General features: G+C 57.3%; 63 protein-coding genes and 3 tRNA genes (2 of these 66 only partly in view). 26 read left to right on the top strand and 40 right to left on the bottom strand.

Features of this window, described 5'->3' with window-relative positions:
- Window positions 1–586, bottom strand: partial view of a hypothetical protein gene (locus GQR96_RS13595; protein WP_069734144.1) — the 5' portion only. Its footprint begins 131 nt before the window's first position; 586 of the gene's 717 nt are visible here — the first part of the coding sequence; it begins with the start codon at window positions 584–586; its stop codon lies beyond the left edge, outside the window.
- A 45-nt stretch (window positions 587–631) separates the two neighbouring features.
- Entirely contained in the window at window positions 632–1,066 is a 435-nt protein-coding gene (locus tag GQR96_RS13590; RefSeq protein WP_017899535.1) for a winged helix-turn-helix domain-containing protein, read from the bottom strand.
- A gap of 400 nt (window positions 1,067–1,466) precedes the next feature.
- Between GQR96_RS13590 and GQR96_RS13585 the strand changes: the two genes are divergently transcribed.
- Window positions 1,467–1,616: a hypothetical protein gene (locus tag GQR96_RS13585; RefSeq protein ID WP_002907802.1), complete on the top strand. Its 150-nt coding sequence runs from the start codon at window positions 1,467–1,469 to the stop codon at window positions 1,614–1,616.
- A gap of 87 nt (window positions 1,617–1,703) precedes the next feature.
- On the opposite strand, the gene GQR96_RS13580 is transcribed toward GQR96_RS13585, so the two are convergent.
- A complete protein-coding gene (locus GQR96_RS13580; RefSeq protein ID WP_032456179.1) occupies window positions 1,704–2,540 on the bottom strand; it encodes an MBL fold metallo-hydrolase in 837 nt (278 codons plus the stop codon).
- A gap of 7 nt (window positions 2,541–2,547) precedes the next feature.
- A complete protein-coding gene (locus GQR96_RS13575) occupies window positions 2,548–3,063 on the bottom strand; it encodes a hypothetical protein (protein ID WP_069734145.1) in 516 nt (171 codons plus the stop codon).
- Between the two features lie 156 nt (window positions 3,064–3,219).
- Between GQR96_RS13575 and GQR96_RS13570 the strand changes: the two genes are divergently transcribed.
- Window positions 3,220–4,104 (top strand): LysR substrate-binding domain-containing protein, encoded by an 885-nt coding sequence (locus GQR96_RS13570; protein ID WP_069734146.1) that lies wholly within the window; start codon window positions 3,220–3,222, stop codon window positions 4,102–4,104.
- A gap of 1 nt (window position 4,105) precedes the next feature.
- Here GQR96_RS13570 and GQR96_RS13565 read toward each other — a convergent pair whose 3' ends face one another.
- Window positions 4,106–5,026, bottom strand: a complete 921-nt coding sequence (locus GQR96_RS13565; RefSeq protein ID WP_023318442.1) for an AraC family transcriptional regulator — start codon at window positions 5,024–5,026, stop codon at window positions 4,106–4,108.
- Between the two features lie 98 nt (window positions 5,027–5,124).
- Between GQR96_RS13565 and GQR96_RS13560 the strand changes: the two genes are divergently transcribed.
- Complete coding sequence (locus GQR96_RS13560) at window positions 5,125–5,877, top strand: SDR family oxidoreductase (RefSeq protein ID WP_069135741.1); 753 nt, start codon at window positions 5,125–5,127, stop codon at window positions 5,875–5,877.
- A gap of 121 nt (window positions 5,878–5,998) precedes the next feature.
- Here the strand turns inward: GQR96_RS13560 and GQR96_RS13555 are convergent.
- The 3 genes from GQR96_RS13555 to GQR96_RS13545 all read right to left on the bottom strand — a co-directional run bounded on the left by GQR96_RS13555 (window position 5,999) and on the right by GQR96_RS13545 (window position 6,237).
- A tRNA-Val gene (locus tag GQR96_RS13555) sits at window positions 5,999–6,075 on the bottom strand.
- A 4-nt stretch (window positions 6,076–6,079) separates the two neighbouring features.
- Window positions 6,080–6,156 (bottom strand) — tRNA-Val (locus GQR96_RS13550).
- A 4-nt stretch (window positions 6,157–6,160) separates the two neighbouring features.
- Window positions 6,161–6,237, bottom strand: a tRNA-Val gene (locus GQR96_RS13545).
- Between the two features lie 253 nt (window positions 6,238–6,490).
- On the opposite strand from GQR96_RS13545, the gene GQR96_RS13540 reads away from it, so the two are divergent.
- Window positions 6,491–7,069 carry an LOG family protein gene (locus tag GQR96_RS13540; protein ID WP_017899529.1) on the top strand — a complete coding sequence of 193 codons (579 nt, stop codon included), beginning with the start codon at window positions 6,491–6,493 and terminating at the stop codon, window positions 7,067–7,069.
- A gap of 139 nt (window positions 7,070–7,208) precedes the next feature.
- Here the strand turns inward: GQR96_RS13540 and asr are convergent, their stop codons facing one another.
- Window positions 7,209–7,673, bottom strand: coding sequence for an acid resistance repetitive basic protein Asr (gene asr / locus GQR96_RS13535; protein ID WP_049003344.1), 465 nt, complete (start codon window positions 7,671–7,673; stop codon window positions 7,209–7,211).
- A 177-nt stretch (window positions 7,674–7,850) separates the two neighbouring features.
- On the bottom strand, window positions 7,851–9,224 hold the full coding sequence (mdtK, locus tag GQR96_RS13530; RefSeq protein ID WP_004202895.1) for an MdtK family multidrug efflux MATE transporter: 1,374 nt from the start codon (window positions 9,222–9,224) through the stop codon (window positions 7,851–7,853).
- A 229-nt stretch (window positions 9,225–9,453) separates the two neighbouring features.
- On the opposite strand from mdtK, the gene GQR96_RS13525 reads away from it, so the two are divergent.
- Complete coding sequence (locus GQR96_RS13525; RefSeq protein WP_004202894.1) at window positions 9,454–10,089, top strand: riboflavin synthase; 636 nt, start codon at window positions 9,454–9,456, stop codon at window positions 10,087–10,089.
- Between the two features lie 36 nt (window positions 10,090–10,125).
- Here the strand turns inward: GQR96_RS13525 and cfa are convergent, their stop codons facing one another.
- Complete coding sequence (gene cfa, locus GQR96_RS13520; RefSeq protein WP_023318439.1) at window positions 10,126–11,274, bottom strand: cyclopropane fatty acyl phospholipid synthase; 1,149 nt, start codon at window positions 11,272–11,274, stop codon at window positions 10,126–10,128.
- Window positions 11,275–11,568: 294 nt separating this feature from the next.
- Complete coding sequence (gene punC / locus GQR96_RS13515) at window positions 11,569–12,750, bottom strand: purine nucleoside transporter PunC (RefSeq protein ID WP_065904405.1); 1,182 nt, start codon at window positions 12,748–12,750, stop codon at window positions 11,569–11,571.
- Between the two features lie 112 nt (window positions 12,751–12,862).
- Between punC and punR the strand changes: the two genes are divergently transcribed.
- The gene (gene punR / locus GQR96_RS13510) at window positions 12,863–13,774 is read left to right on the top strand and encodes a DNA-binding transcriptional activator PunR (RefSeq protein ID WP_065904403.1); all 912 of its coding nucleotides are present in this window, start codon (window positions 12,863–12,865) and stop codon (window positions 13,772–13,774) included.
- Between the two features lie 18 nt (window positions 13,775–13,792).
- Here punR and purR read toward each other — a convergent pair whose 3' ends face one another.
- Window positions 13,793–14,818, bottom strand: a complete 1,026-nt coding sequence (gene purR, locus GQR96_RS13505) for an HTH-type transcriptional repressor PurR (RefSeq protein ID WP_004202888.1) — start codon at window positions 14,816–14,818, stop codon at window positions 13,793–13,795.
- Window positions 14,819–15,110: 292 nt separating this feature from the next.
- Between purR and GQR96_RS13500 the strand changes: the two genes are divergently transcribed.
- Together GQR96_RS13500 and GQR96_RS13495 are read left to right on the top strand one after the other, a co-directional pair.
- Entirely contained in the window at window positions 15,111–15,203 is a 93-nt protein-coding gene (locus tag GQR96_RS13500; RefSeq protein WP_002907776.1) for a cytochrome bd-I oxidase subunit CydH, read from the top strand.
- A 167-nt stretch (window positions 15,204–15,370) separates the two neighbouring features.
- Window positions 15,371–16,540, top strand: coding sequence for an MFS transporter (locus tag GQR96_RS13495; RefSeq protein ID WP_004202887.1), 1,170 nt, complete (start codon window positions 15,371–15,373; stop codon window positions 16,538–16,540).
- A 59-nt stretch (window positions 16,541–16,599) separates the two neighbouring features.
- Here the strand turns inward: GQR96_RS13495 and sodB are convergent, their stop codons facing one another.
- Window positions 16,600–17,181 (bottom strand): superoxide dismutase [Fe], encoded by a 582-nt coding sequence (sodB, locus tag GQR96_RS13490; protein ID WP_004202885.1) that lies wholly within the window; start codon window positions 17,179–17,181, stop codon window positions 16,600–16,602.
- 481 nt (window positions 17,182–17,662) lie between these two features.
- Here sodB and GQR96_RS13485 point away from each other — a divergent pair, with 481 nt between their 5' ends.
- Window positions 17,663–18,148 carry a helix-turn-helix domain-containing protein gene (locus tag GQR96_RS13485; RefSeq protein ID WP_004202883.1) on the top strand — a complete coding sequence of 162 codons (486 nt, stop codon included), beginning with the start codon at window positions 17,663–17,665 and terminating at the stop codon, window positions 18,146–18,148.
- Here GQR96_RS13485 and GQR96_RS13480 read toward each other — a convergent pair.
- The gene (locus GQR96_RS13480; protein ID WP_004189707.1) at window positions 18,103–18,975 is read right to left on the bottom strand and encodes a C40 family peptidase; all 873 of its coding nucleotides are present in this window, start codon (window positions 18,973–18,975) and stop codon (window positions 18,103–18,105) included. The two genes, GQR96_RS13485 and GQR96_RS13480, sit on opposite strands and share 46 nt — an antisense overlap.
- Window positions 18,976–19,315: 340 nt before the next feature.
- Here GQR96_RS13480 and GQR96_RS13475 point away from each other — a divergent pair, with 340 nt between their 5' ends.
- Window positions 19,316–19,663 (top strand): Grx4 family monothiol glutaredoxin, encoded by a 348-nt coding sequence (locus GQR96_RS13475; RefSeq protein ID WP_002907768.1) that lies wholly within the window; start codon window positions 19,316–19,318, stop codon window positions 19,661–19,663.
- Window positions 19,664–19,710: 47 nt separating this feature from the next.
- Here GQR96_RS13475 and rnt read toward each other — a convergent pair whose 3' ends face one another.
- The 4 genes from rnt to GQR96_RS13455 form a co-directional block, all read right to left on the bottom strand.
- Window positions 19,711–20,358: a ribonuclease T gene (rnt, locus tag GQR96_RS13470; protein WP_048294973.1), complete on the bottom strand. Its 648-nt coding sequence runs from the start codon at window positions 20,356–20,358 to the stop codon at window positions 19,711–19,713.
- Window positions 20,359–20,495: 137 nt separating this feature from the next.
- Window positions 20,496–20,903 (bottom strand): lactoylglutathione lyase, encoded by a 408-nt coding sequence (gene gloA, locus GQR96_RS13465; protein ID WP_004202879.1) that lies wholly within the window; start codon window positions 20,901–20,903, stop codon window positions 20,496–20,498.
- A 78-nt stretch (window positions 20,904–20,981) separates the two neighbouring features.
- Window positions 20,982–22,079, bottom strand: a complete 1,098-nt coding sequence (locus tag GQR96_RS13460) for an alkene reductase (protein WP_048294972.1) — start codon at window positions 22,077–22,079, stop codon at window positions 20,982–20,984.
- Between the two features lie 53 nt (window positions 22,080–22,132).
- Window positions 22,133–22,732 (bottom strand): TetR/AcrR family transcriptional regulator, encoded by a 600-nt coding sequence (locus GQR96_RS13455; protein WP_004202876.1) that lies wholly within the window; start codon window positions 22,730–22,732, stop codon window positions 22,133–22,135.
- A 139-nt stretch (window positions 22,733–22,871) separates the two neighbouring features.
- Here GQR96_RS13455 and GQR96_RS13450 point away from each other — a divergent pair, with 139 nt between their 5' ends.
- From GQR96_RS13450 to sodC, 3 genes are all read left to right on the top strand, one after another.
- Complete coding sequence (locus tag GQR96_RS13450; protein WP_017901094.1) at window positions 22,872–23,114, top strand: DUF1289 domain-containing protein; 243 nt, start codon at window positions 22,872–22,874, stop codon at window positions 23,112–23,114.
- 48 nt (window positions 23,115–23,162) lie between these two features.
- On the top strand, window positions 23,163–24,059 hold the full coding sequence (locus GQR96_RS13445; protein WP_017901093.1) for an aldo/keto reductase: 897 nt from the start codon (window positions 23,163–23,165) through the stop codon (window positions 24,057–24,059).
- 69 nt (window positions 24,060–24,128) lie between these two features.
- Window positions 24,129–24,650, top strand: a complete 522-nt coding sequence (gene sodC / locus GQR96_RS13440; protein WP_017901092.1) for a superoxide dismutase [Cu-Zn] SodC — start codon at window positions 24,129–24,131, stop codon at window positions 24,648–24,650.
- On the opposite strand, the gene GQR96_RS13435 is transcribed toward sodC, so the two are convergent.
- The 3 genes from GQR96_RS13435 to GQR96_RS13425 are packed head-to-tail and all read right to left on the bottom strand — an operon-like array spanning window position 24,643 to window position 27,810.
- On the bottom strand, window positions 24,643–26,667 hold the full coding sequence (locus GQR96_RS13435) for an FUSC family protein (RefSeq protein ID WP_004202870.1): 2,025 nt from the start codon (window positions 26,665–26,667) through the stop codon (window positions 24,643–24,645). The genes sodC and GQR96_RS13435 overlap by 8 nt on opposite strands.
- A complete protein-coding gene (locus GQR96_RS13430; RefSeq protein WP_023318434.1) occupies window positions 26,667–27,563 on the bottom strand; it encodes an efflux RND transporter periplasmic adaptor subunit in 897 nt (298 codons plus the stop codon). Before GQR96_RS13430 ends, GQR96_RS13435 begins: the two co-directional genes overlap by 1 nt.
- A gap of 10 nt (window positions 27,564–27,573) precedes the next feature.
- Window positions 27,574–27,810 carry a DUF1656 domain-containing protein gene (locus GQR96_RS13425; RefSeq protein WP_004202868.1) on the bottom strand — a complete coding sequence of 79 codons (237 nt, stop codon included), beginning with the start codon at window positions 27,808–27,810 and terminating at the stop codon, window positions 27,574–27,576.
- A gap of 172 nt (window positions 27,811–27,982) precedes the next feature.
- On the opposite strand from GQR96_RS13425, the gene slyA reads away from it, so the two are divergent.
- Entirely contained in the window at window positions 27,983–28,423 is a 441-nt protein-coding gene (slyA, locus tag GQR96_RS13420; RefSeq protein WP_017901090.1) for a transcriptional regulator SlyA, read from the top strand.
- Between the two features lie 34 nt (window positions 28,424–28,457).
- Here slyA and GQR96_RS13415 read toward each other — a convergent pair whose 3' ends face one another.
- Both GQR96_RS13415 and slyB read right to left on the bottom strand, forming a co-directional pair.
- Window positions 28,458–29,819: a sensor domain-containing diguanylate cyclase gene (locus tag GQR96_RS13415; RefSeq protein ID WP_023318433.1), complete on the bottom strand. Its 1,362-nt coding sequence runs from the start codon at window positions 29,817–29,819 to the stop codon at window positions 28,458–28,460.
- Between the two features lie 224 nt (window positions 29,820–30,043).
- Window positions 30,044–30,511, bottom strand: coding sequence for an outer membrane lipoprotein SlyB (gene slyB, locus GQR96_RS13410; RefSeq protein WP_002907749.1), 468 nt, complete (start codon window positions 30,509–30,511; stop codon window positions 30,044–30,046).
- Between the two features lie 268 nt (window positions 30,512–30,779).
- On the opposite strand from slyB, the gene anmK reads away from it, so the two are divergent.
- The 6 genes from anmK (at window position 30,780) to pdxY (ending at window position 35,355) form a co-directional block, all read left to right on the top strand.
- Window positions 30,780–31,904: an anhydro-N-acetylmuramic acid kinase gene (gene anmK / locus GQR96_RS13405; RefSeq protein ID WP_065904397.1), complete on the top strand. Its 1,125-nt coding sequence runs from the start codon at window positions 30,780–30,782 to the stop codon at window positions 31,902–31,904.
- Window positions 31,905–31,996: 92 nt separating this feature from the next.
- Window positions 31,997–32,320, top strand: a complete 324-nt coding sequence (gene mliC / locus GQR96_RS13400; protein ID WP_004202862.1) for a C-type lysozyme inhibitor — start codon at window positions 31,997–31,999, stop codon at window positions 32,318–32,320.
- Window positions 32,321–32,377: 57 nt separating this feature from the next.
- On the top strand, window positions 32,378–33,034 hold the full coding sequence (gene pdxH, locus GQR96_RS13395; RefSeq protein ID WP_004202860.1) for a pyridoxamine 5'-phosphate oxidase: 657 nt from the start codon (window positions 32,378–32,380) through the stop codon (window positions 33,032–33,034).
- Entirely contained in the window at window positions 33,035–33,172 is a 138-nt protein-coding gene (locus GQR96_RS13390) for a hypothetical protein (RefSeq protein WP_017901085.1), read from the top strand.
- Window positions 33,159–34,433 (top strand): tyrosine--tRNA ligase, encoded by a 1,275-nt coding sequence (tyrS, locus tag GQR96_RS13385; RefSeq protein WP_004175868.1) that lies wholly within the window; start codon window positions 33,159–33,161, stop codon window positions 34,431–34,433. The genes GQR96_RS13390 and tyrS overlap by 14 nt, the downstream gene beginning before the upstream one ends.
- Window positions 34,434–34,494: 61 nt before the next feature.
- Window positions 34,495–35,355 (top strand): pyridoxal kinase PdxY, encoded by an 861-nt coding sequence (gene pdxY, locus GQR96_RS13380; protein WP_065904396.1) that lies wholly within the window; start codon window positions 34,495–34,497, stop codon window positions 35,353–35,355.
- Window positions 35,356–35,397: 42 nt separating this feature from the next.
- Here the strand turns inward: pdxY and gstA are convergent, their stop codons facing one another.
- The 13 genes from gstA to blr all read right to left on the bottom strand — a co-directional run bounded on the left by gstA (window position 35,398) and on the right by blr (window position 47,306).
- Window positions 35,398–36,003, bottom strand: coding sequence for a glutathione transferase GstA (gene gstA / locus GQR96_RS13375; RefSeq protein WP_069734147.1), 606 nt, complete (start codon window positions 36,001–36,003; stop codon window positions 35,398–35,400).
- Window positions 36,004–36,113: 110 nt separating this feature from the next.
- Window positions 36,114–37,619, bottom strand: a complete 1,506-nt coding sequence (gene dtpA, locus GQR96_RS13370; RefSeq protein ID WP_004202855.1) for a dipeptide/tripeptide permease DtpA — start codon at window positions 37,617–37,619, stop codon at window positions 36,114–36,116.
- A 602-nt stretch (window positions 37,620–38,221) separates the two neighbouring features.
- Complete coding sequence (gene nth / locus GQR96_RS13365) at window positions 38,222–38,857, bottom strand: endonuclease III (RefSeq protein ID WP_023289926.1); 636 nt, start codon at window positions 38,855–38,857, stop codon at window positions 38,222–38,224.
- Window position 38,858: 1 nt separating this feature from the next.
- The gene (locus GQR96_RS13360; protein ID WP_017900824.1) at window positions 38,859–39,557 is read right to left on the bottom strand and encodes an electron transport complex subunit E; all 699 of its coding nucleotides are present in this window, start codon (window positions 39,555–39,557) and stop codon (window positions 38,859–38,861) included.
- A gap of 2 nt (window positions 39,558–39,559) precedes the next feature.
- The gene (rsxG, locus tag GQR96_RS13355) at window positions 39,560–40,180 is read right to left on the bottom strand and encodes an electron transport complex subunit RsxG (RefSeq protein ID WP_004202852.1); all 621 of its coding nucleotides are present in this window, start codon (window positions 40,178–40,180) and stop codon (window positions 39,560–39,562) included.
- 10 nt (window positions 40,181–40,190) lie between these two features.
- Complete coding sequence (rsxD, locus tag GQR96_RS13350; protein ID WP_017900822.1) at window positions 40,191–41,243, bottom strand: electron transport complex subunit RsxD; 1,053 nt, start codon at window positions 41,241–41,243, stop codon at window positions 40,191–40,193.
- A complete protein-coding gene (rsxC, locus tag GQR96_RS13345) occupies window positions 41,244–43,505 on the bottom strand; it encodes an electron transport complex subunit RsxC (RefSeq protein WP_065904394.1) in 2,262 nt (753 codons plus the stop codon).
- Window positions 43,498–44,076 (bottom strand): electron transport complex subunit RsxB, encoded by a 579-nt coding sequence (rsxB, locus tag GQR96_RS13340; RefSeq protein ID WP_004202846.1) that lies wholly within the window; start codon window positions 44,074–44,076, stop codon window positions 43,498–43,500. The genes rsxC and rsxB overlap by 8 nt, the downstream gene beginning before the upstream one ends.
- Window positions 44,076–44,657: an electron transport complex subunit RsxA gene (rsxA, locus tag GQR96_RS13335; protein ID WP_002907658.1), complete on the bottom strand. Its 582-nt coding sequence runs from the start codon at window positions 44,655–44,657 to the stop codon at window positions 44,076–44,078. The genes rsxB and rsxA overlap by 1 nt, the downstream gene beginning before the upstream one ends.
- Before the next feature lie 78 nt (window positions 44,658–44,735).
- Window positions 44,736–45,176: a DUF2569 domain-containing protein gene (locus tag GQR96_RS13330; RefSeq protein WP_004202845.1), complete on the bottom strand. Its 441-nt coding sequence runs from the start codon at window positions 45,174–45,176 to the stop codon at window positions 44,736–44,738.
- A 75-nt stretch (window positions 45,177–45,251) separates the two neighbouring features.
- The gene (ydgT, locus tag GQR96_RS13325) at window positions 45,252–45,467 is read right to left on the bottom strand and encodes a transcription modulator YdgT (protein ID WP_004202843.1); all 216 of its coding nucleotides are present in this window, start codon (window positions 45,465–45,467) and stop codon (window positions 45,252–45,254) included.
- Between the two features lie 215 nt (window positions 45,468–45,682).
- Window positions 45,683–47,053, bottom strand: a complete 1,371-nt coding sequence (locus GQR96_RS13320) for a GH1 family beta-glucosidase (RefSeq protein ID WP_060655927.1) — start codon at window positions 47,051–47,053, stop codon at window positions 45,683–45,685.
- Between the two features lie 115 nt (window positions 47,054–47,168).
- A complete protein-coding gene (gene blr, locus GQR96_RS13315) occupies window positions 47,169–47,306 on the bottom strand; it encodes a division septum protein Blr (RefSeq protein WP_012541534.1) in 138 nt (45 codons plus the stop codon).
- 190 nt (window positions 47,307–47,496) lie between these two features.
- Between blr and GQR96_RS13310 the strand changes: the two genes are divergently transcribed.
- Entirely contained in the window at window positions 47,497–48,537 is a 1,041-nt protein-coding gene (locus tag GQR96_RS13310; protein ID WP_065904391.1) for an oxidoreductase, read from the top strand.
- 35 nt (window positions 48,538–48,572) lie between these two features.
- Here the strand turns inward: GQR96_RS13310 and add are convergent, their stop codons facing one another.
- Together add and GQR96_RS13300 are read right to left on the bottom strand one after the other, a co-directional pair.
- Window positions 48,573–49,574 (bottom strand): adenosine deaminase, encoded by a 1,002-nt coding sequence (add, locus tag GQR96_RS13305; protein WP_004202835.1) that lies wholly within the window; start codon window positions 49,572–49,574, stop codon window positions 48,573–48,575.
- Between the two features lie 157 nt (window positions 49,575–49,731).
- A complete protein-coding gene (locus GQR96_RS13300; RefSeq protein ID WP_060655925.1) occupies window positions 49,732–50,886 on the bottom strand; it encodes an MFS transporter in 1,155 nt (384 codons plus the stop codon).
- 194 nt (window positions 50,887–51,080) lie between these two features.
- Here GQR96_RS13300 and GQR96_RS13295 point away from each other — a divergent pair, with 194 nt between their 5' ends.
- Together GQR96_RS13295 and GQR96_RS13290 are read left to right on the top strand one after the other, a co-directional pair.
- Window positions 51,081–51,545, top strand: coding sequence for a winged helix-turn-helix transcriptional regulator (locus GQR96_RS13295; protein WP_065904379.1), 465 nt, complete (start codon window positions 51,081–51,083; stop codon window positions 51,543–51,545).
- 230 nt (window positions 51,546–51,775) lie between these two features.
- Window positions 51,776–51,961, top strand: a complete 186-nt coding sequence (locus GQR96_RS13290; RefSeq protein WP_004202827.1) for a hypothetical protein — start codon at window positions 51,776–51,778, stop codon at window positions 51,959–51,961.
- Between the two features lie 9 nt (window positions 51,962–51,970).
- On the opposite strand, the gene GQR96_RS13285 is transcribed toward GQR96_RS13290, so the two are convergent.
- Entirely contained in the window at window positions 51,971–52,339 is a 369-nt protein-coding gene (locus tag GQR96_RS13285; RefSeq protein WP_048294964.1) for a hypothetical protein, read from the bottom strand.
- Between the two features lie 243 nt (window positions 52,340–52,582).
- Here GQR96_RS13285 and cybB point away from each other — a divergent pair, with 243 nt between their 5' ends.
- The 3 genes from cybB to GQR96_RS13270 form a co-directional block, all read left to right on the top strand.
- Window positions 52,583–53,110 (top strand): cytochrome b561, encoded by a 528-nt coding sequence (gene cybB, locus GQR96_RS13280; protein WP_049092052.1) that lies wholly within the window; start codon window positions 52,583–52,585, stop codon window positions 53,108–53,110.
- Between the two features lie 103 nt (window positions 53,111–53,213).
- The gene (locus GQR96_RS13275) at window positions 53,214–53,489 is read left to right on the top strand and encodes a metal/formaldehyde-sensitive transcriptional repressor (RefSeq protein WP_004202822.1); all 276 of its coding nucleotides are present in this window, start codon (window positions 53,214–53,216) and stop codon (window positions 53,487–53,489) included.
- Window positions 53,490–53,513: 24 nt separating this feature from the next.
- A protein-coding gene (locus GQR96_RS13270) for an S-(hydroxymethyl)glutathione dehydrogenase/class III alcohol dehydrogenase (RefSeq protein WP_004202819.1) crosses the window boundary here: on the top strand, window positions 53,514–53,559 show its beginning. 1,073 nt of this gene lie beyond the right edge of the window; only the first 46 of its 1,119 coding nucleotides appear in the window; it begins with the start codon at window positions 53,514–53,516; its stop codon lies off the right edge, out of view.

Genomic DNA, 53,559 nt, shown 5'->3' with positions numbered 1-53,559 from the left:
TGGCCTCCGCGGTCATAAAATGATGAAAATGGGTATGGCTGACGAGGCGAAAATTCATTTTGATCCGCTCCAGTCCGTTATAAACCCGCTTGCGATTAACCCCCAGCGCGTCCGCCATCTGATTAATTGACTGTCCGTCGACCACGCCACGAATCATCTGCATCTCCAGGTCATTAAGTGGGGCTCGCAGCCGGGAGGAGTGACTCTGACGCTGATGGCGCGGCGCGAAAGGGCGGCTACGGTCTGCCAGCTGGCGCAGAAGGCGGCCGATCTCGTGAACGCTTTCCCGTTGGCTGACCCACAGGAGGGTATCCGCGTAAAAGGCGCGTCCGCGTCTCACATTGTTGGCGGAGGTAAATCCGACCACCAGACCGGGATAGCGCTGGGCTAATTCAGCAGCGGCCTGATAATCGTGATAGTTTTCCAGCGCTAAAATAATTACATCCATCCCGGCCAGATCGGGCAGATGGCTGAGCGGCAGTGAATGAATAATATTCAGACCGGGCAGGGTTTCCTGAATATCTCTGAAACACTGGGCGATGCCGATATTAAAATAAATATTATTGCTGTGAATTAAAATATTCAAAGAATAAACCCTGTTGCAAGCGATCTAAACGGCGTGGAGAGGAGATTAGTTGCGAACCAGGAGCTTATTCATATCAGCAGGCGAGTTGTTTATATAATTCATCATGCCCGGCGGTTTGAAGGAATAAATTTCGGCTACGCAAGCAGGATTAATATAATACCCTGCGCATTTAACGCGGACAATTAACGTGCTTTCGACCCCCGCCTGGTTTAAGCGAGATTTTAGGGTCTGGATAACCTGCCATAATCGCTGCGCGGACGGACGGAGATTATTTTTTTCCCAGACGTTAATCATTAACTCTTCATCGCTGACCAGACGTTCTCTGCCATGTGCCAGCAAATACTCCAGTAAACAAGCCATGGTGCTGCGCAGCTGAACCTGCGTTCGCGTCCCACGTAACGCGATAATTTCCCGATGATGCAGGCAGTAGAAAATATTATCCGCTAACTTATAGCCAAGTAGTTTATAGCCTGTAGTCATCCACCACTCCCTGACAAATCCCCGTATTGCCGGTGCAGAGTACCCGCCTGCGGCGGTCTGACCAAGTGAATTTTATTAGCTAGAATAATCAAAACAATTAACCACATTAACATACATAACTAGAATAAAAATCTGATAATCTTGCTATCTTCTGTTGGATTATGTGGTATAGGAAAAGTCTTAATCAAGCGGTGGCCGAAGTTAAACGGTTGAAAATATAGGTGGCGAAATCAAAAAATCGCACTTACATTGATCTAGATCAATTTAATACCTTTCAGGTGGCAATCACCATTTACATAGCAAAACAAAGATTGAAATAACTACGTTTAAGCGGTGATAAGCTGATTCTGAACTTATGGAATTACCCAGGGAACTGTTCATTACTTTCAGGAGCGTTTTTATGGTCATTGCAACTCGTAAGCCTCTGTGCAACAAACGCTGGTCCGCCAGCCCGGCCTCTCAGGATCTTCAGTTGACCCAGCTGCGTCACCCATGGGTCGCCACCAAAGCCAGCTGCAAAAGTAAAAAAGGCTGGAAGAGCCGCGGTTAACGGCTAGTCCACTTCCCCAGACACCACGCCCCGGTCGCGTTAATGTCACGACCGGGGTTTCGCTGTGATCGGTGTTCGCCGCGAAGGTCACACCGGGCGCAGGCAGTAGCCTGAGGCGGTATTCTCCACGCTGGCGAAACCTGGCAGGCCAAGATGCATACCGGCGATGAGCCACCGTTCGCTGGCGGCCTGGCGCAGCAGACTTTCCCGTGTATGCCGGGCCTGGTCAGGATCGACGTCAAATGCCACCGACACCTCTGGCCGGGCGCTCTGGATCGAGGGAAAGTGGACGATATCCCCCCATATTAGCAGCGACGTTCCGCCCGCCTCAAGGCGATATCCGGTATGCCCTGGCGTATGCCCGGGCAGGGGACATGGCCGGATCCCGGCTACCGGCTCGTCTTCATCAATATCACGAATTTGCGTCGCGCAGATCGCCATTATGCGGCGGACGAGCAGCACGTTACGTTGTCCACGATCGCTGGCGTTGTCCAGTGTCGATGGCGCCAGCCAGTAAGCGCTTTCCCGCGAGGGTAGGAACACCATGGCGTTGGGATAAGCCGGTGTACCGGCGGCGGTCAGCAGGCCGCCGATATGGTCCGGGTGCGCGTGAGTGAGAAGGATGGTGTCAATTTCCTCAGGGCGCACGCCGAGCAGCGCCAGATTGGCAATAAGCGCGCCGCCGACGCCGTTGGCCCCGCCGGTGCCGGTATCCACTAGCACCGTGTGCCCGCGTCCGCGGATCAGGTAAGCACCGATCTCGATGGCCTCCGGCGAGGTTAACCCGGCCTGGCGCTGCAGACGCGCCGCCTCTTCAGGGGCGATCCCCGCGAGTAGCGTCAGCGGCGCTGTCATCTGACCATCACTGATGGCGCTTATCGTCAGGTCGCCTGCTGTCAGGGTATAAAAGGGAGCTGGTGTCATGTTGACCTCACGCTTGCTCCGCCGGGTGACGCAACCTGGCGGTAATGGGCTGATAGATAAAGACCGCGGCAGAGGTGACCCGGTGATGCAGGTCGTCACGCGGGACGATGGCGGCATAGCGGGTATGCCGGGTGGCCAGACCCCCGGGCTGCAGGACGATCGGCGCAGCGACGGGCAGGGCTTCCGCGGTATCGCTCAGCAGCAGCACCTCGTCAGGAGCCACCTCCCGCAGCGCGTGAGTCGTGAGATAGAGGTGGCGATGCCAGTCGGCGATCGCCGATTGCCAGCGGGCAAAATGACCCCCACCATTGCGGCGATAGGCGTCGCTGTTGAGGACGGCGGCATCGCGGATATCGTGTAGGGCCAGGTAGCGAGGGCAGCCCTCGCTGAACGCGCAGAAGCGCTGGGAGGCATGAAAACCGGGCACCGAGACCAGCGCCGGCAATTTTTCCCGATTGTAAAAGGTATTCCACGCCGCTTCGCTTTGCGGGTCGGTGTAGGCGCATTCGACGACATAGAGCATAGTGACCTCGAGAGACAGATGATTCAGCGCATAACGCGCCTTAGTGAGTTTTCTTCATCCTATCCGGCAATAATGGCGCTGCAAAACGATGTTTATTCATCACTCAGTGATATTATGTCACTGACTTTCAATGGGCCCGCACAAGGAGCATTGGCTATGCGTCGTAAAATCCCCAGCAGCGCTGCGCTACTGGCCTTTGAGGCCGCCGCCCGCCACGGCAACTTTGCCCGCGCGGCGGCGGAGCTCGCGTTAACGGAAGGGGCCATCAGCCGGCAGATCGCCCGTCTGGAAGCTCTCCTCGACAGCAAACTATTTGACAGGATCGGGAGCCGGGTACGGCTCAATCCGGCTGGCGCCCGCTATGCCAGACAGGTCCGCGAGATCCTCAGCAGGCTGGAGCGGGAAACCCACGACGTCAGCGGGATGCCCGCCGATGGCCGCAGTCTCGAGATCGCCGTGCTACCCACCTTCGCCAGCCGCTGGCTCATCCCCCGGCTCGGGCAGTTCACGGCGCAGCATCCGCATATCGTGGTCAATATCGCCGCCCGCAGCGACCCCTTTATTCTGCCGGGCAGCGGATTTGATGCGGCCATCCATTTTGATCACCCGGCGTGGACCGGAATGGATGTGACGTTTTTATTTGCGGAGTATCTGCTGCCGGTCTGTCATGCCGCGCTGCTGACGGATGACGATCTCCCGGGGCTGCTGAACCGGCTGCCGCGCATTCATCGGCGGCAAAACCCGGACGCCTGGCTGCACTATGCCCGCGAGTGCGGTCTGGCGCTGGATAACCCGGCGCAGGGGCCGCGCTATGATCTGCATGAGATGGCAATCGCTGCGGTACTCAGCCAGCAGGGCGTGGCCCTGGTGCCGAAGATGTATGTGGAGAGCGAACTGCGCAGCGGGACGCTGGTCGCCCCATGGCCGGGCTCGCCGACGCTGGCCAAGCGCTTTTGCCTGATCAAACCCGGCGGCGGCGAGGGGGAGTCGGCGCTGCAGGTGTTTGAGCGCTGGCTGCAGACGACGATTGCGGCAGGTTAACTTATGGCGGGCCTGGGGGGCGCTGCGCCGCCCGCTGGCGGGCATATTTGCCCGGCGATATCCCGGCATATCGGGTAAAGGCCACGCTGAACGCGCTGGTCGAGCCATAGCCGAGGCGCTCGGCGATATCCGCTATGCTGATGCCCGTCTCGCCCAGCCACTGCATGGCCAGGGTCATGCGCCAGCTCAACAAATAGCCCATCGGGGTCATTCCGGTCAGGCCGGTAAAGCGTTCAAATAACGTCGAGCGAGACAGCGCGCAGTCGGCGGCCAGGGCATTGACGGTCCAGCGTCTGGCGGGGGCCTGATGCAGCAGGCGGATTGCCTGGGCGACCCGCGGGTCGCTCAGGCCGCGCATCAGACCGGGGGTGGCGAGCGTTCCGCAGGATCGGATGGCCTCGATAAACAGCAGCTCAACCATCCGCGCCAGAACGAAAGATTTGCCTGCGCGATCCGCCTGGGCTTCCTCTTTCAGCAGCCCGACAAAGGTGGCCAGCCGCGGCTGGTTGCGAACCACCACTAAGGCGGGCAGCAGGGAGGTTAGCAGGCTGGCGTTATCCGAATCGGCAGCGCAGTGGCCAATCAGCGCCTGCATCTCCGCTGGCTGGTCGAGAGCTCCCAGGCGAAAGTGTTCCGCCGCAAGCTTCACCGGGGTGGTCTCCAGCGCCGGTGAAGGCGGCGGGGTCAGGCTGGTTAACGCGAAGCGGTACGCCGCCGGGATCAACATAAAATCCCCGGCGCGCAGGATCTGCGGCGCATGCTGGTCTATTTCCAGCCGACAGCCGCCTTCCAGTACCACGCCGTAGAACGACATTCCCTGGTCTGAACGTTTAACGCGCCATTCTCCCGCCCCCTCAATGGTTTTGGTCAGCACCGCTCTGAGATTGAGCATCGCTATGATTTCCGCCAGCGGGTCGCTCATTTCCGGACTCCTGCTAAAGAATAATGGATTATTGACCCTATATCGTCCGGAGCGGGCTGTCTATGATGAAAAGGAAGAAACCAATCGGAGACAGAGATATGCAAACGATTATGATCACCGGCTGTTCATCGGGTTTTGGTCTGGAGACGGCGCGTTATTTTCTTGAACAGGGCTGGAAGGTTATCGCCACAATGCGGGTTCCGCGCGAGGATCTGTTGCCGGCCAGCGACCGTCTGCGGCTGGTGTGTCTTGACGTCACCTCAGCGCAGAGTATCGCCGAGGCGATTGCCGAGGCCGGAGAGATTGACGTTCTGGTCAATAACGCCGGAGTGGGGATGCTCAATGCCCTGGAGGGGGCGTCACACGAGGCGATAGCGAACCTGTTTGCCACCAACACGCTTGGGACTATCGCCATGACCCAGGCGGTACTTCCCCGGTTCAGAGCGCGCCGTAGCGGGACGATCATTAATATCACCTCGGCGGTCACCCTGCAGCCGATGCCCCTGCTGGCGGTCTATACCGCGAGTAAAGCGGCGGTGAATGCCTTCACGGAGTCGCTGGCGCTGGAGCTGCGGCCCTTTAATATTCGCGTCGGTGTGATCCTGCCGGGACGCGCTCCCCAGACCCGCTTCGGGGAAAACGCTCGTCGAACGATGGGCCAGCTCCCGGAGAGCTATGCGCCGCTCGGCCAGCAGATCCTCGACAGCATCCAGGATAACGCCAGCGTGACGCAGGCTGCCGATGTGGCTCAGGCCGTCTGGCGGATGGTGAACGATCCTCAAGCCCCTTCGCGGTTGCCGGCAGGGGAGGATGCCCTGGCGATGGCGCAGGCTATTCATAGTCGCGAATAATCGGGTTTCGCTTTGTCGCTGGCAGGGTTCGATGACGTTCAGGCTGGAAGCGCAGAAGGCGTGCGTTTTCCGGTCACGATGCAGCAGGCTAATGTTGAGAGGGAATGATACGAAACGAGATTGGTGCGTCTGAATGGACTCGAACCATCGACCCCCACCATGTCAAGGTGGTGCTCTAACCAACTGAGCTACAGACGCATTATGGTGCGTTTAATTGGACTCGAACCAACGACCCCCACCATGTCAAGGTGGTGCTCTAACCAACTGAGCTATAAACGCATAATGGTGCGTTCGATTGGACTCGAACCAACGACCCCCACCATGTCAAGGTGGTGCTCTAACCAACTGAGCTACGAACGCAATGTTGTGGTGACAACGGGGACGCATATTAGCGGCAGGCAGGGGATGTGGCAAGAGGTAAACGTCACTTTTCTTGTACATTGTATGCGATTGCGGATCTTTTACCCACTCCGGCGATATTTTACTGAACCACAAGGATATTTCTTCGCCAGCAGGCGTCTCGCCTCTCTTTTCTTTGCCGGTCTCACCCTGCGCGTAAGGGTTGCCGTTGTGTTAAATTATCGCCCACCAGAAGAGAGGAGTAATAAGGAAGATGAAATCGATTGGTATTTTCTGCGGTTCTTCAGCTGGCGAACATCCGCTGTATCTCGAAACTGCCCGACGGGTTGGCCACATGCTTGCGCAGCAGGGACTGGCTGTTGTCTATGGCGGCGGCAAAGTTGGCTTGATGGGGGCGGTTGCCGATGCGGCGCTGGAGGCCGGGGGCACGGTCATCGGCGTAATGCCGCGCGGCCTGGTGGAGCGGGAAATTGCCCACCGCGGGTTGACGGAGCTGCATGTGGTGGAGGATATGCACGAACGGAAAACCAAAATGGCGGCGCTGGCCGACGGCTTTATTGCTCTGCCGGGCGGAGCGGGGACGCTTGAAGAGATTTTCGAACAGTGGACCTGGGCGCAGTTGGGCATCCATGAAAAACCGTGCGCATTCCTGAATATCAAGGGGTATTACGATCCGCTGCAGGCGATGGTCAATAACATGGTACGGGAAGGATTTATGCACTCGCGCTACGCGGAGATGCTGCCGTTTGCTGCTTCACCAGAGGAGATTATCGCCGGTTTCCGCGACTATACGCCGCCGGCCCGTAAATGGGTTCAGCAGCCCGCTATTTAAACATCAAGCGAAGGGTAAACAGCGCGCAGACGATGAGCATAACCAACAGCAATTCGAAGCGATAGCGTTGCAGCATGATGTCCTCCTGAAAAAAAACCGGCGCTATTCAGCGCCGGTTTATTACCTTAACGCCTGACCGTTATGCCGCCGGTTGTACCGCCGGTTTGGCTGCGTGGTGCGCCGCTTTATGGTGCTTCTTCGCCGCCTGGGCTTTCTGCGCTACGGCCGGTTTAGCCACCGCTTTATGGTGTTTCTTTGCTGCCTGGGCTTTCTGCGCTACGGCCGGTTTCGCCGCGGCTTTATGGTGCTTTTTAGCTGCCTGGGCTTTCTGCGCTGCTTCCGGTTTCGCCGCGGCTTTGTGATGCTTCTTCGCTGCCTGGGCTTTCTGCGCTACGGCCGGTTTTGTCGCCGCTTTATGGTGTTTCTTCGCTGCCTGGGCTTTCTGTTCGGCTGCCGGTTTCGCCGCCGCTTTGTGATGTTTCTTGTGGTGAACGGTGGTGTGGCTGGCTGCGGTAGCCGGGGTGGTGGTCGCGGCGTCGGCTGCGAAAGCAACAGATGACAGACCCATAGCAGCGGCAACAACCAGAGCTAATACTTTTTTCATGCTGAAATCCTCGAATTGGTTTCCTGAGTAACCCCACTGCGGGGCTGTTGGCCACACTATATGCATCTCCGGGGCGCTCATCAGTGAGTCTTTGGTGTCGGGGAGTAACGGAATGTACAACGTCGGAACATAACTGAAGAAAGAAAAAGCCCGCCAGGGTGGCGGGCTTTGGCAGGATTAGCGCGCGGCGCGCTGTAAGATGATGCTGGAGGGCTGGCGCTGCAGAAAACGCATCCGCAGCATCATCATAATAGCGGCGGAGGTCAGGCCGATGATAAATCCGCACCAGAAGCCGGCGGGCCCCATGCGGGGGACAATCACGTCGGTCAGCGCCAGCAGGTAGCCGCTGGGTAAACCCAGCACCCAGTACGCGGTAAAGGTGATAAAAAAGATAGACCGCGTATCTTTATAGCCGCGCAGGATACCGCTGCCGATCACCTGAATAGAGTCCGAGATCTGGTAGACCGCCGCCAGCAGCATCAGATGCGAGGCCAGCATCACCACCTCCGGGTTATCGTTGTACAGCAGGGCAATTTGCTTACGCATCAGCACGGTAAAGATAGCGGTAAACACCGCCAGGCAGACGCCCACGCCCACACCCGTACGGGCGGAAACCTGGGCATCGATCGTTGAGCCCTGGCCGAGGCGGAAGCCGACGCGAATGGTGACCGCGGCCGCCAGCGACAGCGGCAGAACGAACATCAGCGAGCTGAAGTTCAGCGCAATCTGGTGGCCGGCGACGTCAATGATCCCGAGCGGGGAGACCAGCAGCGCGACGACGGCAAACAGGGTCACTTCGAAGAATAGCGCCAGGGCGATGGGTAGCCCCAGCTGCACCAGCCGCAGCAGGACGGCGAAATCGGGGCCGCTGAAGCCCTCGGCGCAGCGGATATCGCGCATCGAACGCGACCGGCGCACCCACCACAGCATGCTGGCAAACATCACCCAGTAAACGGAGGCGGTCGCCACGCCGCAGCCGACGCCGCCCAGCTCTGGCATGCCGAAATGGCCATAGATAAAGATATAGTTCACCGGAATGTTGACCAGTAAACCGATAAAGCCCATGACCATTCCGGGCTTGGTTTTTGCCAGCCCTTCACACTGGTTACGGGCGACCTGGAAGAACAGATAGCCCGGCGCCCCCCACAGCAGCGCGCGCAGATAGCCAACCGCTTTCTCCGCCAGCAGCGGATCGATGTTATGCATGGAGCTGATGATATACCCGGCATTCCACAGCACGACCATGATCAGCACCGAGACCAGCCCCGCCAGCCAGAAGCCCTGACGCACCTGCGGCGCGATACGCTCCCGACGCCCGGAGCCATTAAGCTGCGCCACCACCGGGGTCAGCGCCAGCAGCAGCCCATGGCCGAAGAGAATGGCCGGCAGCCAGATGGAGGTTCCGATGGCCACCGCGGCCATATCGGTGGCGCTGTAGCCGCCCGCCATCACGGTATCGACAAAACCCATCGCCGTCTGCGCTACCTGCGCAAGAATGACGGGTATAGCCAGAGCTAATAACTGACGCGCTTCAATGAAATACTTCTGCACGTGAACACCTTTGTATTGTTGTTATTTTGAGACTAAAAAAGCCGCCGTAACTGGCAGCAAGGGGATAAAAATGAGGAAATTCCAGTCTATTGTAGCGAGGATTAGCCATTAAGCCAGTGAAAAAAGAGTCGAGGCACGAAGCGCGCTGGCAACCGCTCAGCCCTCCTGTTATTGTTCCCGATAGCGAAAACGGTAATGATACCGTCATGATTTTCAACAGGAGCCAAACATGTTTACTGGTATTGTTCAGGGAACCGCGAAAGTGGTCTCCATTGATGATAAACCCAATTTTCGCACCCACGTGGTGGAGCTGCCGGCGCATATGCTGGAGGGGCTCGAAACCGGGGCATCGGTAGCCAACAACGGTTGCTGTCTGACGGTGACCGACATCAACGGCGCGCGCATCAGCTTTGATCTCATGAAAGAGACGCTGCGGATTACCAATCTCGGCGATATTCAGGTCGGGGATGAAGTTAACGTCGAGCGGGCGGCGAAATTCAGTGATGAAATCGGCGGGCATTTGATGTCCGGCCATATTATGACCACCGCGGAAATCGTGAAGATCCTCACTTCCGAAAATAACCGTCAGATCTGGTTTAAAGTACAGGACCCGACGCTGATGAAATATATCCTTTATAAAGGATTCATCGGTATCGATGGCATCAGCCTGACGGTAGGTGAGGTGACGGCAACCCGATTCTGCGTGCATCTTATTCCGGAGACGCTGCAGCGGACCACGCTGGGGGCGAAAAAGCTGGGCGACCGCGTCAATATCGAGATCGACCCGCAAACCCAGGCGGTTGTCGATACGGTCGAACGCGTGCTGGCGGCGAAAGAGATGGCGGCAAAGGTCAGTGAAGCCTGAAAAAAAATCCCCCGCCGGTGAGCGGGGGACTGTGTTTTAACGGGCGACGCGCAGTCCGTGTTCAACCCCGCGCGAGAACACCACCTGCCAGAGCTGAATGTCGCGGGCGCGGAAGGCGCCGGCGCAGGCGTTCAGGTAATAACTGAACATGCGTTTGAAACGCTCTGAATAGTTATCGGCAATTTCCGGCCAGCTGGCGAGGAAACGCTCATACCAGGCCATCAGGGTGGTGTCGTAATCGGCGCCGAAGTTGTGCCAGTCTTCCATCACAAAGTGCTTCTCGCTGGCGTCGGCGATCTGCCGTACCGACGGCAGGCAGCCGTTGGGGAAGATATATTTATTGATCCACGGGTCAACGTTATGGTCGGTGACTTTGGAACCGATGGTGTGCAGTAAGAAGCGGCCGTTGGGTTTTAAATTACGATCGGCGACCTCAAAGTAGGTGGCGTAATTTTTGGGACCCACATGCTCGAACATGCCGACGGAGACAATGCGGTCGAAGCTGTCGTGCAGATCGCGATAATCCTGAAGACGAATCTCTACGTCAAGGCCATCGCAGCGCGCCTGGGCCATCTTTTGCTGTTCGGCGGAGATGGTCACTCCGACAACGCTCACCTGGTAATTTCGCGCCATATATTCGGCAAGACCGCCCCAGCCGCAGCCGATATCCAACACTCGCATGCCTGGCTCGAGCTCCAGCTTACGGCAGATGAGATCCAGCTTATCCTGCTGCGCGGCTTCGAGGGTCTGCGCCTCTTTCCAGTAACCGCAGGAATATTGCATGTAGGGATCCAACATCCGGCTGAAAAGATCGTTGCCGAGGTCATAGTGCTCTTTGCCGACAATCCAGGCGCGTTTTTTACTTTGCAGGTTAAACAGGCGAGCGCCTGCGATGCGGAGTGTGTCTTTGAAATGATGAGGGAGTTGTTTTTCCAGCCCGGCGCGGAGCACTTTATGGAAGAATATATCCAGACGCTCGCAGTCCCACCAGCCGTCCATATAGCTTTCGCCTAAACCCAGCGACCCCTCCTGCAATACGCGTTTAAAAAAAAGAGGGTTTTTAATCCGCAGGTCTGACGGCGCGGAGCCGTTGATTTCAATTCCCGCACGGCCCAACAATTCAGCTGCAATCCGGTACCAGTCATCATTTGGTACACTTACTTCTTCTATACACGATGAACTCATAGCTTCTCCATCACGCCCAAGTGATCAGAACCTTAAAACAGCGTAGACGCTTTTTTGGCTTTGTGAGAAATCTCACGGATAATCCGTGAAGTCGCTATCCGACGTAGAACAGAGGAAGGGAGATAACCCTTGCCGAAAGGCCTTCCATGGTGAAACGGAGGCATCCTGCATCCGTTAATCTGTTAAATATTTTTTATTTATGTGAACCCGGATCCAGTATAGGACGCTAAGTACTGGCTTTCAATAAAAATATCTTAGCGTGCTAATCACTGGTCCGGGCTCTGGCGACGGGCGTCAGGCGTGGGAAGAGTGGGCCGCCAGCTCTGGCGTCTGCTGCAGTCGATAACCCACTCCGGCTAACAAAATAGAGACCAGCATCACGCTGGTGGTGGTCAGCAGCGGCGTGGCGATCAGCGCGGAGACTAACAGGCTGGTCAGGAAGCACAGGCCAAGCTGGAGCGTGTTCTGCAGCGCCGCCGCGCGGCCGGTTGCCTGCGGGAAAGGCTTCAGCGCCTGAGCGACCACGATAGGGTAGATCCCACCGTTGACTACCGCCATCAGGCAGAACGGGATCATTAACGCCACCAGCGAGGCATGCGTTTGCAGACCCACCAGCCAGGTGGCGGCGACGCTGACGGCGAAGATCACCAGCAGCCACGGGAGCATCTGTTGTCCGGACCATTTTTGCAGCAGCGCGCGACAGCCATAACCACCCACCAGAAAAGCGATGGTCTGCGGGATATAGCTCAACCCGATAGCGGTTGGGCCGTAGCCCATCTCATGAAGGATAAACGGCGAACCGGTAAGCCAGGCGAAGAAGCTGGCGGAACAGGCGGCGTAGATCAGGACGTTGCCGCTGTATTCCCGGGAGCGCAGCAGCGCGAGAAAAGTGATTTTCTTTTCAGTCACAGTGGCCGACTTAGCGGCGGCTTTCAGGCGCAGGGCAGGCAGCATCAGCAGCAGGGTGATGGCAAACAAGGTGGCGAAGATGGCCTGCCACTCGAAATGCACCAGCAGCCAGCTGCCCAGCAGCGGGGCCAGCGCAGGCGACAGTCCTACCAGCGGCATAATGGTGGCGAAGATGCGGTTGGTGCGCTGGGCGGGATAGTAATCGGTCACCATTGCCTGCCAGGTAACCGCAGCGGCGCAGACGCCAATCGCCTGCAGAAAGCGCAGCGCCAGCATCAGAGTGGCGTTCGGCACCCACAGCATCCCCAGGCAGCCGACCGCGAAAATCGCCAGGCCGCTCAGCAGCACCGGTTTGCGCCCGTAGCGGTCCGACAGCGGCCCCCAGAACAGCTGGCCCAGAGCGAAGCCGGCCAGGAACAGGCTCAGGCTGGCGCTAATGGATGCGGCGGAGGTGTTGAGATCCTGCTGCATGGCGGCAAATGCCGGCAGATACATATCGGTGGCCAGAAAGCCCAGCACGCTCAGGCCGGCCAGCCAGACTAAAAATCCTTTCCCAGGTTGTGACATAACGTTCTCATTTTTGGAGTACAGGTACGATGCCGCAGAGTGTAGGGAGTGCATTGTGGCTTGTGAAACGCTAATATTTGTCACATGCATTCAAAAATTTTGCAGGCAGAAAATGTGGTCTGAATACTCTCTGGAAGTGGTTGATGCCGTCGCCCGTAACGGCAGCTTCAGCGCGGCGGCGAAGGAGCTGCACCGGGTGCCTTCCGCCGTCAGCTATACCGTGCGTCAGCTGGAAGAGTGGCTGGCCGTCCCCTTGTTTGAGCGCCGTCATCGTGACGTGGAGCTGACCCCCGCCGGGGTCTGGTTTTTACAGGAAGGGCGCTCTGTTATCAAAAAAATGCAGATCACCCGCCAGCAGTGCCAGCAAATCGCTAACGGCTGGCGCGGGCAGTTGTCAATCGCGGTGGACGATATCGTGAAACCCGCGCGGATGCGCCAGATGATCGTGGATTTCTATCGCCATTTTCCCGACGTCGAACTGATCGTTTTCCAGGAAGTGTTTAACGGCGTATGGGATGCGCTGGCCGACGGCCGCGTGGAGCTGGCGATTGGCGCAACGCGCTCTATTCCGGTCGGGGGGCGCTACGCGTTCCGCGATATGGGGATGCTGAGCTGGGACTGCGTGGTGGCGAGCGATCATCCGCTGGCGAAGATGGCGGGTCCGCTGAGCGATGATGTTCTGCGCAACTGGCCGTCGCTGGTGCGGGAGGATACCTCGCGTTCATTGCCCAAAAGGACAACGTGGCTGCTGGATAACCAGAAGAGGGTGGTGGTCCCCGACTGGGAATCGTCGGCCACCTGTCTGTCGGCAGGGCTCTGCGTCGGCATGGTGCCAAGCCATTTCGCCCGGCCATGGGTGGATCGCGGCGAGTGGACCGCGCTGGCGCTGGAAAATCCGTTTCCGGATGCGGCCTGCTGTCTGACCTGGCAGCAGAATGATGCTTCACCGGCGTTAAACTGGATGCTGGACTACCTGGGGGACAGCGACACGTTGAATCGGGAGTGGCTGCGGGCGCCGGAGTGATCCACGCCCGCCAATGCTTTAGCGACGATAGTCGACAAACGGGCCATCCGCCACTGAGCGGCGTTCGACCAGCCGAGGGTGCACTTCGATAGACTGCGACTCTTCGCGCTTGTTGACGATACGATCCAACAACATATTGAACGCGGCTTCGCCCAGCGAATCTTTCGGCTGATGAATGGTGGTTAACGCCGGGCTGAAATAGCGGGCGTTGCGCACATTATCATAACCGATCAGCGAAATGTCCTGCGGCACGCGCAGCCCCATTTCATCCGCGGCGCAGATGGCGCCCATCGCCATAATGTCGCCGCCGCAGAAGACCGCCGTTGGACGGTGCTGCTGGCTGAGGATCTGCTGCATGGCGCGGTAGCCGGACTCCGGCTCGAAGTCGCCCTGAACAATCCAGTTTTCCGGCACGCTGATATGCGCCTCTTTCATCGCCTGCATGAAGCCGGCCAGTCGCCCCGCGCCGGTGTTGCGCTCCAGCGGGCCCGGGATCACGCCGATTTCGCGGTGACCGCGTTCAATCAGGTAACGTCCGGCGATATACCCGCCCTGGAAGGCGTTATCGATCACCGCATCGGTAAAGTCGGCTTTGGCTTCGCCCCAGTCCATCACCACCATCGGAATATGGCGGTACTCTTCCAGCATGCTCAGGACGGAATCCGGATATTCCGAACACATCACCAGCAGACCGTCGACGCGTTTTTGCGCCATCATCGACAGATAGGCACGCTGTTTTTCCGGGTCGTTCCAGGCGTTGCCGAGGATCAGAGTATAGCCCTTCTGGAAACAGCTCTTTTCCACGGACTCAATAATTTCAGCGAAATAGGCGGCTTCGCTACTGGTCGCCAGCAGGCCAATCGATTTTGTATGATTGACTTTCAGGCTGCGGGCCACCGCGCTCGGCGAGTAGTGCAGCTCTTTAATCGCCGCCCATACCGCATTACGCGTCTCTTCGGCAACGAAACGGGTTTTGTTAATTACATGTGACACAGTTGTAGTGGAAACGTTTGCGCGCTTCGCTACATCTTTAATAGTTGCCATTACATCTCACTCCATGCCTTGACCTGATCGCCTGATCATCGATACGTAAACGTTTGCCTACACACACCCTGAATACAATTTTCAACATTGCATCACGTCGGGAAAACGACACAGAACGACAGGAAGGGGTCAATGGCCGATACGCTTTTAAATTAGCGTGGGATTTTGTCCGATCTTGGGGCAAAGTGGAAGAGCAAAAATGTGCATCGCCCTAAATCCCGGAAGATTTTTGCGATTTTTTGTGCAAAAATGAGCAAGCTCACTTTTGGTGTGGGGATAACAAGAGGGAAAAATGATGGATACCAATTTAAAGTTTTCGCTGATCACCACGATTATTGCTCTCGGCGTGATCGTCGCATTCAGCCTGACCGCCATTCTGCACTAATGCTCCAATGAGGGAGGAGCGCGGCTTCCTCCCCGTATCCCGCCATTATTATCAATTCTGCAAAAATCTTTTGTCATTTCGTTCACTTTTGTTTTTTTGTGATTGATGTCATGCTTTTGGCTTCTGATGTTATGCCGTCCCTCCCGACGGTCTGATGGAGTCATTGAATGAAAATCAACTTTCCTTTACTCGCGCTGGCGATCGGCGCCTTTGGCATCGGTACCACCGAGTTCTCCCCAATGGGATTGCTGCCGGTGATTGCCAAAGGCGTGGACGTTTCAATACCGGTGGCGGGAATGCTGATCAGTGCATATGCCATCGGCGTCATGGTCGGCGCGCCGCTGATGACTCTGCTGCTGTCGCATCGCGCCCGACGCAATGCGCTGATTTTTCTGATGGGGATCTTCACCGTCGGCAACCTGCTGTCATCCATTGCGCCGGATTACACTACGCTGCTGCTGTCGCGCATTATTACCAGCCTCAACCACGGCGCCTTTTTTGGCCTGGGGTCGGTGGTGGCGGCCAGCGTGGTGCCCAGGCACAAGCAGGCCAGCGCGGTGGCCACCATGTTTATGGGCCTCACCATCGCTAATATCGGCGGCGTGCCTGCCGCGACCTGGCTTGGGGAAACCATCGGCTGGCGGATGTCCTTCCTCGCCACCGCGGGGTTAGGCCTGCTGGCAATGGTGAGCCTGTGGTTCTCCCTGCCGAAGGGCAGCGCGGGCGAGCGGCCGGATGTCAAACAAGAGCTTTCGGTCCTGTTACGGCCGCAGGTGCTCTCAGCCTTGCTGACCACCGTGCTGGGCGCCGGGGCGATGTTTACGCTGTATACCTACATTTCGCCGGTCCTAAATACGCTGACCCATGCTTCATCGCTGTTTATTACCGCGATGCTGGTGCTGATTGGGGTTGGTTTTTCGCTGGGCAACTATCTGGGTGGCAAATTCGCCGACCGGTCGGTCTCCGGCACGCTGAAAGGCTTTCTGCTGCTGCTGATGGCGATCATGCTGGCGATCCCGCTGCTGGCGCAATCCCAGGCGGGTGCGGCCATTAGTATGATCGTCTGGGGCGCAGCCACCTTTGCGGTGGTGCCGCCGCTGCAGATGCGAGTGATGCGCGTGGCGCATGAGGCGCCGGGGCTCTCATCTTCGGTGAATATTGGGGCGTTCAACCTTGGCAACGCGCTGGGCGCCGCCGCCGGCGGGGCGGTGATCTCCGGCGGACTGGGATACGCTTTTGTGCCGGTGATGGGCGCGATCATTGCCGGTCTGGCGCTGCTGCTGGTCTGGTTTAGCGGACGAGCGCAGCCGGAAGAGGCCTTTGCCAGTCAGTCATAAACGGGTGGGAAAGCGCTAAAAAAAACCGCAGCCGGGGGGACCCAGCTGCGGTTTGTCGTTTATGCGGCCAGGTTAGCGGCAACAAACTTCCAGTTAACCAGCGCCCAGAAGTGATCCAGATAGCTTGGACGGGCGTTGCGGTAGTCGATGTAGTAAGCGTGTTCCCAGACGTCAACGGTCAGCAGCGGCTTGGCGTCGGTGGTCAGCGGGGTACCGGCGTTGCTGGTGGAGACGATAGCCAGGCTGCCGTCGGCATTTTTAACCAGCCAGGTCCAGCCAGCGCCAAAGTTTTTCGCCGCGGCGTCGGTAAATTTGGCCTTAAACTCAGCGAAGCTGCCGAAGGATTTGGCAATAGCGGCAGCCAGCTCGCCTTCCGGTTCGCCGCCGGCGTTCGGTGCCAGGCAGTTCCAGTAGAAGGTGTGGTTCCAGACCTGCGCCGCGTTATTGAAAACACCGCCTTCAGAGGTGCGCACGATCTCTTCGAGCGATTTCCCTTCGAATGCGGTGCCTTTGATCAGGTTGTTAAGGTTAGTGACATACGCCTGGTGGTGTTTACCGTAGTGGTATTCCAGGGTTTCTGCGGAAATGTGCGGCGCGAGGGCGTCTTTTGCATATGGTAATGCAGGTAATTCAAACGACATTGCTACTCTCCTTATAACTTTTTTGTTTTATCTCACATTGACAAGATGAGGTTTTCACCTGAATCGAGTGCTGACCGCCCGGCGCTGTCGCGTCCCGGGCCTGTTATTGTATTGAGAATGTTAACATTTGCCGCAGGCAGTGAAAAGCCTTACAACGATAAAGGCTATTATCACAGGCGCAACTGCCGAAGGCTTAACCGTTTTCTGCGGAGCAGAGCGTTAAGACGCCCGTAGATGTTGCAAAAATGTATAAGTTAAAGGGGGCAGGGGCACGGGTCTCTCGCCGCGATGGTTCATTGCTCAGCTCGTCATTCGAAGATCCCTGCAGCGCAAGCGCCTGAGTGGAAATAAGCATTCTAAATCAATTAATTAATGATGCTATGCTTTCAGGTAATCGCCGCTATGCCAATAATTCATTGTCTATTTTCATATTTGTATGACAAATATAGCCGCCGGCAGCAATTTCCACAGGATGGCTACGATGGCAAAAACAGATGAAGTGGTAAGCCCGAAAATGATCCCGGTAGTGCAGGGGATCGTTGACTGGATCGAAGCACATATTTTTGACACCCTGCCGGTGAGCGCGATAGCGAAAAAGTCCGGCTACTCGCACTGGTATTTCCAACGGCAATTCGCCATGGTGACCGGCTGTACGCTGGCGAGCTACGTCAGCCGACGGAAGATGACCATCGCGACAATCTACTTAACGCAGACCGAGGCCTCGATGCAGAGTATTTCTCAACGTTTGGGGTACGACGGGCAGGCGGCATTCTGCCGCACCTTTCACCGTCACTTTGGCATGTCGCCCACCCGCTATCGTCGGGAAGGGCCGGTCACAGAGGCGAATATGCAGTTTCCCCTGACGGTAGGGGCGGAGAACGGGCAGGTGAAGAGGGCTGCCGCCGTAGCGGCAGACCGGGATCAGCGAATGGTTTTCGGGGTCATGACGCGCCGGGCGCCGACGTAATGGCGAACCCAGTAATCTTCGCTCAGGGAGGTGATTTGTATATCGCGACCTGTGCGCGGTGACTGAATGAATTTCCCGTTGCCGACGTAAACGCCTACGTGGTCGGCAGTGCCGCGTCCGCGGGTGCGGAAGAAGACGAGGTCGCCGCTCTGCAGTTCGTCACGATCGACCGGACGCGCATCGCGCAGGTGATACATTTCGTTGGCGGTACGCGGGATATGAATCTTGACCAGGTCTTTGTAGGCGTAATAGACCAGCCCGCTGCAGTCGAACCCGGTGCGCGGGGAGGTGCCGCCCCAGCGATATGGTTTACCCAGCTGGCCCATCAGTTTGTTCATGGCGGTACTCTGCGCTTTTTGCACCCGGACTTTATGCGCATCGGCGATCGTCAGATTCGCTTCGCTGGCCTCGGGTTTACAGCGCTTTTTATAGCCCTTACGCACCACGCATTTGCTTTTGACGCTGTTCAACGCCAGGGTAGGCTCGGCGCTGGCGGCCACCGTTTTCGCGCACTGCTTTTTATACCCTTTACGCAGCACGCATTTTTTCGTGGCGCCGACGGCCTGACGATGAAGCGCGGTTTGGCTTGCTGCGGTAGTGCGGGTAGGGAGCCGGGTGCTCGAGGACTTTTTACTGGTGGTTTTAGCGGTGGTTTTACTTTTTTGACTGGTTGCTTTTTTCTTGCGCTCTGAGCCGCTTTTCGCGGGCAACGCCTTTGGCGAGGCGGAGGCGTGCGTATGCCCTGAAGCCTGAGCCAGTGGTGTGAATGAGATAGATGTGAACAGTAATGCACAGAGCGATATCGCGATTTTGTTTAGCCGCGCCACTGAGCAATCCCCTGATTAATTACAGACATGTACAAATGCCTGACGATGAATGACAAACCGGAACGATTCTAAAGCATAAAAACCCGGAAAGTTAATATTCTTTTGTATCAAAAATGTCGATTGGTTAACGATTGCAAGAAAACGCGTCAGACATTGACCGCCTCGCACAGAAAATGCGCAACGCGCGCCTGCCCGCGGCGTCAAAATGATATTTTTAAGGCAACTTCGCGCAACAGAAGATAAAATATGAATAGTGAAAAAAATGTTATTATCGGTCCTGCCCTCGGGACGCTACAATGACAAGTTACTGCCGTAGAAAGAAGTTTAAGGAAGCACGACAATGAGCTCGACTTTAGAAAAGATCCAACGCCAAATCGCTGAAAACCCGATCCTGCTGTACATGAAAGGTTCGCCGAAGCTGCCAAGCTGCGGTTTCTCCGCTCAGGCCGTTCAGGCGCTGTCCGCCTGTGGCGAACGTTTCGCTTACGTTGATATTCTGCAGAACCCGGATATCCGCGCTGAGCTGCCAAAATATGCCAACTGGCCGACCTTCCCGCAGCTGTGGGTGGACGGTGAACTGGTGGGCGGCTGCGATATCGTCATCGAAATGTACCAGCGCGGTGAACTGCAGCAGCTGATCAAAGAGACCGCGGCGAAATATCACACTGACGAGCCGAAAGCGGAATAATTCCCGCTGTCAGTAAAAAAGCGACTTCCTGGAAGTCGCTTTTTTTATCACTCCGGCGTCGCTACCGGCAGCGGCCAGCCGCCCAGACGCTTCCAGCGGTTCACTATCTCGCAAAACAGCTGCGCCGTCTGCTCGGTATCGTAGAGGGCGGAATGGGCCTGCGCGCCGTCGAACGGCATACCTGCGGCAATACAGGCTTTCGACAGCACCGTCTGGCCCAGCGCCAGCCCGCTCAGCGCGGCGGTGTCAAAGGTGACAAACGGATGGAACGGGTTGCGTTTTAGCCCCGCCCGTTCGGCGGCGGTCATGGTGAAGCTGTGGTCAAATGTGGCGTTGTGCGCCACCATGATAGCCCGACTGCAGTCGCTCTCTTTCATCCCTTTGCGTACCATTTTGAAGATGGCATGCAGGGCATCGTATTCGCTAACGGCGCCGCGCTCTGGATCGTGCGGGTTAATCCCGTTAAAGGCCAGCGCTTCGGGCTGGAGATTGGCGCCCTCGAAAGGTTCAACATGGAAATGCAGCGTTTCATCGGGCATCAGCCAGCCATGCTCATCCATCTTCAACGTAATGGCGGCGATCTCCAGCAGGGCGTCGGTTTTGGCATTAAATCCTGCGGTTTCAACATCAATCACCACTGGATAAAAACCGCGGAAACGGTCGCACAGACCATTCAGTTGAGCGTTCTCGGACATCAGATTCTCTTAGCTGGTAAAAAGTAGCGCGCATTATGGCAAATTTTGCCACGGCTTGCAGCAGGCAGGGGTGAAAACAACGGGCGCCGCAGCGCCCGGGCGAGCGATGAAAATAAAGACGCTATGGTCGGGAGGGGTTAGTTGCCCAGCCCTTTGCCGGCGTCTTTCTCTTCAATCAGCTCAATTTTGTAACCGTCAGGATCTTCCACGAAGGCGATAACGGTGGTGCCGCCTTTTACCGGCCCGGCTTCACGGGTGACGTTGCCCCCGTTCTGGCGGATCCGCTCGCAGGCTTCGGCGGCGTTGTCGACGCTCAGCGCGATGTGACCGTAGGCGGTGCCCAGCTCATAGCTGTCCACGCCCCAGTTGTAGGTCAGTTCGATCACCGCGGTATCGCTCTCTTCGCCGTAGCCGACGAAGGCGAGGGAGTATTTGTACTCCGGGTTTTCGCTGGTGCGCAGCAGCTTCATGCCTAACACGTTGGTATAGAAGTCGATAGAACGTTGCAGGTCGCCAACGCGCAGCATGGTATGGAGTAAGCGCATAATGTCCCCTATGCAGTTTATTTGCTAGATCAGAGCGTTGAGTATAGCGGCGATACGTCGCCGCTATCAATGGAGGGATTACAGCGTAGGATAATCGGTGTAGCCTTCCGCGCCGCCGCCGTAGAAGGATTCCGGGCGCTGTGGGTTAAGCGCCGCTTTTTTCTGCAGGCGGGCCACCAGATCCGGGTTGGCGATGTAATCGCGGCCAAAGGCCACGGCATCAATCAGCCCTTTGTTGATCAGGTCGTTGGCTTTTTCAACGGTGTAGGCGCCAGCGCCAATGATCACGCCAGGGAAGCGGTCGCGAACTTTCTGACGGAAAGCTTCACTATACGGCTTGCCGCCCGCCCAGTCCGGCTCGGACATGTGCAGATAGGCGATACCGCGTTTCGCCAGCTCGCTAATCACATACAGCGCGTCTTCTTCTTCATTCGGGCCATTATCCACATTCTGGAAGCTGCCAATCGGCGACACGCGGATGCCAATCCGGTCAGCGCTCCACTCTTTGCTCACGGCGTCGACCACTTCCAGCACCAGACGGGCGCGGTTTTCCACGCTGCCGCCATACTGGTCGGTACGCTGGTTCGCCGACGGCGAGAGGAACTGGTGCAGCAGATAGCCGTGGGCCGAGTGCAGTTCAACCAGATCGAAACCGGCGTCACGGGCATTGCCCACCGCCTGACGGAAATCATCGACGATCCCCGGGATCTCTTCGGTTTCCAGAGCGCGAGGCATCGAGGTGTCGACGCGGATGGCGTGGCCGTTTTCGTCGCGCAGCGAGGTGCGGGTGCCGGCGCTCAGCGCAGACGGCGCTACCGGTGCGGCGCCGCCGGGCTGCAGGCTGCTATGGGAAATTCGTCCGGTGTGCCACAGCTGCACGGCGATATGGCCGTTTTCCGCGTGAACGCCGGCGGTGATTTTCTGCCAGGCGGCAATCTGCTCCGGGCTGTGCAGCCCTGGCGCGCCGGCATAGCCTTTGGCCTGGGCGGAAATCTGCGTCGCTTCGGTGATGATCAGCCCGGCGCTGGCGCGCTGACGGTAGTATTCGCCCATCAGCGGGGTAGGGATATCGCCCGGCTCGATGCTGCGCAGACGCGTCAGTGGAGCCATAAATACGCGATTAGGGACGGTGACGGCACCGACTTTCAACGGGGTGAATAATTTTGATTCCGACATAATGACTCCTGAGTAGACCGGTCGTCTAGGAACTGATGAAATAAAAACGCCTGTTATACAGCAGGCGCCGCAATAATCTGTTTCGCGTGGGCAAGGGCGCTCTCCAGCGGCGTTGCGCTACGCGTTATTTTGGCCTGCAGGTTGGCGCCGAGCCACAGGGAATAGAGTACCTGCGACAGCGTCCTGGCCTCGCCGTCAAAGGTCAGACTGCCTTCCTGACGCCCTTTCTCCAGCGCGTCGCCCAGCAGGGCGATGATCTGGCTGGCGCCGTGGTCCATGGCGGTGCGCATGTCTTCCGACAGATCGCAAACCTCTGCCGACAGCTTGACGGTGAGACACCCGCTAATAATCCCCTGCTGGTAAAACTGATTCAGCGTGTGCTGATAGTAGGCCAGCAGCCGATCGCGATAGTTGCCCTCGCCATGGGCGAAGTGATCGACCAGGCGCTGCAGATATCCGGCGTAATGGTTTTCAAGCAAGGCGACGCCGAAGGCTTCTTTAGAGCGAAAGTAATGATAGAAAGAGCCCTTGGGCACTTCCGCCGTCTTCAGGAGTTCGCTCAAGCCCATGCCGGTAAAGCCGCGATGCATGCATAGCTGCTCGCCGGTGGCCAGGATATGTTCTCGGGTATCGCAATCGCTGTGTCTGTTCATGGCGCACACTGTAGTAGACCGATTGGTCTAATGCAAGACTTAGCGCAAAAATGTTAACTGGCGCAGCACGGAGTGAACAAAATTTGCGTCGGCGCAGGGAAACGTCTTCAATGAAAGGAGATGAGGGGACAGGAGGCGTGTGGTGGCAGAGCAGTTAGAGTTTTTCCCGGTGCAGAGCCCGTGCCGGGGAATTTGTCAGACCGATGAGCGCGGCTACTGTCGCGGCTGTTTCCGTAGCCGTGAGGAGCGTTTTAACTGGCAAACGATGAGCGATGCGCAGAAACAGGAGGTATTGCGTCTGTGCCGTCAACGCCTGCTGCGCAAAATACGCGCGAACAGACCAGAGGCGGCGGAAGAACCGCAGCAACCCTCACTGTTTTAAGCCAAAAATTACGTATACTCAGAGCACTTTTTTATTGAGGAAGTGGTTATGGTTCAGCGTATTGCTATGGCTCCCCAGGGGCCGGAATTTTCGCGTTTTGTGATGGGCTACTGGCGTCTGATGGACTGGAAAATGTCGCCAGGCGAGCTGGTCGGCTTTATCGAACAGCATCTCGATTTAGGCATTACCACCGTCGATCACGCCGATATCTATGGCGATTACCAGTGTGAATCCGCCTTTGGTGAAGCCCTGAAGCTGGCGCCGCATCTGCGTAGCCGGATGGAGATTGTCAGCAAATGCGGCATTGCCACCCGGGCGCGCGCTGAAAACACCATCGGTCACTACATTACCGACCGGGACCACATCGTGCTCAGCGCTGAGCAATCGCTGCGCAACCTGGCAACGGACCATCTCGATTTGCTGCTGATCCACCGGCCGGATCCGCTGATGGACGCCGACGAGGTGGCTGAAGCCTTCCTCGCGCTGCACCACAGCGGCAAGGTACGTCATTTCGGCGTCTCGAACTTTACCCCTGCCCAGTTCACCCTTCTGCAGTCGCGCCTGCCGTTTACGCTTGCTACCAACCAGGTGGAGATCTCGCCGGTGCATCAGCCGTTGCTGCTTGACGGTACCCTCGACCAGCTGCAGCAGCTGCGTATTCGTCCGATGGCCTGGTCCTGCCTCGGCGGCGGCCGCCTGTTTAATGAAGAGGGCTTTCAGCCGCTGCGCGACGAGCTGGCCCAGGTGGCCCACGAGCTCAACGCCGACAGCATCGAGCAGGTGGTTTACGCCTGGGTGATGCGCCTGCCGTCGCAGCCGCTGCCGATTATCGGCTCGGGTAAAATTGAGCGCGTGCGCTCGGCGATTGTGGCCGAAAAACTGAGTATGACCCGCCAGCAGTGGTTCCGTATCCGCAAAGCCGCGCTCGGTTACGACGTGCCGTAACGGGCATTTCGCCTCCGGAAAGCAGTTCCTGGTTTACACTTAACAGAGAGACAGCCATCCGGAGGTGTTATGCAACGATGTATTCTCGCTATCCTTTCCCTCGCATTTTGCGCTGGCGCGCAGGCCGTCAGTGAAGATGTGCCACTTAATCTCGTGACCAGCCAGGGCGTTGGTCAATCCATCGGCAGTGTAAAAATCACCGAAACCGACCGCGGACTCGAATTTGCTCCTAATCTGCGGGCGTTACCGCCGGGCAAGCACGGCTTTCATATTCATGCTGAAGGCAGCTGCCAGCCGGCGATGAAAGAGGGCAAAGCCGTAGCCGCCGGAGCGGCGGGCGGACATTACGATCCGCAACATACCGGTAAACATGAAGGGCCGTTGGGCACCGGGCATCTTGGCGATCTACCGCTGCTGGTGGTCAACGACGCGGGTGTGGCTGACCAGCCGATTATCGCTCCGCGTCTGAAAACGCTGGCGGAAGTGAAAGGCAAAGCGCTGATGGTTCATGTCGGCGGCGATAATATGGCCGACAGTCCGCAGCCGCTGGGCGGCGGCGGCGAACGGTTTGCCTGCGGGGTGATTAAGTAATCTTTTCGCCAATCGTTCCGGCGACCGGAGCCTGTTCCAGCTGCGACAGCGCGCAATACAGCCGCCAGATCGCGGCGGCCAGCTCCCGGGCCGCCGGCTGATGATGGTGGTTCAGAACTTCGCAGATCCGCAGCAGCTCCTGCAGCGTGGAGGCCAGCGGCCGCTGCTGCACGCCACGCTCGCTCATCACATCGCGCAGCAGGTTGATACACAGGTCGCGCACCTGGGCGAGAGGATCGGAGCGCGTTTCCCACTCGCGAAGCTGCCAGACCACGTGGGAGCAGTTCAGCAATACCACCCCCCAGCGCAGCAGCCAGCGGCGAGCCAGCGCATCCTGGCTCTGACTGAGCTGGCTGACATGGTGATATACCAGCGATTCAAATTCGTGCTCGCTGTGCTGGGGGTGGCGGCTGAGCTGATCGACAAAGTGACGCCGTAACGCTCTGATATGGCGTCGACCTTTACGGGCGTCCGAGCCGGGACTGAGCACCGCAAAGGCCAGCCATGCAAAGCCCACGCCGACAATCTTACTTAAATTGTCATTAAAAAAGGCCGCATAGTCGTAAACCGGTGGGTTGGTGACGGAGATAAACGAGCCCATAAAGACGATAAGCTGCCCCCACAGGCCGGCAAATTTTGGCCACTGCAGCTTGAGTAACTGCATGGTGGTCAGCAACGGGAACAGAAACAGCAAGAACTGCCACAGGTCGGTTATCTGCACCATCAGGCCAAATTTCACCACAAAACTGAACAGCGACAGCAGCACCAGGGTCTGCATCAGCAGCGTCAACGAACGAAACGGCGAGGCGGAAACCGAATAGAGCACGCAGCAAATGGAGGCCAGGGTCAGGGCCGCCGCGCAGCTGGTCCACTGGGTACTGATCCCCCACGCGCCAATCGCCACCAGCGCGCAAAAGGTACGGATGCCGTTGAGCAATGCCTCTGCCTGGTCGGTGTGGCGGGCCAGCGCGGGCGCGGAAGGGACATTGAACTCGGCGATCGCCGAGGCATTTTCAACCCGGCGGATCCAGCGGCTGCTTTCCAGATAAATGCGGCAGAAATAGCGTAACCGAGCCCAAAAGGCGAGGTGGCGGTAATCCGCGTCCGGCGGCGGCGCCAGCGGCGCCAGAATGCGGGCGACGTGATAGCTGTCAGCACTGGAGGTGGCGAGCTCCGCGAGCAACGATTCCAGCACCTGGCGGGTATTGGCCGGGGCGTCAGGCCAGTTCAGCAGCATACGCCGCAGACTGGAAATGACGCTGGTCATGCGGAGCTGCTGGTGCAGCAGGTAGTTCAGCAGGGGATTTTGCCGACGGAAGCGGTAGTGGCTCCAGAAGGCCTGGATGCGCAGCAGGTTCATGGTCAGGATCTGGCCAATTACGCTTTCATGGGCGGTGCGGATGGCATCCGTCGTTTCCGGGACCCACAGCAGACTGGCGTGCTCCAGCAGGCGGGCGTGCATGGTTTTCAGGGCCGTCAGCAGATTGCTGCCATCGGAGGTGCTGGGCAGGATCATCATCATCAACCCGCCGCACAAGATCCCAACGATGACTTCGCACACGCGCGACTGGGCAATCACCCATAGCTCGTAGCTGTCGCTGATATTAATCACCGGAAAGGCGATGATGGCGCAGGTATAGCCCGCCAGCTGAAAGGCGTAGGCCACGTTATTGGTGAACAAGGCGCAGGCCCAGGTGCACAGCGCCAGCCAGCCGGAGATACTGAACAGGAACAGCCAGGGATCGTTGAGCGTATGGCCCGCCAGCAGCAGGGCGGCGCAGGCGCCGAGAAGGCTGCCGGCAATGCGGCCAAAACTTTTACTGATCACCCCGCCGACGGTGGGAAAGCTGACCACCGCCGCGGAGGTCATCGCCCAGTAGGGCTCATCCAGATCCAGTGCGTAGGCGATGCTTAACGCGAGACACATGGCGATGCCGTTGCGTAGCGCGTATCGCCACTGCGGTCGGGTGGCTTTAACCCAGGGCAGCGTGCGCCATGACAGGGTCTGCAGATTCATCACTGTCCGCCGATCGAGACGGTGCAGGTGGTACCGGAGACCAGAGTGACATCGGCCGGCAACGTATCAAAGGCAATCCGCACCGGCACGCGCTGGGCGAGGCGGACCCAGGGGATATTCGGTTTGATATTGGCCACCAGCCCGGTTCCCTGTTCCACGCTCTGGTCGACAATCGCGCGACCGATGCTGGCGACATGCCCCTGCAGCGTCTGCTGATTGCTGTAGAGAATGATTTGCGCCGGATCGCCGATGCGAATATGGCGCAGTTTGGTCTCTTCAAAGTAGCCCAGCACGTAGAACGAATGGCTGTCCACCAGGGCAAAGACCGGATGGCCGGTGGTGGCGTAATCGCCGACCCGGGTGGAGAGGTTAGTCACCCAGCCGTCTACCGGCGCTTTGACGACCGTCTGGCTGAGCTGCCACTGCGCATGTTTCAGCGCCGCCTCGCTGACACCGACTCCCGCTCTGGCGGCCGCCAGGGTAGTGGTGGCGGTATTCAGGGCGGTATTGGCGTTTTCAAGGTCTTCAGCTGAGATGGCATTTTGCGACAGGTTTCTGCGACGGCGGGCTTCGCTGGCGGCTTTGCTTTGCTCCGCCTGCGCTTTCGCCACCTCAGCTTGCGCTTTCGCCAGCTGCGCCTGGGCGTTCAGCACCGCGATGCGGTAGGGGGTGTCGTCGATGGTAAACAATACCTCACCGGCCTTGACCTGCTGGTTATCGGCCACGTTCAGCTGCAATATACTGCCGGAAACCTGAGGGGTGATCCCGACCTGCTCGGCGCGCACTTTACCGTCGCGGGTCCAGGGGGACTGAGTGTAGAAATTCCATAACAACCACGCGGCAACCAGAGCGATGGCCGCCACCAACAGTGTTGAAAGATATTTTAATTTTTTCATAGCAGGAAGATCACCAGGCAATCAGTAACACCAGGGCCAGACAGACCGAGAGCGCGAACAGGGAGAGATCCATCAGCAGTGGATGCCAGATGTCGCCCGCATACATCCAGTCACGCAGCTGGCGATGTAAAAACAGCCAGATAAAGAAGCCCAGCAGGACGGCTTTGAACAACGGAGGGAAATAGACAGATGCGCCGAACACAAGGTCCTGCAGCGGCAATCCGGATGAATTAAGACTCAGTTTCACAAGCAAAAATCCTTTGCCATAACAGGGATAACCTCAGGACGTGCTACTCTTTAACAGTGTAAATCATTGTTTTGGTTTTTGTTGAATCAAGTAATTCATTTGTTTTGATTATTCAAATGCTGCACACTATTCTAAAATCAGTATAATAACTTAGCAAGCTAATTATAAGGAGATGAAATTGGAATCGCCACTTGGTTCTGATCTGGCACGTTTAGTTCGCGTCTGGCGCGCGCTAATCGACCATCGCCTGAAACCTCTGGAGTTAACGCAGACCCACTGGGTTACGCTGCATAACATCCACCAGCTGCCGCCTGAGCAGTCGCAGATCCAGCTGGCGAAAGCCATCGGTATTGAACAACCGTCCCTGGTGCGCACGCTCGATCAGCTGGAGGAGAAAGGGCTTATTTCTCGCCAGACCTGCGCAAGCGATCGGCGAGCCAAACGCATCAAGCTGACGGAAAAAGCCGAACCGCTGATCAACGAGATGGAAGAGGTGATAGGCAAAACCCGCGATGAAATCCTCGCAGGGGTCTCGAAGCAGGAAGTGGAAACGTTGCTTCACTTAATTCGTAAACTTGAACAAAATATCCTCGATCTCCAGGCAAAAGATTAATCGTTTTGCGGCCCGGTTTATCCCGGGCCTTTTTTTACCTGCCCTGGCGTCGCCAGATTACCACCCGGTTACGTCCGCTGTTTTTTGCTTCATACATGGCTTCGTCCGCGCGCTGGACGCACTCTTCGGCTGTCACACTGCCGTCATGGGTCGTATACACGCCCATGCTGATGGTCATCCGCTCTGGCAGAGGGGTTTGCTCGGCGCTGACCGCCAGGCGGATGCGCTCGGCGATCGCCTGCGCCTCGTCCTCTGCGGTGTTGACCAGCAGCAGGGCAAACTCCTCACCGCCAATGCGGGCGGCCGCGTCATCCTTACGCGAATGGCTGTCCAGCACCGAGGCGGCAAACTGGATCACCTTGTCGCCGGCGATGTGGCCATAGTTATCGTTGATGCGTTTAAAATGGTCGAGGTCGCAGATGATCACCGACAGCGGATGCTGGGCCTTCACCTTTGCCAGCTGCTGGTTGAGGGTATCGTAGAAGAAGCTGCGGTTGTAAAGCCGGGTCAGCGGGTCGCGGATCGAATTCTGGTATGAGTTGACATACTTGTGGTTAGACTCGCGATAGAGGATAAAGACGTCTACCAGCAGCACCAGGATCAGGAACAGGGTGCACAGCGTTTCAAAAAAACGCGCCTGATACCAGGCCTGATCGAGCTCCCCAACGGCAGAGAGCAGCTGGAAAATGGTGAACAAATATGCGCTGCAAAAAAAAGCGCCGCTGTACCAGAAAATATTGCGCAGTTTGCTAAACCAAATTATTAAAATCAGCGCGATAAACCAGACTGCCATCAGCAGCCAGCCAATAATACTCCGCCACAGCGGCGTAAAAGTATGGCTCAGATCGTCAATAAACCTAATGCTCAACCATGGCGAGTGGCTGGAGTAGATCCATGACAAAAAAATTATCATTAACGTAAAAACAATACATGCCGCGAAAGTCATTACATGGGCTTTAAAGGAGTGCATGATCCGTCGGCGAAAGTAATACAAAATAATTGACGACGTGAATAAGACGGCCATCATTATATTGCGAAAGAAATAATATATCACAGCGTCATTTTGTTTCACCACCGGCGCGGGATTACAGCTGAGCCAGTCCGGATAGCTACTGAGGGTGCCCAGCATCAGTAACGCCGAACAGGCAAAACCGAAAGCGACAGGCGTCAGATACAGGCGACGCTTGCTGCTCCAGTATTTCATGCCCATAAAACAGGCAATAGTGATATGAAAAACCATCAGAAAACTGGTCAGCAGGGGAAATAGTATTGATGAGGTGCTGTTGAATCTGGTCTCAAAAGAGCTGGTTAATCCGGTAATGCCGACTCCGGCCAGCAAACAAATAAAAAAATAAATGATAAGACGTCTAACAACATGATTCACATGTTTGGTCATAGGCAATATTCCAGAATAATAAACAACAGCAACGAGGTTGGGTTGGCTTAATAATATTAACGGTTATAAGAGTAGTGGGGGCTGTGGGCAAAGATATTGCGCAGGCGCAATGATTGATGAAATATTAAAATTAATATGTGTTATCGCTAATACAAAACTTTTACGGCGAGATAAATGTGGGTGATAAGTACGATGCGGCGCAACTGGCCGCATCGTGACAGGTGTTAGCGAGGAGAGACGGTGACCTGGCTGCCGCTGCCGGCAATGGCTACGCGCTGTCCAACAGAGAACGGGGTGCTGCCCTGTTTCTGTACCACCATGATGGTGTTGCCATCATCTTTACGAATTTCCAGTTCCACGCCCTGGGTTTTATTCATGGCGCCCTGTACGCCCTGACCGGCTACGCCGCCCGCGACCGCGCCAGCAGCAGTGGCCAGAGAACGTCCGGTGCCGCCGCCGATGGTATTCCCGAGGAAGCCGCCCAGAACCGCGCCGCCAATCGCCCCGATGGCATTGCTGTCGTCGCCGCTCTGGATCTGTACGGCGCGGGTATGCACGATGGTACCGTATGTCACGCTCTGCACCTGTTTGGCTTCAGATGCGGAATAAACGTCGCCGGACAGGCCGCTGCTGCTCACACAGCCCGCGAGCGTAAAACCAATCATCGATACAGCCAAAACACGTAAAATCATTTATGAATCTCCTGTTCACCGAAGGTGTTCAATTGAACGTCCATGCGGTTAATTATATGGCATTTAGTCGTCGGCGGGCATAGCTTCCCCCCGGGATATACAAAAAATAATAATTAATGGTGCTTCAACCTAAACTAAACGCCGGTTCTTTACGATGTTCTCCGAAATGTCTCTCTATTGTTAAAAAGTATTATTACAACATAGCATTAGCGGACACTTTATGATGGAGTGAGACGCATACGAGGGTCATGGAATGAAGGAAAAACGTATGAGATCGGGTCGCTTTATTGGCGTTATGTCGGGTACCAGCCTTGATGGTATCGATGTCGTTTTAGCCGCTATCAACGAAAACATGGTGGCGCAGCAGGCCAGTCTCACCTGGCCCATCCCACACGCGATAAAAGAAGAGATCCTGGCGATTTGTCAGGGCCAGTCGCTGACCCTCTCGCAGCTGGGGCGTTTGGATACCCGCCTCGGAAGGCTGTTTGCCGAGGCCGTGCTGGCGCTGATGCGTCAGGAAAATCTCAAACCCGCGGACGTCATCGCCATCGGCTGTCATGGGCAGACTGTATGGCACGAGCCGCAGGGCGATGCCCCGCACACGCTGCAAATTGGCGATAACAACCAGATCGCCGCCCATACCGGCGTCACTGTGGTGGGGGATTTCCGTCGGCGTGATATGGCGCTTGGCGGGCAGGGGGCGCCGCTGGTGCCGGCTTTTCATCATGCGCTGCTGGCGCACCCCGTTGAGCGGCGGATGGTGCTGAATATTGGCGGGATCGCTAATGTGTCGCTTCTGGTGCCGGGCCAGCCGGTGCGCGGCTATGATACCGGGCCGGGCAATATGTTGCTGGACGCCTGGATCTGGCGTAAGCAAGGTAAACCTTACGATAAAGACGCCCACTGGGCCAGTGAAGGCAAAGTGCTCCTGCCGCTGCTGCAGGATATGCTGAGCGATCCGTGGTTTGCCTTGCCGGCGCCGAAAAGCACCGGTCGGGAATATTTCAATTACGGCTGGCTGGAGCAGCATCTGGCTCGTTACCCGGGGCTGCGCGGACAGGATGTGCAGGCAACCCTCGCGGAATTAACCGCCGTGACCATCAGTGAGCAGGTATTGTTAAGCGGCGGCTGCGAGCGTTTGTTAGTGTGCGGCGGCGGCGCGCGTAACCCATTGTTAATGGCGCGCCTGGCGGCCCTGCTGCCGGGAACCGAAGTCTCCACCACCGATGAAGCGGGGATCAGCGGCGATGATATGGAAGCGCTGGCCTTTGCCTGGCTGGCCTGGCGCACCATCGCTGGCCTGCCGGGGAATCTGCCCTCTGTGACTGGCGCCAGCGAAGCCACGGTGCTGGGCGCCATTTTCCCTGCTAACCCGCCGCAGAATCGGAGTTAACTGAAATCTTAATTACGACGCGACCGGTAAACTGGACAAGTTAAGCGGAGGGCGGAGTGCCCTCCGTGACCGGGAAAGTCGAAGGCAAACGAATGAAAAAAATTCTTATCGCAGTTGTACCTTTTATGCTGGCGGGCTGTAGCTACTACAACCAGTTTGTCGAGCGGATGCAGACGGACACGCTGGAGTATCAATGCGACCAGAAACCGTTGACGGTCCATCGCAATAACTCACGCCAGCAGGTGAGTTTTATCTATGACAACCAGCAGCTGAATCTGTCAGAGGGGCTGTCGGCTTCCGGAGCGCGCTACACCGACGGCGTCTATGTCTTCTGGTCGAAAGGCGATACCGCCACCGTCTATAAGCGCGACCGCATCGTTCTCGATAACTGCCAGCTGCAGACCGCCAAACGTTGAGATTTCTGTCCGGGGGGCGCACAATAACGCCACCTTATGACTATATCCTCGATGGCCATGTCTGATAACGACGAACTCCAGCAAATCGCGCACTTGCGCCGTGAATACACCCGTGGCGGTTTGCGTCGCCACGATCTTCCAGCTGAACCTCTGCCGCTGTTTGAGCGCTGGCTGCGTCAGGCCTGCGACGCGAAACTCGCCGACCCGACGGCCATGGTGGTTGCCACCGTTGATGAAAGCGGCCAACCTTATCAGCGTATTGTGCTGCTAAAGCATTACGACGAAAAAGGGCTGGTGTTTTATACCAACCTTGGCAGCCGCAAAGCCCATCAGATTGAAAATAACCCGCAGGTCAGTCTGCTGTTTCCGTGGCATATGCTGGAGCGCCAGGTGATGGTGATCGGCAAAGCGGAACGCCTGTCCACGCTGGAGGTGGTCAAATATTTCCACAGTCGCCCGCGCGACAGCCAGATCGGCGCCTGGGTCTCGAAGCAGTCGAGTCGGATCTCTGCTCGGGGTATCCTGGAGAGCAAATTCCTCGAGCTGAAGCAGAAATTCCAGCAGGGTGAAGTACCGCTGCCGAGTTTCTGGGGCGGATTCCGCGTCAGCATTGAGCAGATGGAGTTCTGGCAGGGGGGCGAACATCGCCTGCACGATCGCTTTTTATACCAGCGCGATAACGGCGCCTGGAAAATAGACCGCCTGGCACCGTAATTGCCGAAATTAGTTATCGAAGCGCTGGCGCTGAAAGGGCCGGCGCTTTATTCTATGTACTTTTCGCATCTGGCGAAAAGTCGTGTACCGGCAGAGGTGCAGTCGTTTATACATGGAGAATTTGATGGCAAGCAGTAACTTGATTAAACAATTGCAAGAGCGGGGGCTGGTAGCCCAGGTGACGGACGAGGAAGCGTTAGCAGAGCGACTGGCGCAAGGCCCGATCGCGCTCTATTGCGGCTTCGATCCTACCGCTGACAGCTTGCATTTGGGGCATCTTGTTCCATTGTTATGCCTGAAACGCTTCCAGCAGGCAGGTCATAAACCTGTGGCGCTGGTGGGCGGCGCTACCGGTCTGATTGGCGACCCAAGCTTTAAAGCCGCTGAGCGTAAGCTGAATACCGAGGATACCGTGCAGGAGTGGGTGGATAAAATCCGCAAACAGGTAGCCCCGTTCCTTGATTTTGACTGCGGCGACAACTCGGCGATCGCGGCGAACAACTATGACTGGTTTGGCAGCATGAACGTGCTGACCTTCCTCCGCGATATCGGTAAACACTTCTCTGTTAACCAGATGATCAATAAAGAAGCGGTGAAGCAGCGCCTGAATCGTGACGATCAGGGCATCTCCTTTACCGAGTTCTCCTACAATCTGCTGCAGGGTTACGACTTCGCCTGTCTGAACAAACTGCATGGCGTGGCGCTGCAGATTGGCGGCTCCGACCAGTGGGGCAACATTACCTCCGGTATCGATCTGACCCGTCGTCTGCACCAGAACCAGGTGTTTGGCCTCACCGTGCCGCTGATTACCAAAGCGGACGGCACCAAGTTCGGTAAAACCGAGGGCGGCGCCGTGTGGCTGGATCCGAAAAAGACCAGTCCGTATAAATTCTATCAGTTCTGGATCAACACCGCGGATGCTGACGTCTATCGCTTCCTCAAGTTCTTCACCTTCATGGACATTGCAGAGATCAATGCCCTGGAAGAAGAAGATAAAAACAGCGGTAAAGCGCCGCGCGCCCAGTACGTGCTGGCAGAGCAGGTGACGCGTCTGGTGCATGGCGAAGAGGGTCTGGAAGCGGCGAAACGCATTACCGAGAGCCTGTTCAACGGCAACCTGAGCGACCTCAGCGAAGCTGACTTCGAACAGCTGGCTCAGGACGGCGTGCCGATGATCGAGATGGAAAAAGGCGCCGATCTGCTGCAGGCGCTGGTGGATTCCGAGCTGCAGCCGTCCCGCGGCCAGGCGCGTAAAACCGTCGCCTCTAACGCGGTGACCATCAACGGTGAAAAACAGGCCGATCCGGAATATGTTTTTGCTGACAGCGATCGCCTGTTTGGTCGCTACACCTTGCTGCGCCGCGGTAAGAAGAATTACTGCCTGGTCTGCTGGAAATAAAAAAATACTACCAGGGCGTGGGAAACCACGCCCTTTTTCTTTTTAGGGTTGTGGTAAGAAAATGAAGAACATCCTCGCCATTCAGTCTCACGTGGTGTTTGGCCACGCCGGCAACAGTGCCGCCGAGTTCCCGATGCGCCGCCTGGGTGCCAATGTCTGGCCCCTCAATACCGTACAGTTCTCTAACCATACGCAGTACGGCAAATGGACCGGCTGTGTGATGCCGCCTTCGCACCTGACGGAGATCGTCCAGGGCATCGCCGACATTGACAAGCTGCAGACCTGCGATGCGGTACTGAGCGGCTATCTCGGATCTGCTGAACAGGGCGAGCATATCCTGGGCATCGTGCGTCAGGTAAAAGCGGCCAATCCGGAGGCGAAGTATTTTTGTGACCCGGTGATGGGCCATCCGGAAAAGGGCTGCATCGTCGCCCCTGGCGTGGCGGAATTCCACGTGCGCTATGCGCTGCCGGCCAGCGATATCATTGCGCCTAATCTGGTGGAGCTGGAGATCCTCTGCGGTCATCCGGTCGCCAGCGTGAGCGAGGCGGTGGCCGCCGCGCGGGAGCTGATTGCCCAGGGGCCGGAGGTGGTGCTGGTTAAGCATCTTTCCCGCGCCGGCATGAGCATGGACCGCTTTGAGATGTTGCTGGTGACCGCAGAGGAAGCCTGGCATATCAGCCGGCCGCTGGTGGATTTTGGCCTGCGTCAGCCGGTGGGCGTTGGCGATGTGACCAGCGGTCTGCTGCTGGTGAAACTGCTGCAGGGCGCCAGCCTGCGCGACGCGCTTGAGCACGTCACCGCCGCGGTGTACGAGATCATGTTGACCACCAAAAACATGCATGAGTATGAACTGCAGGTGGTGGCGGCGCAGGATCGTATTGCCGTGCCGGAGCACTGCTTCAGCGCTACCCGGCTGTAACTTTCTGACTCTGCCCGGCAGACCGCCGGGCAGAGTCTGGTCTTACTTTAAGCCTTCCGCCGCCAGTGCGTCAGCCACTGCCGGACGCGCCGCCACCTGCGCCATCCAGCTGCCGATATGACCGCAGGCGGCCATATCCAGTTTAATCGCATAGCCCCAGCGCAGCACCGTGAACAGATAACCATCGGCGATGGTGAAGCGATGGCCGGTCAGCCACTGTTTATCCGCCAGCGAGGCATCCACGTACTGCAGTTTTTTCTCGAGCAACGCGCGGGCAACGGGCTTATAGTCTTCCGGGGTGTCCGGGCGGAAGAGCTGCGTAAAGCCTTTATGCAGTTCGGTAGCCACGTAGTTCAGCCATTCCAGGGTCTGGTAACGGGCAACGGAGCCCACGGGCGCCAGCAGATGGCGGTCCGGCACCTGATCGGCGATGTATTGCATAATAGCCACGCCCTCGGTGAGCAGGATGTCATCATCCAGCAGCAGCGCCGGCACCTGACCTTTCGGGTTGATCAGCAGATAATCTTCCCCGTTTTCCAGCTGTTTCCTTGCCAGATCCACGCTCTGCAAAGTGAAATCCAGGCCGCTTTCGCGCAGGGCGATGTGTGAGGCGAGGGAACAGGCGCCGGGTTTGTAGAACAGTTTCATGCGTTACTCCTCGTGGCTGCAGTTTTCTGTATGTTAGTCCCGCCAGGGGTAAAAAAAAAGCCGCTAACCTAACGTTAGCGGCTTAAAAATAATTGGTTTTCCCTGCGGCGTCAGGCTGCCGCGGTTTCGCGTGCTTTTACGTCCGCGCTGTCGTCCTGAGTCATTCGGTTCAGCTTCGGCGCGGTCAGCAGCATCAGGGCGGCGATGACCGCGGTGACGATACCGATCTGCAGGAACACATGACCGTACACTTCCAGCGACACCAGCGGATCGGTGACGTTTTCCGGTACCGCCATCAGGTTGGCGATTTTCCCGGCGATGATTGCCGCACCGGCGGTGGTGAGGAACCAGCTGCCCATAATGAAGCCCATCAGACGCTGAGGAACCAGCTGAGCGACCATCGCCAGGCCGAGGCCGGAAATCATCAGCTCACCGATAGACTGCAGCGCATAGCTCAGGATCAGCCAGTTAACCGAGACGATACCAGCGTCGCTGGCGAACTTCGCCCCTAAAGGCAGGACGAGGAACGCGCCGGAGCACAGCACCATACCGATAGCGAACTTGTGCGGCATCGGCAGGCGGTCGCCCATCTTGTTATAGATGGCGGCCAGAATAGGGCTACCAATCATGATCCAGAACGGGTTCAGCGCCTGATACTGTTCCGGCTCGAAGGCGATGCCGAGGATCGAGTGCTCCACGTTGCGGATAGCGAAGAAGTTCAGAGAGGTCGGCATCTGGCTGTACAGTACGAAGAAGACGATCGCTTCTACCATCAGCAGGAAGGCGACGATCATTTTCCGACGCGCGGCGCCTTTCAGGCCCATCGCTTCTTTGGCGAAAATCACCACGATACCCAGCGCGATGACGCCCAGCGCCATGCGTGCGATACCCTGGTTGTGCAGCAGCCAGGTCGCGATAGCGACCAGCACCACCACGCCAGCGATGGTCGCCAGCAGTTTACCCATATGCACCGGGGCAAAGTCCGGTTTCGAACCGTACTGTTTCACCCATTTCTGGCAGAAGGCGAAGTTGATGATGGTGATCACCATCCCCACCACGCTCAGGGCGAAGGCGACGCTCCAGCCGAAACGCGCGGCCAGCCACGGAGTTGCCAGCATCGAGAAGAACGAACCGATGTTGATGGACATGTAGTACATGGTAAATGCACCGTCCAGACGCGGGTCGTTTTTGTCATAGCAGGTAGAGAGCAGGGAAGACGGGTTGGCTTTAAACAGGCCGTTACCGACGGCGATAGTCGCCATACCCATATAGACGATAGCGGCGTCATGGCCGGACCAGGCGACCAGCGCATAGCCGATGGCCAACACGATAGCGCCCAGCATAATGACGCGTTTAGTACCCAGCACTTTATCGCCCAGCCAGCCGCCAATGGCGACCAGGCCATAAACCAGCGCGCTAAAGGAGGAGAACAGAGTAATGGAATCCGCTTCCGACATACCCAGCTGTTTTACCAGGTAAACGGCCATGATCCCTTGCAGGCCGTAGTAACCAAAACGCTCCCACAACTCGATCGAGAAAATGAGATAGAACGCGCGTGGTTGTTTGAAAGCGTTCAGACTCACGCTTTCTGCTGGTTTATTGTTTGCAGTAGACACATATACCTCTTTTTTTACATCCCATATTTACTGGGGGGTGTTCGGGGCGCAATCTCGTTGGACCGCCGCCTTTATAGTTATTCTTGGAGGGAAAACGGCAGGTAATGTTCACTATCCTGGCGTATCAGGCAAGGCTTTTGTAATAATCTGTTACACATAATCAGGGTGGCATAATGCTCCGGACATATGAATGTTATCCAGAGTTAAATTTCACCGTTACGTTATCGTTGATATTTTTATCTTTTTGATTGCCCGCTTTTCGCCAAAATGGCGATATATTCTGCTGATCGCGCAGTGAGGTAGTGATATGGTCCATTATCCTAAAAATTCATGGGCTATTATCCTGGCAATCTTTGCTCAGCCGTTGTATTACCTGACTTTAATTTCCATTTTCATAACATTCGTTCAACATTGAGTTGCGAGCATGATCTGGATCACAAATATATAGAAATTTTGCGTTGATAAAAAATGAATGAGCTAGTTGTTTGTTATATAACCGGATAATTGCCCAGCAAAATGCGGTTTATGCGGTGTTAACGGCGGGTTAAATAGCTAAATACGGACCATAACCCAGAGTGAGGCTATGGTCGTGAGAAAGGCGCTCAGGCGTAGACTTTGTCTTTGAATTCGCAAAGGTCTTCAATCAGGCAGGAGCCGCAGCGCGGCTTGCGAGCGATGCAGGTGTAACGGCCGTGCAGAATAAGCCAGTGATGGCAGTCGACCTTAAACTCGGCGGGAACGACCTTCAGAAGCTTCTCTTCCACCTGTTCGACGTTTTTCCCGGGGGCGAATTGCGTCCGGTTGCAAACACGGAAGATATGGGTGTCCACGGCGATCGTCGGCCAGCCAAAGGCGGTATTCAGCACCACGTTGGCGGTTTTGCGGCCCACGCCGGGCAATGCCTCCAGCGCCGCTCTGTCCTCTGGTACCTCGCCGTTGTGCTGCTCCAGCAGGATCCGGCAGGTTTTGATGACGTTTTCCGCTTTGCTGTTAAACAGGCCGATGGTCTTAATATAGGATTTCACGCCCTCCACCCCCAGCGCCAGCATCGCCGCGGGCGTGTTGGCCACCGGGTAGAGTTTGGCTGTCGCTTTATTGACGCTCACGTCGGTTGCCTGCGCCGAGAGCAGGACGGCAATCAGCAGCTCAAACGGCGAGCTGAAGTGCAGCTCGGTGGTGGGGTGGGGATCATTGTCCCGCAGCCTGGTCAGGATCGCCAGGCGTTTGGCTTTGTTCATGTTACGCTTTCCCTGTCGCGTCAGACGGGGCGACAGCGTCGGCCCGGGCCGCCTGCGCCTTCCGCTGCTTGCTACGTTCATCGATAAGGTATTTTACCGCCAGCATCATGCCGAGGCCAATAAAGGCGCCTGGCGGCAGCATAGCCAGCAGGAAAGGGGTGTCCGTATGGAAAACCTCGATGCGCAGCACCTTTGCCCAGCTGCCAAGCAGGCTGTCGGCGCCGTCAAACAGCGTGCCATTGCCGAGGATTTCGCGCAGGGAGCCCAGCACGAACATCGCGCAGGTGGCCCCCATACCGATAGAGAAACCGTCCAGCGCCGACAGCGCCGGCCCTTTTTTGGCGGCAAAGGCTTCGGCACGGCCTACCACGATGCAGTTGGTGACGATAAGCGGGATAAATATCCCCAGAGACTGATACAGACCGAACGCATAAGCGTTGATCAGCATCTGCACCACGCTCACTACCGAGGCGATGATCATCACGTAGATCGGGATGCGGATCTCCGCCGGGGTCCAGCGGCGCAGGCTGGAGATGGTCAGGTTGGTCAGGGTCAGCACCAGGGTGGTCGCCAGACCCAGCCCAAGGGCGTTGGTGGCCGTCGAGGTGACTGCCAGCAGGGGACACATCCCTAACAGCTGAACCAGAGCGGAGTTGTTTTTCCACAGACCCTGGACGATGACGTCTTTAACTTCGCTCATGGTTACTCTCCACAGGCGCTGAATTCAGGAAGTTGCGCAGGCAGCGTTTGTGCATACAGGCCTGCGCGCTTAACGGCATTGACCACCGCCCGGGGGGTGATGGTGGCGCCGGTGAACTGGTCAAAATCGCCGCCGTCTTTTTTGACCGCCCAATGGCTGTCGCCCTGACCGTGGATGACTTTCCCGGCAAAATGGGTGATCCAGTCCGACAGGCGAAGCTCGATTTTATCCCCCAGACCCGGGGTCTCATGATGCTCGGTCACGCGGGTGCCGAGGACCGTGCCGCTAAAATCGGCGGCCACCAGCAGCTGGATCGCTCCGGAATAGCCGTCCGGCGCGGTGGCTTCCATGACCGCGCCAATCGGCTGGTCGTTATTTTTGGCGATCCACACTTTATGCTGGCCTTTGCCCAGCGCCGGGGCGCTGACCAGATAGCAGCTCTTGAGCAGATCGTTATTATAGCGGTCGGCAGGTAAAACCTGGTCGAATAACGCTTTTTGCTGCAGGGCCGCCTGCTGGTCGATGGTGCTTTTGGTCAGCTCATTGATTGCCGCCGTTAGCCCGGTGGAGCCGGCGGCAAAAAGCGCCAGCGTGACGCCGTGTTTTCGCATCGTTTTTAACATCATCGCTCTCTCAACGGTGGCCATACACGCGCGGGCGCGTGTAGTAATCGATCAGCGGCACGGTAATATTCGCCAGCAGAACGGCAAACGCCACGCCGTCCGGGTAACCGCCGAAGCTGCGAATAAGCCACACCAGCAGGCCGGCGAGGGCGCCGAAGATCAGACGTCCGCGGTTGGTTGTCGAGGCCGTCACCGGGTCGGTCAGAATAAAGAAGGCGCCAAGCATGGTGGCCCCGGAGAATAAATGCATCTGCGGCGAGGCCAGACTCTGCGGCGAGAAGATCCAGCCGAGGGTTGCGCACAGGCCAAGGCTGACGAGGAAGCTGACCGGGATATGCCAGCGGATCGCCTTCTGCCACAGCAGAAACAGACCGCCCGCCAGCCAGGCGATATTCACCCACTGCCAGCCCAGCCCCGCCAGAACGCCGCCGTAAACCGGCAACTGCAGTACCTGCTGGACGCTATGCCCGGCATGCAGGGAGGTTTTGAAGGTATCCAGCGGGGTGGCCTGACTGATGCCGTCGATACCCAGCCGCAGGGTGGCCATGTCGTTTCCGACGGCGGTATGACCGGTGAAGATCATCTGCAGCGTATCGCTGAACGTCGGGATATGGGCGGCAATCTCGTAAGAAGGCAGCCAGGAGGTCATCTGCACCGGGAACGAAATCAGCAGCACGACGTAGCCGATCATTGCGGGGTTGAAAGGATTATGGCCGAGTCCACCGTACAACTGCTTGGCGATCACTACGGCAAAGGCGGTGCCGAGCACCACCATCCACCAGGGGGCCAGCGGCGGAATACTCACCGCCAGCAGCAGGCCGGTGAGCAGGGCGGAGTTATCCCTCAGGGTGGCCGCAACAGGCTGTTTGCGCAGTTTGAGAATAGCGGCTTCCGTTGCCCAGGCCGTCAGGGCGGCGAGGACAATCTGCAGGACGGTGCCCCAGCCGAAAAACCACGTCTGGATCACAATACCAGGCACGGCGGCGAGCAGCACCAGCAGCATAATGCGCGAGGTCTGCCGCTGGTTATGGGTATAGGGGGAGCTTGCGATTCTGAAAACCATTTATTCCTCGTTAACTGCCTGCTGTGTTGCTTTGCGCGCCTGAACGCGAGCGATCGCCGCGGCGACGGCCGCTTTGCGTGGGTCGTCATTGGCTGCGGTTGACGCTATATCCGCCTGGGCAGCCTGCTGTTCGGCTTTGCGCGCTTTGGCGCGGGCGATAGCGGCCTCCACCGCAGCCTTGCGCGGGTCGACCGGATCGGCCGCCGGGGCTTCCGCCTGGGCAGCCTGCTGTTCGGCTTTGCGCGCTTTGGCGCGGGCGATAGCGGCCTCCACCGCGGCCTTCCGCGGGTCGACCGGCTCGGCTGGCGGGGCTTCCACCGGCGCGGCCTGCTGTTCAGCTTTGCGCGCTTTGGCGCGGGCGATAGCGGCTTCCACCGCCGCCTTGCGCGGGTCGACCGGCTCGGCTGGAGGGGGTTCCGCCGGCGCGGCCTGCTGTTCGGCTTTGCGCGCTTTGGCGCGGGCGACAGCGGCTTCCACCGACGCCTTGCGCGGGTCGACCGGCTCGGCTGGCGGGGTTTCCGCCGGCGCGGCCTGCTGTTCGGCTTTGCGCGCTTTGGCGCGGGCGATAGCGGCTTCCACCGCCGCCTTGCGGGGATCGGCTGCGTCGGTCGACGGAGTTTCCACCGGCGCGGACTGCTGCTGCGCTTTACGCGCCCGGGCTTCGGCCTTCCGCGCTTCGCGGGCGGCAATCGCCTCGCTGTTATCCGGTCTGGCGCCGGCCTGAATCACGATAGGCTGCGCTGCGTCGCGCTGTTTATCACGTACCCGGGCCAGGGCGGCGTTAATCGCATCCTGATCTTTGGCGGCTGGCTGGACGGCGGCTTTTTTATGCCGCTCGGCGCGGGCCGCTTTCTCACGCTCCAGGCGCGCCTGTCGCGCCTCGAATCGCGCCTTGGCTTCCGCAGCGCGCTGCTCTTCCAGACGAATCGCCGCGATCTCGGCTTTCTCCTGGCGGAAGTACTGCACCAGCGGAATATTGCTTGGGCATACCCACGCGCACGCGCCGCATTCGATGCAGTCCGCCAGATTGTGAGCGGTGGCTTTATCGTGCTGCTGGCCTTTACTGAACCAGTACAGCTGCTGCGGCAGCAGATCGGCCGGGCAGGCGTCGGCGCAGGCGCTACAGCGAATGCAGCCTTTTTCTTCCTGCGGCTCGCCCATTTCGCTGGCGGAGGGCGCTAACAGACAGTTGGTGATCTTCACTACCGGGACGTCGAGCCCCGGCAGAGTAAAGCCCATCAGCGGGCCGCCCATGATCACCATCGGCTCAGCGCTGGCGCAGAATCCGGCGTCGTTCAACAGATGGCGCACCGGCGTGCCAAGGCGCGCCCAGACATTGCCCGGCCGGGTTACCGCCTCGCCGGTGAGGGTGACCACGCGCTCGGTTAACGGTTCGCCGTCAATTACCGCGCGTTTCACCGCGTAGGCTGTACCGACGTTCTGCATTAGCACGCCAATGTCCGAAGAACGACCGCCGTGCGGCACCTGTTTCCCGGTGAGAATCTGGGTGAGCTGCTTGGCGCCACCGGAGGGGTATTTGGTGGGGATCACGCGCAGCGAAATGCCATGGGCGTCGCAGAGTACCGCCCGCAGCATGGAGATGGCCTGCGGCTTATTGTCTTCAATGCCGATCAGCACCTCGTCAGGCTGCAGAATGTGGGCGAGGATGCGGATCCCTTCGACAATCTGCGCCGCGCAGTCCTGCATCAGGCGGTCGTCCGCCGTGATATAGGGTTCGCACTCGGCGGCGTTAATGATCAGCGTTTTAATTTTATCGCCGCCGCCGCGCAGTTTACTGCCGGTGGGGAAGCCGGCGCCGCCGAGGCCGGCAACGCCAAACTGGTGGATGCGCTCAATCAGCGCTTCACGTGTGCGGGTCTGGTAGTCGCTCCAGCCGTCGCGTTCGATCCAGCGGTCTTCGCCGTCGGCGTCAATGATCACGCTCATCTCCGCCAGCGCGGATGGATGGGCGGTGGTGTGCGGGGCGATAGCGGCAACGGTGCCGGAGGTGGGGGCGTGAACCGGCAGCATTCTTCCCCAACCGCGGGTTAGCGGCTGGCCGCGCAGCACCCGGTCGCCTACTTTGACGCACAGTTCGCCTTCGGCGCCGATGTGCTGCTTCAGCGGGATCACAAAGCGCTGCGGCAGGGAAACCTGGCGCAGCGGGGTGCCGTTTGACTGGGTTTTCATCTCCGGCGGGTGAATACCGCCGTTAAAATCCCAGACTTTGTCTTTTCGGAAAGCGGAAAATAGCTTAAACATGTTGTTCCACAGGAATATTTCGCACCGGGATCGTGTGCAGATCCCATTTCCAGGTCTCCGGGGTGGTCGCCACCGGAACGAGTGAAATGCACTGGGTCGGGCAGGGGGCAACGCACAGGTTGCAGCCGGTGCATAGGTCGCTCATCACGGTATGCATGGCGCGGGTCGCCCCGACAATGGCATCCACGGGACACGCCTGAATACATTTGGTGCAGCCGATGCAGTTCGGCTCGTCAATCACGGCGAGCATGCGGGCCGGCTCGGCTGCCTGCTCGTCGCCATCGACAGGCTGCGGGTCGACGTTGAGCAAGGCGGCGATTTTTAACATCACCGCTTCGCCACCCGGCGCGCAGCGATTAATTTTCTCACCCTGCACGCCCACCGCTTCCGCATAGGGGCGGCAGCCAGGGTAGCCGCACTGCCCACATTGGCTCTGCGGTAACAGTTCATCAATTTTTTCCACCACCGGGTCGTCCTGCACCGCGAAACGGCGCGACGCATACCCCAGTATTAAGCCGAAAATCAGCCCTAACAGGCTGATGGCGATCACGGCTATCCAGACTGCGCTCATTACAACTTCACCAAACCACTAAAGCCCATAAAGGCCAGAGACATTAAACCGGCGGTAATCAGCGCGATGGCATTACCGCGGAACGGCGCGGGGACATCGGCCACCACCAGACGTTCGCGGATCGCCGCGAACAGCACCATCACCAGCGAGAAGCCGACGGCGGCGGCAAAGCCGTACAGCGCCGACTGCAGGAAATTGTGGCCCAGGTTGATGTTCAGCAGCGCCACCCCGAGCACCGCGCAGTTGGTGGTGATAAGGGGCAAAAAGATGCCCAGCAGGCGATAGAGCGCCGGGCTGGTTTTACGCACCACCATCTCAGTGAACTGGACCACCACGGCGATAACCAGAATAAAGGCCAGGGTACGTAAATAAACCAGATTTAGCGGGATAAGGATCCAGGTATCAATCAGCCAGGCGCAAATAGAGGCCAGGGTCATCACGAAGGTGGTGGCGAGCCCCATCCCCATTGCGGTTTCCAGCTTTTTGGAAACCCCCATAAACGGACACAGGCCAAGGAACTTCACCAAAACGAAGTTATTGACAAGGACAGTACCGATAAAGAGCAGTAAATAATCAGCCATCATGCGACCTGAAACGAAAAAAAGCCGCTTATTATCGAATAAAACGATACCGGCGACAACAGGTTAAGTGTGGGGTTATTACGGATTAACAAAGGTCCGTTTTACCCGCTGTGAACGGCGAAAATAGGGCGCCAGCAGCGCGGCGGCCAGCAGCGGAAACAGTAGCTGACGCAGTGCAAGGACATCCGAAACGGGGGAGAAGGCAAACGCCTTTATCGCCAGCAGCAGCGTAATGAGCAGCCAGATAATATAGTGTTTCGGCACCAGCGAGCGCCGCTTGAAAAAGGCGATGGTCAGCCAGAGCGTATAAAACCACATGGCGAGGGCAAACAGCAACGAGGCGACCCACAGCGCCATGTGTCCGGTGCTCATGGCGCGCAGCAGGGCCCAGGTTTGCGGCGACATGAGGGCATTGGCAAAAAACAGCAGCGATAACGAGGCGCTCAGCAGCGCCACCAGCAACCAGGCCAGCGGTGCCAGCAGCCATCCGCCGATGCGTTCCGCAGATTGAGACGTCATGGTTCTCCCCTATTTAACGCCAGTATATAAAAGCAGGCCGGGAAGTATAAGCAACTGGCGTGAAGGATGACAGTCTTACTGCACGAATCGCCAAACGGATTTAGGCACCTGGCCCACATCGAACAATTTACCGCCGGAAACCAGCTCTGCCCGGCGGTGATCGGCGGCGCGATACATATTAACGATCTCTTCGGTGTCTGTCAGGGAGTAGTTAAGGTGATCAAATAGTTTTTCAAGACTTTCCAGCGAACTGATTTTGCGGAATTTTAATAAATAGTCCAGAACGGTCATTTTCGTATCCATTTTATAATCGGAATAATTACGTTGAATATTATCAGCATTCACTAAACCTACTCTCAACCAACGGCGCCTTCTGCCGGGGCCGCGTGGAATGTTTCAGGTTATATAAACCCATGACAAGGGGCAAAGCCAGCCTTGAAGAGCAGGGAGATGTTTAAGAATATTCTAAATCAGACCGGGCGCCGAATGGCGCCCGCAGGAGAAGATTAACGCTGTTCGCCGCGACTGGCAATAACAGATTTGTACCAATAAAAACTCTTCTTTCGTTTCCGTGCCAGATTTTGCTGGTGGTCCACATAGACAAAGCCATATTGCTTTTGATATCCGTTGAGCCAGCTAAGCAGATCGATAAACGACCAGGGATAATAGCCGCGAACGTCAGCTCCCTGCGCCAGCGCCTTTTCCAGAGCGCCAATATGGCTGCTCAGGTAGTCGATTCGCGGATCGTCGACCACCTCACCGGCAATAATCGGGTCTTTCGCTCCCAGGCCATTCTCGGTGATATAGATCGGGATATCGCCATAGCGCGCCTTGATCATCATAATGCCGTCGGTTAGCCCCTGCGGCCAGATCTCCCAGCCCCATTCGGTATAAGTGCTCTGCGGATTACGCACGAAATAGAATAACCCCTCCACGCCAGGCTCGCCGCCGGTGGGGATTTCGGGCGGCTGGGCGGATACCGTTTCCCGACGATAGTAATTCAGACCGATAAAGTCACAGCGGTTGTCTCGCAGCAGCGCGTCGTCGCCTGGAGCAAAGCGCGGTACTCCCCACAGGGCTTGAGTCTGCGCCAGCAGGGCAGCAGGATAGGTGCCTTTTAGCACCGGATCGTACAGCCAGTGGGTATGGATGGCGTCAGCCAGGTCGGTAGCCTGCCTGTCCGCCTCGCTGTCGGTGAGCGGGGTATGCGGCTGCAGCACATTGACGAAACCAATCTCGCCCGCCACGGCCATCTCGCGAAACGCCTTCACCGCAAGCGCATGGGCGATAAACACGTGATGACAGGCCTGGATGGCGCGCGCCGGATCGCGAACGGCCGGCGGATGCAGGCCGTTAATGTAGCCGTGGCCGATAAAGACGATGGTCTCGTTAAAGGTAGCCCACAGCTTCACCCGCGAACCAAAGCGGGCGTAGCACAGGCGGGCGTACTCGGCGAAGGCTTCGGCGGTGCTGCGTGCTTCCCAGCCGCCCTCATCCTGCAGGGCCTGCGGCAGGTCCCAGTGATAGAGGGTAATCATCGGCTCAATATTATGCGCCAGCAGTTCATCGATCAGATCGCTATAAAACTGCACGCCTGCTTCATTAATCTCGCCGCGCCCGGTGGGCAGCAGGCGCGGCCAGGAGATGGAAAAGCGATAGCTCTGCAGGCCCATCTCGGCCATCAACGCCACGTCTTCGCGAAAACGGTGATAGTGATCGACGGCGATATCGCCGGTGGTCCCTTCAAAGGTGGTTCCCGGCAGGTGAGAGTAGATATCCCAGATTGACGGTCCCTTACCGTCAGCGTCGTGCCCACCTTCAACCTGATACGCTGCGGTAGCGGCACCCCATAGAAAATGTTGCGGAAAAGCGGCCATGAAAAAACTCCCAGTCTGATGATAGAGGGAGTGTAATCAAAGCAAGGATAACTGTGCAACCGGTTTCTGAAACCGGTTGCACAGTTGCGAAGCGGGTCACTGTTTCACGGCGGCGCTACTTTGTCTGCACCACATCCGCTGGCGGTGGCGACTGGTAGTTATCAATATGGTGCGCGATAACCAAAAGCAGTGCGGAAATCCCAAAAACAATCCAGCCAATAAGTTCTACAATACGAGTAAAAACAGTCGTCATAACACTTCAATATCCTTTGAACACAGTGGGAAATGTTACTCTATGGTCAGCAGATCACAAGGGGTATCTGTCTGATTTTGCACGCATGCGTTAAAACCTTAAGTGAAAAAATGATAAGTTTTATTCACGTTTTGTAAGAATATTCTCATTAGTCAGATATTGACATCAGCTGAATAAGAGAGGCGGTTAAATGAGTGATGCGATCCGGGTGGGGCTGGTGGGCTATGGCTATGCCAGCAAAACGTTTCACGCGCCATTAATCAGCGGCACGCCGGGCCTGGCGCTGACGACGGTCTCCAGCAGCGACGCGGCCAAAGTTCATGCCGACTGGCCTGGCGCGAAGGTGGTCAATGCGGCGGGTGAATTGCTGAACGACCCGGAGATCGATCTGGTGGTCATCGCCACGCCGAACGACACCCACTTCCCACTGGCGAAAGCGGCGCTGGAGGCCGGTAAGCACGTGGTGGTGGATAAACCCTTTACCGTGACACTGTCACAGGCTCGTGAGCTGGAGAGCCTGGCGAAGCACTGTGGCCGGGTGCTGTCGGTATTTCACAATCGGCGCTGGGACAGTGATTTCTTAACGGTCAGAACGTTAATCGACGAAGGCCTGCTGGGAGAGGTGTGTTACTTCGAATCCCATTTCGACCGCTTCCGCCCGCAGGTACGCCAGCGCTGGCGGGAACAGGCGGGGCCCGGGAGTGGAATTTGGTATGATCTCGGACCGCATCTGCTCGACCAGGCGGTGGTGCTGTTTGGTCTGCCGGTGAGCATCACGGTGGATCTCGCTCAACTTCGGCCCGGCGCGCAATCCACCGACTATTTTCACGCGGTGCTGGCCTATCCACAGCGGCGGGTGGTGCTGCACGGCACATTGCTCGCCGCCGCGGAGAGCGCGCGCTTTATCGTCCACGGCTCGCGGGCCAGCTTTATCAAGTACGGTCTCGACCCGCAGGAGGAGCGGCTGAAAAATGGCGAGCGTTTGCCGCAGGAGGACTGGGGGTATGATATGCGTGACGGTACCCTGACCCGCGCCGAAGGCGACGAACGTAGCGAGGAGACATGGCTGACGCTACCGGGCAATTATCCCGCTTACTATGCCGCTATCCGCGATGCGCTCAATGGGGTGGGAGAAAACCCGGTTCCGGCCAGCGAGGCGATTCAAATCATGACCCTGCTTGAGCTCGGTATCGAGTCGGCCCGGCATCGCGCCACGCTCAGCCTTGTGTGAGAGATAGCCCGGCAGCGCGGCTGCCGGGCCGGCTATCAGCCTTTAGCCACCCGCTGAATGAGCGCGGCTTTTTCCTGTTCGCTCAGAAACGCCTGGGTCAGACCATTGATCTGGGCCTGGCGGATCTGCTCCCGGCTCAGGCCCGCCGCCGGCGCCGCCACGGTGTATTCGTGGATAATATCGACCCCCTGGACCGCCGGATCGTCAGTGTTGAGGCTCGCCAGTACGCCGTGCTCAAGGAACTGCTTCAGCGGATGCTGGGCCAGAGAGGGTACGGTACTGGTTTGCACGTTCGAGGTGAGACAGGATTCAATCCCGATGCGGTGCTCGGCCAGATAGTCCATCAGGGCGGGATCCTGTACCGCTTTTACCCCGTGGCCGATACGCTCGGCGCCCAGCTCACGAATGGCCTGCCAGATACTTTCCGGGCCGGCCGCTTCGCCAGCGTGAACGGTGATATGCCACCCGGCATCGCGGGCCTGGTTAAAATGACTAAGGAACAGCGCCCCCGGGAAGCCCAGCTCATCGCCAGCGAGGTCGAGGGCGGTGATGCCATCGCGGTGGGCGAGCAGCGCCGCGAGCTCTTCCTGACAGGCCGCTTCGCCAAAGGTGCGGCTCAAAATGCCGATCAGGCGGGCGTCGACCTGAAAATCGCGGCACCCCTCACGTACCCCGGCGATCACTGCCTCTACCACGCCGTCAACCGGCAACTGGTGGGTCATCGCCATATAGCGTGGGGAGAAGCGCAGCTCCACGTAGTGCAGGCCATTGCGCGCCGCGTCTTCGACGTTCTCATACGCCACGCGACGGCAGGCTTCCAGCGAGGCCAGGACTTTCACCCCCCAGTCGAGCTTGGCGAGAAAACTGACCAGATCGGGCTCCAGGCTGGTGACCTGGACGTGGGGACGCAGCGTGTCAAGGGTGGTAGCGGGAAGGGTGATATTAAACTCGCGGCCAAGATCGAGGATGGTTTGGGCCCGGATGTTACCGTCAAGGTGGCGGTGAATGTCGGTTAATGGCAATGAGGAATCAATCATGGTCGCACTCTTTTTTTAGTTAAAGTGCACGTCATTATACAACATGAGCATAACTGTTTAAAAGCATTGAAAAAATCTATGCGATACAAACAGCTGGGGGCAATCAGGTCATTTTTACGCGCTTTTTGACTGGCCCCTTCAAAACAGGGGCCGAATGTCATGATCGACGCGATCCTGACCAGACAAGAAAAGCACACGCGCTGACCGCGGCACCCGCAAGGCAGACCGCCTGCCATCCCCAGTGGGAATAAAGCTGTGTGGCAACGATAGCACCTGCCGCGCTACCCAGCGAATAAAAACACATGTAAGCCCCAACCAGGCGGCTTGCTGCTGCAGGCCTGGCGGCAATGATCAGGCTCTGGTTAGAGACATGTACGGCCTGTACCGCAAAGTCCAGCGCAATGACGCCAGCTAACAGCCAGAGCAAAGAGGTTTCAACATAGGCGATAGGCAGCCATGAGAGAGCCAGCAGCGCCAGCGCCAAGCCGGTAGTACGCTGAGCCCATCCCTGGTCAGCCCACTTTCCCGCTCTTGAGGCGGCCAGCACGCCAGCGAGGCCGGCTAAGCCAAACATCCCCGCCTGGGTGTGCGAGAGGGAAAGGGCGGTAAGCGGCATGACCATAGTTGTCCATAGCATGCTGAAGGCGGCGAAGATAAGAAGCGCCAGGATGCCGCGCTTTCTCAGTTGCGGTTCAGTGATATATAGCTGAAACACTGACTTCAATAAGGAAAGGTAGGTGGACTTTTGTGGCTGCGATTGCTTTGAGGGCGAAGGCATGACCTTCCAGACGACACCGGCCATCAACAGCATCATACAGGCAGCCGTGAGATAAACGGCTCGCCAGCCGGCAATATCGGCTATCGCGCCTGAGATAAACCGAGACAACAGGATGCCTGAAACAATTCCGCTGGTCAGGGTACCCACCGCCTGGCCTCGTTTCTGCGGTGTCGCCAGTATTGCCACCCACGCCACCATCAACTGCACCACAACGGCCATCAGGCCAACGATCAGCATGGCGCCAAGCAGAGTGGCTATGTTGGGGGATAACCCTGCTACAACTAACGCCGCCGCTGAAAGCAACAGCTGAGTCATCACCACGTATTTACGGTTCAGCCAGTCCCCGAGCGGAACCAGGAACAGTAAGCCAATGGCATAGCCCAACTGCGTAGCGGTGATGACGCCGCCAATCATGCCTGGCGCCACCTTGAGGCTGACCGCCATCGAGTCGAGTAAAGGTTGAGCTGAATAAACGTTGGCTACCGCCAGCGCGCAGGTCAGTGAAAACAACGTCGTTATCCCTGCGGTGAGCATCGCGTCAGGGGCTAACGCGGTTTGAATTCCGTGGCCGGTACACCTGCTTGTCTTATCTTTCATAAGAGACCTTCTATCTGGTTGCTTTTTAAAACTCGTTTACCTATAGAAATAGCCATAGTGGTTTTTTTTTGCAACTAGTAAAACGGAAGATTAAGCTAGCATTAGTAGACAGATTGATGAGGAGCGCGCAGATGGCAAAACAGGAATCACTCAGAACCAGTGAATGTCCGGTGGCGAGAACGTTGGAATCAATTGGTGAACGCTGGTGCCTGATGATTATCCGCGAAGCATTTGACAATGTACGGAGATTCAGCGAGTTTCAAAAAAATTTAGGGCTGGCCAAAAATATCCTTGCCGCGCGCCTGAAGCACCTGGTCGATATCGGTATTTTCGAGATTTTACCGGCATCGGATGGCAGCGCATATAAGGAATACGTCCTGACTGAAAAGGGGCGCTCCGTGTTTCCCATTGTTGTGGCGATGCGTCAATGGGGAGAGCGTTATATGTTTGAGCAGGGAGAAACCTACTCTGTCCTGCTGGATAACGAACACGGCCAGCCGCTTCAATATCTGGATGTGCGTTCTGCTCAGGGAGATAAATTGCAACCAGGCGACTGTCATCGCCGGCGCGTTGTATCAGATACCAGCGCCGAATAATGTCGTGAAGGGTTTGCGGAATTCTAGTGAGAATACGATCGTACCGCTAAAGGGTTGTGGAACAATCCTGACCTATTTTTTGCGCACTGCTTCTGATGCTAACTCCCCGGACGCGTAACAGTGACCCGCCGCGAGCCGCATAATCATTTACATTTATATTTTATTTGAATGTATTCATGTTACATATTAAATTCTGCTTACTTTATCGACGATGAGGCAGGGATGCGGATGTGGAAAGCGTAATCCATAATAATATTGAGGGTTTTCTGCTGTTGTTATTAAGCATGTGGCCCATTCTGCTGGTGGTATTCGTTGGCGTCGCGATCTCCTTCTATACCATGCTGTTACGCAAAACGGCGCTGGCCTGCCTGCTGTTCGCCGTCGCCATCGGCGCCGCAGGCTGGAGCTTTGCCTGACGCCAGGCCTCAGGGTTTATCCAGCAGGCTCATACTGGAGGTGGCGGCGCCATCATTCAGATTGGACGGCGAATGCCAGTCGCGACCCGCCAGGGCGCTGTCTCTCTGACCACTACTGGCGACGCTGTCCTGCTGCGTCGACAGCGTTGACCCTTCAAGCGCTTCCTCTGCCCCCGACTGGTCGGGCAGAGAACTGCTATACCCGCCATTATTCGAATACGTATCCATACCGTTGACTTCATTCGGCACCGTGTCGGTAGTGGTCCCGTCATCGTTAATGCAAAATGAGCCGCCGATGCCGTTAGGCTGACAGTCCGCGGCGAAAGTCGGGCTGGCCAGCGCGGTCAGCAGCAATAGCGGTAAGCTGATTTTCTTCATTTTCATCTCCATACGCAGCGTGGGCGACAGATGTTCTCAACTATAGAGGGGAGAGCGCGGCGGCAGGTAACAAAAATGTTTAATTTTGTAATAGCGGATGGTATCCGGCGCCCGTTCGCGTGGTCCGGGTGCAGCGGCTCGGCACAATGCGGTAATCAATTGTTAATTCAACGTAAAGGTTAATGAAAATTTAAGAGAAGGCCGCTATGTTGGCACAATCACACTTTCCATTAAGGATATTCCATGCGCGATAAATATTCCGGCCTGCAGATCGGCATCCACTGGCTGGTCTTTCTGCTGGTGGTGGTGGCCTATGCGGCGATGGAGCTGCGCGGATTTTTCCCCCGCAGCGATCGGCCGCTGATCAATATGGTTCATGTTTCCTGCGGAATCACCATTGGCGTGCTGATGGTGGCGCGTCTGCTGGTGCGGCTGAAAATGCCGACGCCGCCGATCGTGCCAAAGCCGTCACCGATGATGACTGGTTTCGCCCATCTCGGCCATCTGATTATCTATCTGCTGTTTATCGGCCTGCCGCTGATTGGCATGGTAATGATGTACTGGCGCGGGAATCCCTGGTACGCCTTTGGCCTGACGATGCCGTATGCTCCGCAGAGCGATTTTGAGCGGGTGGACACCCTGAAAGCGATCCATGAATGGTTAGCGAACGCCGGTTACTTCGTGATTGGCCTGCATGCCTTTGCTGCGCTGCTCCATCATTACTGGTGGAAAGATAATACCCTGCTGCGAATGATGCCCCGTAAGCGCTGAAGGGTTTGCTTCAACATTCAGACCCCGTCCCGAGACGGGGTTTTTTTGCCTTTGTGGTAAATAAAATATAGTATACCCCCCTATATGATACGGAGGCGTTATCGTGCCACATTCACCTGAAGATAAAAAACGGGCGCTCAGCCGCGTACGACGCATCCGCGGCCAGGTTGAAGCCCTTGAACGCGCGCTGGAGTCCGGCGAGCCCTGTATGACCATCCTGCAGCAGATCGCCTCGATTCGCGGGGCGGCAAACGGTCTGATGGGCGAAATGGTGGAGATCCACCTGCAGGACGAGCTGGTCAGCGGCGACACCACCCCGGACCAGCGGGCCGCGAGAATGGCAGAGGTCGGTCATCTGCTACGATCCTATTTAAAATAACATCACGACGAGGAAGAGACAGTTATGAAATCACGCGCAGCAGTGGCCTTTGGCCCCGGTCAGCCGTTAA

The sequence above is a fragment of the Klebsiella sp. PCX genome (assembly GCF_021869705.1).
Classification (GTDB): domain Bacteria; phylum Pseudomonadota; class Gammaproteobacteria; order Enterobacterales; family Enterobacteriaceae; genus Klebsiella; species Klebsiella quasipneumoniae.
This window is presented reverse-complemented; position numbering and strand designations above follow the sequence as displayed.

What these genes read in the sequence shown, in the direction of transcription:
- gloA (WP_004202879.1), bottom strand. Translation starts at nt 20,903, where the DNA reads ATGCGCTTACTCCATACCATGCTGCGCGTTGGCGACCTGCAACGTTCT.
- GQR96_RS13285 (WP_048294964.1), bottom strand. Translation starts at nt 52,339, where the DNA reads ATGAAGAAAATCAGCTTACCGCTATTGCTGCTGACCGCGCTGGCCAGC.
- GQR96_RS13585 (WP_002907802.1), top strand. Translation starts at nt 1,467, where the DNA reads ATGGTCATTGCAACTCGTAAGCCTCTGTGCAACAAACGCTGGTCCGCC.
- rsxD (WP_017900822.1), bottom strand. Translation starts at nt 41,243, where the DNA reads ATGGTTTTCAGAATCGCAAGCTCCCCCTATACCCATAACCAGCGGCAG.
- gstA (WP_069734147.1), bottom strand. Translation starts at nt 36,003, where the DNA reads ATGAAACTGTTCTACAAACCCGGCGCCTGTTCCCTCGCCTCACACATC.
- GQR96_RS13590 (WP_017899535.1), bottom strand. Translation starts at nt 1,066, where the DNA reads ATGACTACAGGCTATAAACTACTTGGCTATAAGTTAGCGGATAATATT.
- punC (WP_065904405.1), bottom strand. Translation starts at nt 12,750, where the DNA reads ATGTCACAACCTGGGAAAGGATTTTTAGTCTGGCTGGCCGGCCTGAGC.
- rsxC (WP_065904394.1), bottom strand. Translation starts at nt 43,505, where the DNA reads ATGTTTAAGCTATTTTCCGCTTTCCGAAAAGACAAAGTCTGGGATTTT.
- tyrS (WP_004175868.1), top strand. Translation starts at nt 33,159, where the DNA reads ATGGCAAGCAGTAACTTGATTAAACAATTGCAAGAGCGGGGGCTGGTA.
- GQR96_RS13475 (WP_002907768.1), top strand. Translation starts at nt 19,316, where the DNA reads ATGAGCTCGACTTTAGAAAAGATCCAACGCCAAATCGCTGAAAACCCG.
- punR (WP_065904403.1), top strand. Translation starts at nt 12,863, where the DNA reads ATGTGGTCTGAATACTCTCTGGAAGTGGTTGATGCCGTCGCCCGTAAC.
- cybB (WP_049092052.1), top strand. Translation starts at nt 52,583, where the DNA reads ATGCGCGATAAATATTCCGGCCTGCAGATCGGCATCCACTGGCTGGTC.
- rnt (WP_048294973.1), bottom strand. Translation starts at nt 20,358, where the DNA reads ATGTCCGAGAACGCTCAACTGAATGGTCTGTGCGACCGTTTCCGCGGT.
- slyB (WP_002907749.1), bottom strand. Translation starts at nt 30,511, where the DNA reads ATGATTTTACGTGTTTTGGCTGTATCGATGATTGGTTTTACGCTCGCG.
- pdxY (WP_065904396.1), top strand. Translation starts at nt 34,495, where the DNA reads ATGAAGAACATCCTCGCCATTCAGTCTCACGTGGTGTTTGGCCACGCC.
- GQR96_RS13485 (WP_004202883.1), top strand. Translation starts at nt 17,663, where the DNA reads ATGGCAAAAACAGATGAAGTGGTAAGCCCGAAAATGATCCCGGTAGTG.
- GQR96_RS13460 (WP_048294972.1), bottom strand. Translation starts at nt 22,079, where the DNA reads ATGTCGGAATCAAAATTATTCACCCCGTTGAAAGTCGGTGCCGTCACC.
- GQR96_RS13330 (WP_004202845.1), bottom strand. Translation starts at nt 45,176, where the DNA reads ATGACGTCTCAATCTGCGGAACGCATCGGCGGATGGCTGCTGGCACCG.
- GQR96_RS13455 (WP_004202876.1), bottom strand. Translation starts at nt 22,732, where the DNA reads ATGAACAGACACAGCGATTGCGATACCCGAGAACATATCCTGGCCACC.
- cfa (WP_023318439.1), bottom strand. Translation starts at nt 11,274, where the DNA reads ATGAGTTCATCGTGTATAGAAGAAGTAAGTGTACCAAATGATGACTGG.
- GQR96_RS13320 (WP_060655927.1), bottom strand. Translation starts at nt 47,053, where the DNA reads ATGGCCGCTTTTCCGCAACATTTTCTATGGGGTGCCGCTACCGCAGCG.
- GQR96_RS13565 (WP_023318442.1), bottom strand. Translation starts at nt 5,026, where the DNA reads ATGAGCGACCCGCTGGCGGAAATCATAGCGATGCTCAATCTCAGAGCG.
- GQR96_RS13570 (WP_069734146.1), top strand. Translation starts at nt 3,220, where the DNA reads ATGCGTCGTAAAATCCCCAGCAGCGCTGCGCTACTGGCCTTTGAGGCC.
- GQR96_RS13310 (WP_065904391.1), top strand. Translation starts at nt 47,497, where the DNA reads ATGAGTGATGCGATCCGGGTGGGGCTGGTGGGCTATGGCTATGCCAGC.
- GQR96_RS13435 (WP_004202870.1), bottom strand. Translation starts at nt 26,667, where the DNA reads ATGAATCTGCAGACCCTGTCATGGCGCACGCTGCCCTGGGTTAAAGCC.
- GQR96_RS13495 (WP_004202887.1), top strand. Translation starts at nt 15,371, where the DNA reads ATGAAAATCAACTTTCCTTTACTCGCGCTGGCGATCGGCGCCTTTGGC.
- sodC (WP_017901092.1), top strand. Translation starts at nt 24,129, where the DNA reads ATGCAACGATGTATTCTCGCTATCCTTTCCCTCGCATTTTGCGCTGGC.
- anmK (WP_065904397.1), top strand. Translation starts at nt 30,780, where the DNA reads ATGAGATCGGGTCGCTTTATTGGCGTTATGTCGGGTACCAGCCTTGAT.
- GQR96_RS13560 (WP_069135741.1), top strand. Translation starts at nt 5,125, where the DNA reads ATGCAAACGATTATGATCACCGGCTGTTCATCGGGTTTTGGTCTGGAG.
- pdxH (WP_004202860.1), top strand. Translation starts at nt 32,378, where the DNA reads ATGTCTGATAACGACGAACTCCAGCAAATCGCGCACTTGCGCCGTGAA.
- GQR96_RS13415 (WP_023318433.1), bottom strand. Translation starts at nt 29,819, where the DNA reads ATGACCAAACATGTGAATCATGTTGTTAGACGTCTTATCATTTATTTT.
- GQR96_RS13575 (WP_069734145.1), bottom strand. Translation starts at nt 3,063, where the DNA reads ATGCTCTATGTCGTCGAATGCGCCTACACCGACCCGCAAAGCGAAGCG.
- GQR96_RS13445 (WP_017901093.1), top strand. Translation starts at nt 23,163, where the DNA reads ATGGTTCAGCGTATTGCTATGGCTCCCCAGGGGCCGGAATTTTCGCGT.
- GQR96_RS13500 (WP_002907776.1), top strand. Translation starts at nt 15,111, where the DNA reads ATGATGGATACCAATTTAAAGTTTTCGCTGATCACCACGATTATTGCT.
- GQR96_RS13525 (WP_004202894.1), top strand. Translation starts at nt 9,454, where the DNA reads ATGTTTACTGGTATTGTTCAGGGAACCGCGAAAGTGGTCTCCATTGAT.
- nth (WP_023289926.1), bottom strand. Translation starts at nt 38,857, where the DNA reads ATGAACAAAGCCAAACGCCTGGCGATCCTGACCAGGCTGCGGGACAAT.
- GQR96_RS13430 (WP_023318434.1), bottom strand. Translation starts at nt 27,563, where the DNA reads ATGAAAAAATTAAAATATCTTTCAACACTGTTGGTGGCGGCCATCGCT.
- add (WP_004202835.1), bottom strand. Translation starts at nt 49,574, where the DNA reads ATGATTGATTCCTCATTGCCATTAACCGACATTCACCGCCACCTTGAC.
- GQR96_RS13300 (WP_060655925.1), bottom strand. Translation starts at nt 50,886, where the DNA reads ATGCTCACCGCAGGGATAACGACGTTGTTTTCACTGACCTGCGCGCTG.
- GQR96_RS13540 (WP_017899529.1), top strand. Translation starts at nt 6,491, where the DNA reads ATGAAATCGATTGGTATTTTCTGCGGTTCTTCAGCTGGCGAACATCCG.
- slyA (WP_017901090.1), top strand. Translation starts at nt 27,983, where the DNA reads ATGAAATTGGAATCGCCACTTGGTTCTGATCTGGCACGTTTAGTTCGC.
- rsxG (WP_004202852.1), bottom strand. Translation starts at nt 40,180, where the DNA reads ATGTTAAAAACGATGCGAAAACACGGCGTCACGCTGGCGCTTTTTGCC.
- rsxB (WP_004202846.1), bottom strand. Translation starts at nt 44,076, where the DNA reads ATGAGCGCAGTCTGGATAGCCGTGATCGCCATCAGCCTGTTAGGGCTG.
- asr (WP_049003344.1), bottom strand. Translation starts at nt 7,673, where the DNA reads ATGAAAAAAGTATTAGCTCTGGTTGTTGCCGCTGCTATGGGTCTGTCA.
- rsxA (WP_002907658.1), bottom strand. Translation starts at nt 44,657, where the DNA reads ATGGCTGATTATTTACTGCTCTTTATCGGTACTGTCCTTGTCAATAAC.
- sodB (WP_004202885.1), bottom strand. Translation starts at nt 17,181, where the DNA reads ATGTCGTTTGAATTACCTGCATTACCATATGCAAAAGACGCCCTCGCG.
- blr (WP_012541534.1), bottom strand. Translation starts at nt 47,306, where the DNA reads ATGACGACTGTTTTTACTCGTATTGTAGAACTTATTGGCTGGATTGTT.
- purR (WP_004202888.1), bottom strand. Translation starts at nt 14,818, where the DNA reads ATGGCAACTATTAAAGATGTAGCGAAGCGCGCAAACGTTTCCACTACA.
- GQR96_RS13360 (WP_017900824.1), bottom strand. Translation starts at nt 39,557, where the DNA reads ATGAGCGAAGTTAAAGACGTCATCGTCCAGGGTCTGTGGAAAAACAAC.
- ydgT (WP_004202843.1), bottom strand. Translation starts at nt 45,467, where the DNA reads ATGACCGTTCTGGACTATTTATTAAAATTCCGCAAAATCAGTTCGCTG.
- GQR96_RS13295 (WP_065904379.1), top strand. Translation starts at nt 51,081, where the DNA reads ATGGCAAAACAGGAATCACTCAGAACCAGTGAATGTCCGGTGGCGAGA.
- mliC (WP_004202862.1), top strand. Translation starts at nt 31,997, where the DNA reads ATGAAAAAAATTCTTATCGCAGTTGTACCTTTTATGCTGGCGGGCTGT.
- GQR96_RS13580 (WP_032456179.1), bottom strand. Translation starts at nt 2,540, where the DNA reads ATGACACCAGCTCCCTTTTATACCCTGACAGCAGGCGACCTGACGATA.